Source organism: Streptomyces sp. NPDC059696 (genome assembly GCF_042733745.1).
Classification (GTDB): domain Bacteria; phylum Actinomycetota; class Actinomycetes; order Streptomycetales; family Streptomycetaceae; genus Streptomyces.
Window position 1 is genome coordinate 78490 of sequence record NZ_JBHWFG010000008.1, and the last position, 57671, is coordinate 136160.

At 72.2% G+C, this 57671-nt stretch carries 48 protein-coding genes and 1 pseudogene (1 of these 49 running past the window's edge); 28 read left to right on the forward strand and 21 right to left on the reverse strand.

Annotation, left to right across the window (positions count from 1 at the left end):
- Positions 1 to 88: 88 nt before the first annotated feature.
- Together ACFV20_RS11045 and ACFV20_RS11050 are read left to right on the forward strand one after the other, a co-directional pair.
- Positions 89 to 661: a TetR/AcrR family transcriptional regulator gene (locus ACFV20_RS11045; protein WP_385655038.1), complete on the forward strand. Its 573-nt coding sequence runs from the start codon at positions 89 to 91 to the stop codon at positions 659 to 661.
- Between the two features lie 401 nt (positions 662 to 1062).
- Entirely contained in the window at positions 1063 to 1857 is a 795-nt protein-coding gene (locus ACFV20_RS11050) for an SDR family NAD(P)-dependent oxidoreductase (RefSeq protein WP_385655040.1), read from the forward strand.
- Here the strand turns inward: ACFV20_RS11050 and ACFV20_RS11055 are convergent.
- The 6 genes from ACFV20_RS11055 to rhaI form a co-directional block, all read right to left on the reverse strand.
- Positions 1833 to 2483, reverse strand: a complete 651-nt coding sequence (locus ACFV20_RS11055; RefSeq protein ID WP_385655041.1) for a lactate utilization protein C — start codon at positions 2481 to 2483, stop codon at positions 1833 to 1835. The two genes, ACFV20_RS11050 and ACFV20_RS11055, sit on opposite strands and share 25 nt — an antisense overlap.
- Positions 2480 to 3958, reverse strand: a complete 1479-nt coding sequence (locus ACFV20_RS11060; protein ID WP_385655043.1) for a LutB/LldF family L-lactate oxidation iron-sulfur protein — start codon at positions 3956 to 3958, stop codon at positions 2480 to 2482. Before ACFV20_RS11060 ends, ACFV20_RS11055 begins: the two co-directional genes overlap by 4 nt.
- Positions 3955 to 4710, reverse strand: coding sequence for a (Fe-S)-binding protein (locus tag ACFV20_RS11065; protein WP_385655045.1), 756 nt, complete (start codon positions 4708 to 4710; stop codon positions 3955 to 3957). The genes ACFV20_RS11060 and ACFV20_RS11065 overlap by 4 nt, the downstream gene beginning before the upstream one ends.
- Before the next feature lie 71 nt (positions 4711 to 4781).
- Entirely contained in the window at positions 4782 to 6230 is a 1449-nt protein-coding gene (locus tag ACFV20_RS11070; protein WP_385655046.1) for a rhamnulokinase family protein, read from the reverse strand.
- The gene (locus tag ACFV20_RS11075) at positions 6227 to 8266 is read right to left on the reverse strand and encodes a bifunctional aldolase/short-chain dehydrogenase (RefSeq protein WP_385655047.1); all 2040 of its coding nucleotides are present in this window, start codon (positions 8264 to 8266) and stop codon (positions 6227 to 6229) included. Before ACFV20_RS11075 ends, ACFV20_RS11070 begins: the two co-directional genes overlap by 4 nt.
- A 105-nt stretch (positions 8267 to 8371) precedes the next feature.
- Positions 8372 to 9532, reverse strand: a complete 1161-nt coding sequence (rhaI, locus tag ACFV20_RS11080; protein WP_385655049.1) for an L-rhamnose isomerase — start codon at positions 9530 to 9532, stop codon at positions 8372 to 8374.
- Positions 9533 to 9804: 272 nt separating this feature from the next.
- On the opposite strand from rhaI, the gene ACFV20_RS11085 reads away from it, so the two are divergent.
- From ACFV20_RS11085 to ACFV20_RS11155, 15 genes and pseudogenes are all read left to right on the forward strand, one after another.
- Positions 9805 to 11322 (forward strand): sugar ABC transporter ATP-binding protein, encoded by a 1518-nt coding sequence (locus tag ACFV20_RS11085; RefSeq protein WP_385655051.1) that lies wholly within the window; start codon positions 9805 to 9807, stop codon positions 11320 to 11322.
- A complete protein-coding gene (locus ACFV20_RS11090) occupies positions 11319 to 12359 on the forward strand; it encodes an ABC transporter permease (protein ID WP_385655053.1) in 1041 nt (346 codons plus the stop codon). Before ACFV20_RS11085 ends, ACFV20_RS11090 begins: the two co-directional genes overlap by 4 nt.
- Complete coding sequence (locus ACFV20_RS11095; protein WP_385655054.1) at positions 12352 to 13326, forward strand: ABC transporter permease; 975 nt, start codon at positions 12352 to 12354, stop codon at positions 13324 to 13326. The genes ACFV20_RS11090 and ACFV20_RS11095 overlap by 8 nt, the downstream gene beginning before the upstream one ends.
- Before the next feature lie 84 nt (positions 13327 to 13410).
- Positions 13411 to 14493 (forward strand): rhamnose ABC transporter substrate-binding protein, encoded by a 1083-nt coding sequence (gene rhaS, locus ACFV20_RS11100; protein ID WP_385655056.1) that lies wholly within the window; start codon positions 13411 to 13413, stop codon positions 14491 to 14493.
- A gap of 17 nt (positions 14494 to 14510) precedes the next feature.
- Positions 14511 to 14831 (forward strand): L-rhamnose mutarotase, encoded by a 321-nt coding sequence (locus ACFV20_RS11105; RefSeq protein WP_385655058.1) that lies wholly within the window; start codon positions 14511 to 14513, stop codon positions 14829 to 14831.
- Between the two features lie 16 nt (positions 14832 to 14847).
- Positions 14848 to 16272, forward strand: a complete 1425-nt coding sequence (locus ACFV20_RS11110; RefSeq protein ID WP_385655060.1) for a BNR repeat-containing protein — start codon at positions 14848 to 14850, stop codon at positions 16270 to 16272.
- 85 nt (positions 16273 to 16357) lie between these two features.
- The gene (locus tag ACFV20_RS11115) at positions 16358 to 17383 is read left to right on the forward strand and encodes a LacI family DNA-binding transcriptional regulator (RefSeq protein WP_385655061.1); all 1026 of its coding nucleotides are present in this window, start codon (positions 16358 to 16360) and stop codon (positions 17381 to 17383) included.
- Between the two features lie 108 nt (positions 17384 to 17491).
- A complete protein-coding gene (locus ACFV20_RS11120; RefSeq protein ID WP_385655063.1) occupies positions 17492 to 18793 on the forward strand; it encodes an alpha/beta fold hydrolase in 1302 nt (433 codons plus the stop codon).
- A 50-nt stretch (positions 18794 to 18843) separates the two neighbouring features.
- Positions 18844 to 19578, forward strand: a complete 735-nt coding sequence (locus ACFV20_RS11125; protein ID WP_385655064.1) for a PIG-L deacetylase family protein — start codon at positions 18844 to 18846, stop codon at positions 19576 to 19578.
- A gap of 32 nt (positions 19579 to 19610) precedes the next feature.
- Positions 19611 to 20522, forward strand: a pseudogene (locus ACFV20_RS11130) (sigma factor).
- Between the two features lie 344 nt (positions 20523 to 20866).
- On the forward strand, positions 20867 to 22756 hold the full coding sequence (locus tag ACFV20_RS11135; protein WP_385655066.1) for an ATP-binding cassette domain-containing protein: 1890 nt from the start codon (positions 20867 to 20869) through the stop codon (positions 22754 to 22756).
- Between the two features lie 140 nt (positions 22757 to 22896).
- Positions 22897 to 24381: an NUDIX domain-containing protein gene (locus tag ACFV20_RS11140; protein WP_385655067.1), complete on the forward strand. Its 1485-nt coding sequence runs from the start codon at positions 22897 to 22899 to the stop codon at positions 24379 to 24381.
- A 225-nt stretch (positions 24382 to 24606) separates the two neighbouring features.
- The gene (locus ACFV20_RS11145) at positions 24607 to 28779 is read left to right on the forward strand and encodes an NACHT and WD repeat domain-containing protein (RefSeq protein ID WP_385655069.1); all 4173 of its coding nucleotides are present in this window, start codon (positions 24607 to 24609) and stop codon (positions 28777 to 28779) included.
- A complete protein-coding gene (locus ACFV20_RS11150) occupies positions 28776 to 29627 on the forward strand; it encodes a serine peptidase (RefSeq protein WP_385655070.1) in 852 nt (283 codons plus the stop codon). Before ACFV20_RS11145 ends, ACFV20_RS11150 begins: the two co-directional genes overlap by 4 nt.
- 253 nt (positions 29628 to 29880) lie before the next feature.
- Positions 29881 to 30711 (forward strand): pentapeptide repeat-containing protein, encoded by an 831-nt coding sequence (locus ACFV20_RS11155; protein WP_385655072.1) that lies wholly within the window; start codon positions 29881 to 29883, stop codon positions 30709 to 30711.
- 34 nt (positions 30712 to 30745) lie between these two features.
- On the opposite strand, the gene ACFV20_RS11160 is transcribed toward ACFV20_RS11155, so the two are convergent.
- A complete protein-coding gene (locus ACFV20_RS11160) occupies positions 30746 to 32242 on the reverse strand; it encodes a cytochrome P450 (protein WP_385655074.1) in 1497 nt (498 codons plus the stop codon).
- A 118-nt stretch (positions 32243 to 32360) separates the two neighbouring features.
- Here ACFV20_RS11160 and ACFV20_RS11165 point away from each other — a divergent pair, with 118 nt between their 5' ends.
- Both ACFV20_RS11165 and ACFV20_RS11170 read left to right on the forward strand, forming a co-directional pair.
- Complete coding sequence (locus ACFV20_RS11165; RefSeq protein WP_385655076.1) at positions 32361 to 32969, forward strand: TetR/AcrR family transcriptional regulator; 609 nt, start codon at positions 32361 to 32363, stop codon at positions 32967 to 32969.
- 85 nt (positions 32970 to 33054) lie between these two features.
- The gene (locus ACFV20_RS11170; protein WP_385655078.1) at positions 33055 to 33783 is read left to right on the forward strand and encodes a DUF2470 domain-containing protein; all 729 of its coding nucleotides are present in this window, start codon (positions 33055 to 33057) and stop codon (positions 33781 to 33783) included.
- On the opposite strand, the gene ACFV20_RS11175 is transcribed toward ACFV20_RS11170, so the two are convergent.
- From ACFV20_RS11175 to ACFV20_RS11195, 5 genes are all read right to left on the reverse strand, one after another.
- Positions 33751 to 34944 (reverse strand): lactonase family protein, encoded by a 1194-nt coding sequence (locus ACFV20_RS11175; RefSeq protein WP_385655080.1) that lies wholly within the window; start codon positions 34942 to 34944, stop codon positions 33751 to 33753. The genes ACFV20_RS11170 and ACFV20_RS11175 overlap by 33 nt on opposite strands.
- Positions 34945 to 35055: 111 nt before the next feature.
- A complete protein-coding gene (locus ACFV20_RS11180) occupies positions 35056 to 36285 on the reverse strand; it encodes a hypothetical protein (protein WP_385655082.1) in 1230 nt (409 codons plus the stop codon).
- A 45-nt stretch (positions 36286 to 36330) separates the two neighbouring features.
- Positions 36331 to 37584 (reverse strand): FUSC family protein, encoded by a 1254-nt coding sequence (locus ACFV20_RS11185; RefSeq protein WP_385655084.1) that lies wholly within the window; start codon positions 37582 to 37584, stop codon positions 36331 to 36333.
- A 140-nt stretch (positions 37585 to 37724) separates the two neighbouring features.
- On the reverse strand, positions 37725 to 38219 hold the full coding sequence (locus ACFV20_RS11190; protein WP_385655086.1) for an FBP domain-containing protein: 495 nt from the start codon (positions 38217 to 38219) through the stop codon (positions 37725 to 37727).
- Between the two features lie 99 nt (positions 38220 to 38318).
- A complete protein-coding gene (locus tag ACFV20_RS11195; protein WP_385655088.1) occupies positions 38319 to 38966 on the reverse strand; it encodes a PAS domain-containing protein in 648 nt (215 codons plus the stop codon).
- Positions 38967 to 39119: 153 nt separating this feature from the next.
- Here ACFV20_RS11195 and ACFV20_RS11200 point away from each other — a divergent pair, with 153 nt between their 5' ends.
- The 3 genes from ACFV20_RS11200 (at position 39120) to ACFV20_RS11210 (ending at position 44356) form a co-directional block, all read left to right on the forward strand.
- On the forward strand, positions 39120 to 42302 hold the full coding sequence (locus ACFV20_RS11200; RefSeq protein WP_385655089.1) for a cytochrome P450: 3183 nt from the start codon (positions 39120 to 39122) through the stop codon (positions 42300 to 42302).
- A 427-nt stretch (positions 42303 to 42729) separates the two neighbouring features.
- Positions 42730 to 44019, forward strand: a complete 1290-nt coding sequence (locus tag ACFV20_RS11205) for an ROK family protein (protein WP_385655090.1) — start codon at positions 42730 to 42732, stop codon at positions 44017 to 44019.
- 61 nt (positions 44020 to 44080) lie between these two features.
- Entirely contained in the window at positions 44081 to 44356 is a 276-nt protein-coding gene (locus ACFV20_RS11210) for a hypothetical protein (protein ID WP_385655091.1), read from the forward strand.
- Between the two features lie 154 nt (positions 44357 to 44510).
- Here the strand turns inward: ACFV20_RS11210 and ACFV20_RS11215 are convergent, their stop codons facing one another.
- The 4 genes from ACFV20_RS11215 to ACFV20_RS11230 form a co-directional block, all read right to left on the reverse strand.
- Complete coding sequence (locus ACFV20_RS11215; protein WP_385655093.1) at positions 44511 to 45539, reverse strand: SDR family oxidoreductase; 1029 nt, start codon at positions 45537 to 45539, stop codon at positions 44511 to 44513.
- Positions 45540 to 45625: 86 nt separating this feature from the next.
- The gene (locus ACFV20_RS11220; protein WP_385655094.1) at positions 45626 to 46882 is read right to left on the reverse strand and encodes an aromatic acid exporter family protein; all 1257 of its coding nucleotides are present in this window, start codon (positions 46880 to 46882) and stop codon (positions 45626 to 45628) included.
- 100 nt (positions 46883 to 46982) lie between these two features.
- Positions 46983 to 47648, reverse strand: a complete 666-nt coding sequence (locus ACFV20_RS11225) for an HAD family hydrolase (RefSeq protein WP_385655095.1) — start codon at positions 47646 to 47648, stop codon at positions 46983 to 46985.
- A 40-nt stretch (positions 47649 to 47688) separates the two neighbouring features.
- A complete protein-coding gene (locus ACFV20_RS11230) occupies positions 47689 to 48732 on the reverse strand; it encodes a PHP domain-containing protein (RefSeq protein ID WP_385655097.1) in 1044 nt (347 codons plus the stop codon).
- Between the two features lie 122 nt (positions 48733 to 48854).
- Between ACFV20_RS11230 and ACFV20_RS11235 the strand changes: the two genes are divergently transcribed.
- Positions 48855 to 49664 (forward strand): SDR family oxidoreductase, encoded by an 810-nt coding sequence (locus tag ACFV20_RS11235; RefSeq protein WP_385655098.1) that lies wholly within the window; start codon positions 48855 to 48857, stop codon positions 49662 to 49664.
- A gap of 63 nt (positions 49665 to 49727) precedes the next feature.
- Positions 49728 to 49964 (forward strand): hypothetical protein, encoded by a 237-nt coding sequence (locus tag ACFV20_RS11240; protein ID WP_234845778.1) that lies wholly within the window; start codon positions 49728 to 49730, stop codon positions 49962 to 49964.
- A gap of 87 nt (positions 49965 to 50051) precedes the next feature.
- Here ACFV20_RS11240 and ACFV20_RS11245 read toward each other — a convergent pair whose 3' ends face one another.
- The 4 genes from ACFV20_RS11245 to ACFV20_RS11260 form a co-directional block, all read right to left on the reverse strand.
- Complete coding sequence (locus ACFV20_RS11245; RefSeq protein ID WP_385655100.1) at positions 50052 to 50597, reverse strand: VanZ family protein; 546 nt, start codon at positions 50595 to 50597, stop codon at positions 50052 to 50054.
- A gap of 217 nt (positions 50598 to 50814) precedes the next feature.
- Positions 50815 to 51477: a DUF4230 domain-containing protein gene (locus ACFV20_RS11250; RefSeq protein WP_385655102.1), complete on the reverse strand. Its 663-nt coding sequence runs from the start codon at positions 51475 to 51477 to the stop codon at positions 50815 to 50817.
- Between the two features lie 105 nt (positions 51478 to 51582).
- Entirely contained in the window at positions 51583 to 51960 is a 378-nt protein-coding gene (locus tag ACFV20_RS11255; protein WP_385655103.1) for an anti-sigma factor antagonist, read from the reverse strand.
- 297 nt (positions 51961 to 52257) lie between these two features.
- Positions 52258 to 52695 carry a MarR family winged helix-turn-helix transcriptional regulator gene (locus ACFV20_RS11260; RefSeq protein WP_385655104.1) on the reverse strand — a complete coding sequence of 146 codons (438 nt, stop codon included), beginning with the start codon at positions 52693 to 52695 and terminating at the stop codon, positions 52258 to 52260.
- 104 nt (positions 52696 to 52799) lie between these two features.
- Between ACFV20_RS11260 and ACFV20_RS11265 the strand changes: the two genes are divergently transcribed.
- Both ACFV20_RS11265 and ACFV20_RS11270 read left to right on the forward strand, forming a co-directional pair.
- Positions 52800 to 54254 (forward strand): aldehyde dehydrogenase family protein, encoded by a 1455-nt coding sequence (locus ACFV20_RS11265; RefSeq protein ID WP_385655106.1) that lies wholly within the window; start codon positions 52800 to 52802, stop codon positions 54252 to 54254.
- A gap of 23 nt (positions 54255 to 54277) precedes the next feature.
- Positions 54278 to 55384, forward strand: a complete 1107-nt coding sequence (locus ACFV20_RS11270; protein WP_385655107.1) for an NAD(P)-dependent alcohol dehydrogenase — start codon at positions 54278 to 54280, stop codon at positions 55382 to 55384.
- Positions 55385 to 55403: 19 nt separating this feature from the next.
- On the opposite strand, the gene ACFV20_RS11275 is transcribed toward ACFV20_RS11270, so the two are convergent.
- Entirely contained in the window at positions 55404 to 56354 is a 951-nt protein-coding gene (locus tag ACFV20_RS11275) for an NADP-dependent oxidoreductase (RefSeq protein ID WP_385655108.1), read from the reverse strand.
- A 71-nt stretch (positions 56355 to 56425) separates the two neighbouring features.
- Here ACFV20_RS11275 and ACFV20_RS11280 point away from each other — a divergent pair, with 71 nt between their 5' ends.
- Together ACFV20_RS11280 and ACFV20_RS11285 are read left to right on the forward strand one after the other, a co-directional pair.
- Positions 56426 to 57370, forward strand: coding sequence for a GlxA family transcriptional regulator (locus tag ACFV20_RS11280; RefSeq protein ID WP_385655109.1), 945 nt, complete (start codon positions 56426 to 56428; stop codon positions 57368 to 57370).
- Between the two features lie 265 nt (positions 57371 to 57635).
- A protein-coding gene (locus ACFV20_RS11285; RefSeq protein ID WP_385655111.1) for an ATP-binding protein crosses the window boundary here: on the forward strand, positions 57636 to 57671 show its start. 1740 nt of this gene lie beyond the right edge of the window; the window shows 36 of its 1776 coding nt (coding positions 1–36); the start codon lies at positions 57636 to 57638; the stop codon falls past the right edge of the window.

The window sequence follows — 57671 nt, forward strand, 5'->3', positions numbered from 1 at the left end:
TGTTGGGGGACAGGCGGCCCTCCGGTCCGGGGCAGCGGGTTAAACCGATCGGTTTCCCCGGGGCGGCCGGGCGGGTACCCTCGCCCGTATGGCCACAACCGACAAGGCGTCCACCCGGGACCGGCTCCTCGACGCGGCGGCCGAGCTGTTCTACCGCGAGGGCGTCTCCCTCGGAGTCGAGACGCTGTGCCGGAGCGCCGGGGTCTCCAAGCGGTCCATGTACCAGCTCTTCGGAAGCAAGGACGAAGTCCTCGCGGCGAGTCTGGCCAAGCGGCTGCCGGAGTACGAGCAGCGGCTGGCGCCGGAACCGCGGGAACAGGACGGCAGCCCGCGCGACAGGATCCTGCATGTCTTCGAGCGGCTGGAGAAGGTCTCCGCCGAGTCCGCCTACCAGGGCTGTCCCTATCTCGCCGCCCTGGTCGAACTGAAGGACCCCGAGCACCCGGCGAGTGCCGTGGCCCGCGGGGCCAAGGAGTGGCTGCTGGGCTTCTTCCGCACGCAGGCCGAGGAGACCGGGGCGCGGGACGCGGAGCTGCTGGCCCGTCAGCTGATGCTGGTCTTCGACGGGGCAAGCGCCCGGGCCGGCGCCGGGATCGAGACGCTGGACGGTCTGACCACGACGACCGCGACCGCGCTGCTTGACGCCTCCGGCGCCCGCTGAACCGGACGGCATCCACAGCCGGCCCGGCGTGCCGCCTGCCGGGCTTCGGCGGCCGCACCGATGCCGCGCCCACCGGCGACACGCCCTGTGCCCCGTCCCTCGACGCACCGGGGCAAGGCGCGTGACCCCGCCCGCTGACCGGACGGCATCCACAGCCCCGACCCGGCGCGCCGCCTGCCCGGCGCCGCCGTGCGGCCTGCCGGGCTCCGGAGTGCCGTCTGCACGGCTCCGGCGGGCGGCGTCGGTGCCCGCCCGCCCACCGGCGACACGCCCTGTGCCCCGTCCTCGACGCGCCGGGACAGGGCTCGTGATCACACTGGCCCAGAACCCGTGTCGCGGGACGCACGCGGCGGCGCCCGCGGGGTACCCGATCACTCCCGTACGGAGAGGGCTGAGACCGCATGCAGATCGATCTGAAGGGCCGCACCGCCCTGGTCACCGGTTCCACGCAGGGCATCGGCGCCGCGATCGCCGCCGGGCTGGCCCGGTCGGGCGCCCGGGTGGGGGTCAACGGACGCTCACCCGACCGGGTGCGGGACGCCGTGGACCGGATGCGGGGTGACGTGCCCGGCGCCGAACTGGTACCCGTCGCCGCCGACGTCACCACCGACGAGGGAGCACGGCACGCGGTGGACGCGCTGGGGCAGGTGGACATCCTCGTCAACAACCTCGGCGTCTTCGAGTCCGCCGACCCCCTGGAGATCAGCGACGAGGAGTGGCGCCGCTACTTCGACGTCAACGTCCTGTCCGCGGTGCGCCTCACCCGGCTCGTGCTGCCCGGCATGACCGAACGCGGCTGGGGGAGGGTGCAGAACGTCGCCAGCGACTCGGCGGTGGTCATCCCGGCCGAGATGATCCACTACGGCATGTCCAAGACCGCCCTGCTCGCGGTGAGCCGGGGCTTCGCCAAACAGGCCGCCGGCACCGGAGTCACGGTGAACTCGGTCATCGCGGGGCCGACCCACACCGGCGGCGTCGAGGACTTCGTCTACCAGCTGGTCGACCGCGACCTGCCCTGGGACGAGGCCCAGCGCGTGTTCATGCGGGAGCACCGGCCGCAGTCGCTGCTCCAGCGGCTGATCGAGCCGGAGGAGATCGCCAACATGGTCGTCTACCTCGCCTCCGACCACGCCTCGGCGACCACGGGCGGTGCCCTGCGGGTCGACGGCGGCTACGTGGACTCGATCCTGCCCTGATCCACCAGCACCACCTCCAGGATGCGCGGACCGTGCACCCCCTCGACCCGGTCCAGTTCGATGTCACTGGTCGCCGACGGCCCCGAGATCCACGTCGACGGGCGGGCCGGGTCGAGACGTTCGAGCCCCTGCGGCACGGACGACACGACCTGATCGGGCACCCGCACCACACAGATGTGGTGGTCCGGGACCAGGGTGATCCGGCGGCGGCCCTGGTCGGGTGAGCCGTCCAGTACGAGGGTGCCGGTCTCGGCGATCGCGACCGCACAGGCCGTCACCACACTGTCGACCCGGTCCAGTTCGGCCGGGGTGCTCTCGGCGCGGTCCGCCACCCGTGCCACCCGGGTCGCGGCGAGCCACCCCTCGTCCAGCCCGGGCGGCACCAGCACCGACGCCGATCCGTGGTTCTCCAGCAGCCCCGCGATCAGGGCGGCCAGCCCGCCGGCGTCCGTGCGGTGCACGAGAGCCCGGTAGTCCGCCAGGTTCTCGGCGAGCAGTTCCACCGTCTGCGCGACGGTCCGCTGCCCGTGCTCGCGCAGGTAGTCCCGCGCGATCGGCGCCTCGTCGGCCGGTGCGTCCGCCAGCGCGCGCCGGACCCGCCCCAGGATCCGTTCCCTGCTGTTCACTCGGCTCCGCCCTTCCCGCCGCGCGTGCGCTGCCACCAGTCCCGGAACGGTTCGGCGGGGACCGGGGGCAGATCCCGGCTCCCGCTCCAGGCCCTGCCCGGACCGGGCAGCGTCCGGGGATGGAAGCGGCGGGTCCGGGAGGCGGCGCGCTGGCCGGCGCGCAGCGCGCCCGCGTGCGAGAACGCCCAGCGCGCCGCGCGCATCGCCGCCCGCTCGGCGGCATGCCCCTTCGCGGGCCGCAGCACCACTTTGTTGCCCGCCCGCGTGACCTCACCGCCCTGCACCACCCGCTCCCGCAGATGCACCAGCACCTCGGGGATGTCGATGGCGACCGGACACACCTCGTAACACGCCCCGCACAGCGACGAGGCGTACGGCAGGGAGGCGTCGATCTCGCTGCCCGTGCCCCGCAGTTGCGGACTGAGGATCGCGCCGATCGGACCCGGGTACACCGAGCCGTAGGCGTGGCCGCCGGCCCGTTCGTACACCGGGCAGACGTTGAGGCAGGCCGAGCAGCGGATGCAGCGCAGTGCCTGCCGGCCCACCTCGTCGGCGAGGGTGTCGGTGCGGCCGTTGTCGAGCAGCACCAGATGGAAGGTGCTCGGGCCGTCCCGATCGGTCGTGCCGGTCCAGGTGGAGGTGTACGGGTTCATGCGCTCGGCGGTCGAGGAGCGGGGGAGTGTCTGCAGGAAGACCTCCAGGTCCCGCCATGTCGGCACGACCTTCTCGATGCCGACGACCGAGATCAGCGTCTCGGGCAGGGTCAGGCACATCCGGCCGTTGCCCTCGGACTCCACGACCACCAGCGTGCCCGTCTCGGCGACCATGAAGTTGGCGCCGGAGATGCCGACCTTGGCCCGCAGGAACTTCTCCCGCAGGTGCAGGCGGGCGGCTTCGGCGAGTTCGGCCGGGGAGTCGGTCAGGCCCTCGGGGGCGGGGCGGCCCCACGCGCTCATCTCGCGGGCGAAGACGTCCCGGATCTCGCCGCGGTTGCGGTGGATGGCCGGGACGAGGATGTGCGAGGGACGGTCCTTGCCCAGCTGCACGATCAGCTCGGCGAGATCGGTCTCGTAGGCGCGGATGCCCTCGGCCTCAAGCGCCTCGTTGAGCCCGATCTCCTGCGTGGCCATCGACTTGACCTTGACGACCTCCGACTCGCCTGTCGTCTTCACGAGGTGGGTGACGATCTTGTTGGCCTCGTCCGCGTCGGCGGCCCAGTGCACGACGCCGCCCGCCGCCGTGACCGACTCCTCCAACTGCACGAGATAGCGGTCGAGATGACGCAGGGTGTGGTCCTTGATCCGCTTGCCCGCCTCGCGCAGACGGGCCCAGTCGGACACCTCCGCGACGGCCTTCGCCCGCTTGGCCCGGATGGTGTGCGTGGCGTGCCGCAGATTGCCGCGCAAAGTGGTGTTCGCCACGGCCTCCCGCGCGGCCTCCGGAAACGCCGGCATGCCGAGATACGTCCCGCTCATACGGCCGGTTCCTCCTCCGTGCTCGCCAGGATCTCCGCGATGTGCACCGGCCGCATGCCGGTCCGCAGCCGGGTCATCGTCCCGCCGATGTGCATCAGGCAGGAGTTGTCGGCCGCGCACAGCACCTCGGCGCCCGTCGACTCGGCGTTGCGCACCTTGTCGGTGCCCATCGCCGCCGAGACGTCCGGGTTCTTCAGCGCGAAGGTGCCGCCGAACCCGCAGCACTCGTCGGCGCCCGGCAGTTCGACGAGCTCCAGCCCCTTCACCGACCGCAGCAGCCGCCGCGGCCGCTCACCGAGCCCGAGCCCGCGCAGCCCGTGGCAGGTCGGGTGGTAGGTCACCCTGTGCGGGTAGTACGCCCCGACGTCCGTCACCCCCAGCACATCGACGAGGAACTCGGTCAGCTCGTACGTCTTGGGCACCACCGGCGCCAGCGTGGCCGCGAGGGTGTCCCCACGCCCCTCCGCCCGGGCCCGCTCGCCCATCCGCGGATACAGCTCCCGGACCATCGCCCCGCACGACCCGGAGGGCGTCACGATCGCCTCGTAGGCACCGAAGACATCGGAGAAGTGCCGGGCGAGCGGCTCGGCCTCATGGCGGTAGCCGGTGTTGTAGTGCGCCTGCCCGCAGCAGGTCTGCGCCATCGGGAAGTCGACGTCCACACCCAGTCTGGTCAGCAGTTTCACCACGGCGCGCCCGGTGGCCGGATACAGCGTGTCGTTGACGCAGGTCAGGAACAGGGCGACACGCATCGCGGCTCCTTGTGCTCGATCATCGGACGTGTGCAGCGTAGTGGGCGGTCACGGCCCGGGGGAGGCCCCTGTCAGTGCCCGGCGAGCCGGGCCTGCGCGGCGTCCCACCGCTCGGTTCCGCCCCGGGGCTCGTAGCGGGTGAGCGGCTGCGTGTGGACGAGCAGCCGCCGCATTGCGGCCAGGTCACCGACCAGCCCGTCCGCGCGTGCCTGGACCAGGACGTTCCCCAGCGCCGCCGCCTCGGTGGGCCCGGCCACCACCGGCAGACCGCACGCGTCGGCCGTGAGCTGGCACAGCAGGGCGTTGCGCGTACCGCCGCCGACCACGTGCACGACGTCGACCGGGTGCCCGGCGAGCCGCTGGGCGTCCTGGACGGCCCTGCGGTGCGCGAGGGCCAGGGAGTCGAGGATGCAGCGCGTCACCTCGGCCGGCGACTCGGGCACCGGCTGCCCCGAGGCCCGGCACGCCGCGGCGATCCGCTCTGGCATCCGCCCGGGCGCCAGGAACGCCGCGTCGCCCGCGTCCACCACCGACCGCAGCGCCGGCACCCTGGACGCCGCCGGCAGCAGCGCACCGAGATCCGGGTCGCCCCAGGCCCGTACGCACTCCTGGAGCAGCCACAGCCCCATGATGTTGCGCAGGTAGCGGACCGTGCCGTCCAGCCCCAGCTCATTGGTGAAGTTGGCGGCCCGGCTCTCCTCGGTCAGCACCGGCGCGGTCAGCTCCAGGCCGGCCAGCGACCAGGTGCCGGTGCAGATGTAGGCGAACCGCTCGTCCGGCGCGGGGACGGCGGCGACCGCCGACGCGGTGTCGTGGGACCCGACGGCGGTCACCGGCACGGGACCGGCCAGCCCGGTCTCCTCCAGCACCTCCGGCCGCAGCACCCCCGCCGGATCACCGGGCCGCCGCAGGGGAGCGAACAGCCCGAGGTCGATCCCGAGGCGCTCGGCGACACCGTACGCCCAGTCGCGGGTGCGCGGGTCGATCAGCTGGGTCGTGGAGGCGTTGGTGAGTTCCGTGCCCTGCTCGCCGGTCAGCCAGTACGTCAGCAGGTCCGGCATCAGCAGCAGCCGCCGGGCCTGGGCGAGTCGGGCCGTCGACCGGGCGGCGGTCAGCTGGTACAGGGTGTTGAAGGGCGCGTCCTGCAACCCGGTCGCGGCGTACAGCTCCGCGGCGGGCACCGTCGCCCACACCTTCTGCGCGACACCCTCCGTCCGGGCGTCGCGGTAGTGCACGGGGTTGCCCAGCAGCGCCCCGTCCTCGTCGAGCAGTCCGTAGTCCACGGCCCAGCTGTCGATGCCGACGGAGCCGACCTGCCCCGCTGCCCGCAGCCCGTCCAGGACTCCGGCGTACAGGCCGAGCACGTCCCAGCGCAGCCCCTCGGGCACACGCACCGGCCGGTTGGGGAAACGGTGGGCCTCGCTCAGTTCCAGCGAGGCGCGTCCGACCCGGCCGACCATGACACGCCCGCTCGACGCGCCGAGGTCGACCGCGGCGTACGACGTCACCCTCGTGCTCATCGCAGAAACGCGGCGGCGACGCCGGCGTCGACCGGGATGTGCAGACCCGTCGTATGGGTGAGGTCCCCACCGGTCAGCGCGAAGACGGCGTTGGCCACGTGCTCGGGGAGCACCTCCCGCTTGAGGATGGTGCGCTGCGCGTAGAACTCGCCCAGCTTCTCCTCCTCCACCCCGTACACGGCGGCCCGCTGGGCTCCCCACCCGCCGGCGAAGATCCCCGAGCCGCGCACCACACCGTCCGGGTTGACGCCGTTGACGCGGATGCCGTGCTCGCCGAGCTCGGCCGCGAGCAGCCGCACCTGGTGGGCCTGGTCGGCCTTGGTGGCGGAGTAGGCGATGTTGTGGGGACCGGCGAACACGGCGTTCTTCGAGGCGATGTAGACGATGTCGCCGCCCAGCCCCTGGGCGATCATCACCCGGGCCGCCTCCCGCGACACGAGGAAGGAGCCGCGCGCCATGATGTCGTGCTGGAGGTCCCAGTCCTCGGTGGAGGTCTCCAGCAGCGGCTTGGAGACCGAGATGCCCGCGTTGTTGACGACGAGGTCCACGCCGCCGAAGGCCAGCACGGCCTCGCGGAACGCCTCGGTGATCTGCTCCTCGGAGGTGACGTCCACCGTCACGGCGACGGCCTGGTCGGGCCCGCCCAGCTCCTCGGCGACGGCGGCGGCGTTGCCCGCGTGGAGGTCGGCGACGACCACGCAGGCGCCCTCGGCCACGAGCCGGTGTGCGATGGCCCTGCCGATGCCGCTGCCGGCACCCGTCACCAGCGCCACCCGGGTCGCCAGCGCCTTCGGCTGCGGCATCCGCCGGAGCTTGGCCTCCTCCAGCGCCCAGTACTCGATGCGGAACTTCTCGGACTCCTCGATCGGCGCGTACGTGGACACGGACTCGGCCCCGCGCATCACGTTGATGGCGTTGACGTAGAACTCGCCCGCGACCCGGGCGGTCTGCTTGTCCCTGCCGAAGGAGAACATGCCGATCCCCGGGATCAGCACGATCGCCGGGTCGGCGCCGCGCAGGGCGGGGGAGCCGGGCTCGGCGTGCCGCCGGTAGTAGGCGGCGTACTCCTCGCGGTACTCGGCGTGCAGCTCCTTCAGCCGCGCGACCGCCTCCTCCAGCGGGGCGTTCGGCGGCAGGTCCAGGACCAGCGGCCGGACCTTGGTGCGCAGGAAGTGGTCCGGGCAGGAGGTCCCGAGCGCGGCGAGCCGCGGGTGCTCGGCGCTCGCGAGGAAGCCGAGGACGATGTCGGAGTCGTCGAAGTGCCCCACCTGGGGCCGGTCCTGCGAGGCGAGGGCCCGCACGTGCGGGGCGAGCGCGGCGGCCCGCTCCCGCCGCTCACCGGCGCTCAGCGCGGTGTACCCCTCGATCACGGGCCCGAAGGGCTCGGCCCTGCCCCGCTCGGCGAGGAACCGCTCGGCGGTGCGGATGATGTGCAGCGAGTTCCGCTCGCACTCCTCGGAGGTGTCCCCCCAGGCGGTGATCCCGTGCCCGCCGAGAACGCACCCGACGGCCTGCGGATTGGCCTTCTGCACGGCGGCGATGTCCAGCCCCAGCTGGAACCCCGGCCGCCGCCACGGCACCCACACCACGCTGTCGCCGAAGCACTCGGCGGTCAGCTTCTCCCCGTCGGCGGCACAGGCCAGCGCGATCCCCGAGTCCGGATGCAGATGATCGACGTGCGCGGCCTCGACGAGCCCGTGCATGGCGGTGTCGATGGACGGCGCCGCCCCGCCCTTCCCGTGCAGGCAGTAGTCGAACGCGGCCACCATCTCGTCCTCGCGCTCGGGCCCCGGATAGACGTCGGCCAGCGCCCGCATCCGGTCCAGCCGCAGCACGGCGAGGCCGCCCTCGGTCAGCGTCCCGAGATCCCCACCGGATCCCTTGACCCACATCAGCTCGACGTCCCCGCCGGTGACGGGGTCGGTCCCGGTGGCCTTGGCGGAGGCGTTGCCGCCCGCGTAGTTCGTGTTCCGGGGATCGGCCCCGAGCCGATGCGACCGGGCGAGCAGAGCGGCGGCTTCGGGATGTACAGCCATGAACAGTTCCTTTGCAACGGAGGGTGTGTACGGCAGGGGCGCGGGGAACTGCGCGATCAGCCACGGACGACCCGCACCCCGCGGACGACGGATCTCGGCAGACGCCTACGCACCCCACCCCGCCTGCTGCCCGCCCACCCGCTCGGCGACGATCTTCTCGCCCCACCCCGAACGCCGGTACGCCGCGACGGGGTCGGGGTCCAGCCCCATCTCCTCCCGCACGTCACGCAGCAGCGGCCGCACATCCGTGTTGTACGCGTCCATCAGCACCGCATGGGCCTCCAGCACGTCCCCACCGCGCTGCGCCGCCCCCAGCGCGTCACGATCGACCAGCAGCGCCTTCGCCGTGGCCTCCTGCACGTTCATCACCGACCGGATGATCGCCGGGATCTTCGCCTCGATGTTGTGGCACTGGTCGAGCATGAACGCGACCCCGGGCGTGAACCCACCGCCCCGCACGACCTCGTACATGATCCGGAACAGCTGGAAGGGATCCGCCGCCCCGACCATCAGGTCGTCGTCCGCGTAGAACCGCGAGTTGAAGTCGAACCCGCCGAGCTTCCCCTCCCGCAGCAGCGTCGCCACGATGAACTCGATGTTGGTGCCCGGCGCGTGATGCCCCGTGTCGACGACGACCTGCGCCTTGGGGCCGAGCTTCAGGCAGTGGGCGTAGGCGGTGCCCCAGTCCGGCACGTCCGTCGTGTAGAACGCCGGCTCGAAGAACTTGTACTCCAGCAGCATCCGCTGCCCGTCCCCGAGCCGCTCGTAGACCTCGGCGAGCCCCTCGGCCAGCCGGTCCTGCCGGCCCCGGATGTCGTCCTGGCCGGGATAGTTCGTCCCGTCGGCGAACCACAGCTTCAGATCCGTCGAGCCCGTCGCATCCATGATGTCGACGCACTCCAGCAGGTGGTCGACGGCCTTGCGCCGCACGGAGGCCTCCGGATGGCAGATGCTCCCGAGCTTGTAGGCGTCGTCCTGGAAGGTGTTGGAGTTGATCGCCCCGAGCCGCACGCCCCGCTGCTCGGCGTGCTTCGCCAGGGCCGCGTAGTCGTCGACCTCGTCCCACGGAATGTGCAGGGCCACCGTCGGGGCGACCCCGGTGAACTCGTGCACCTTCGCCGCGTCGTCCAGCTTCTCGAACGGGGTGCGCGGGACGCCCTCCTGTGCGAAGACCTTGAATCGCGTGCCCGAGTTCCCGTACGCCCACGACGGCGTCTCGACGGCCTGTGTCTTGAGAGCGGCCTTCGCCGCGGCGAGCTCGGTCACGTCAGGCTCCTGTGACATCGGGTCGTGACGACCGCTGAATGAAACGATTCAGAACGCGAAGCTATGGGCCCCCCGAAGGGGTGTCAACCCCTCCGGGCGAGACGGTCGCCCGCGACTCCCACCCGGCCATTGGTACTCCCTCCAGCCCCGAAACTTTTTCGACCGGAACCCATTGACGTGACATGCGCGGCCCGCCTAACGTCCCGGCAACCCAGTTGAAACCTTTCACGACGCCAGGAGGGCCGACCCGCCGGCGTCGTCGAGGAGCCCTCATGACCCACCCGTCCACCACGGGTCCGGCCCCGGTTCTCGCACTGAGGGACGTCTCCAAGTCCTTCGGCGCGGTCCGCGCACTGCGGGACGTCTCCCTGGAGCTCTTTCCCGGGGAGGTGCACGCACTCGCCGGTGAGAACGGTGCCGGCAAGTCCACCCTCATCAAGACCCTCGCCGGCGTGCACCGCCCGGACGCCGGCCAGGTGCTGCTCGACGGTGCGCCCGTCACCTTCCACGGACCCGGCGCCGCCCGCGACGCCGGCATCGCCGTGATCTACCAGGAGCCCACGCTCTTCCCCGACCTGTCGATCGCCGAGAACATCTACATGGGCCGCCGGCCCCGCCGCACCCTCGGCCGGATCGACCACAAGGCCACCCACGACGCGACCGCCGCCCTGATGAAGCGCCTCGGCGTCGAACTCGACCCCGACCGGCCCGCCCGCGGCCTGTCCATCGCCGACCAGCAGATCGTCGAGATCGCCAAGGCCCTCTCCTTCGACGCCCGCGTCCTGATCATGGACGAGCCGACGGCCGCCCTCACCGGCAGCGAGGTCGCCCGCCTCTTCGGCGTCGTCCGCACCCTGCGCGACCAGGGAGCCGCCGTCCTCTTCATCTCCCACCGGCTGGAAGAGATCTTCGAGATCTGCCGACGGGTCACCACCCTGCGCGACGGCGCCCGGATCGCGAGCGAGCCCCTGGACGGCATGACCGAGGACGACCTGGTGCGCCGCATGGTCGGCCGCGACCTCGACGAGCTCTACCCCAAGCAGGACGTGACGCCGGGCGACGCCGCCCTGAGCGTGCGCCGGCTGACCCGCGAGGGAGTCTTCACCGACGTGTCCTTCGACGTCCGGCACGGCGAGATCGTCGGACTGGCCGGACTCGTCGGCGCCGGACGCACCGAGGTCGCCCGGGCCGTGTTCGGCGTCGACCGCTGGGACGCCGGTGAGGTCTCGGTCCGCGGCACGGCGCTGGTGAACGGCGCCCCCTCCACCGCCATGGCCGCCGGACTCGCCCTGGTCCCGGAGGACCGGCGCGCCCAGGGCCTGGTGATGAACATGTCCATCGAGCGCAACATCGGCCTCACGGGGCTGCGGACGACGGTGAGGGCCGGGCTGATGGACCGCGGCGCCGAGCGCAGCCGCTCCCTCGACTGGGCCGTCAAGCTCCAGGTGAAGTACGCCCGGATCGCCGACACGGTCAGCACGCTCTCCGGCGGCAACCAGCAGAAGGTCGTCCTCGCCAAGTGGCTGGCCACCGGACCGAAGGTGCTCATCGTCGACGAACCGACCCGCGGCATCGACGTCGGCACCAAGGCCGAGGTGCACCGGCTGCTGTCACAACTGGCCGCCGACGGTGTGGCCGTCCTGATGATCTCCTCCGACCTGCCCGAGATCCTCGGCATGGCCGACCGCGTGCTGGTGATGCACGAGGGCCGGCTCACCGCCGAGATACCCCGCTCCGCCGCCACCGAGGAAACCGTGATGGCCGCGGCCACCGGGAGGGTCGCCGCATGACGGTCGTCACCCCGCACGAGGCCCCCGCGGCCGACGTGCCCAGGTCGAGCGGCACCCGGCTGGCCGACCGCGTCTTCAGGATGCGCGAACTCGCCATCCTGCTCGTCTTCCTGGTGATGATCGGCGTCACCCAGGCGGGCAACAGCGAGTTCCTCTCCGAGCAGGGCGTCAAGGACCTGCTGCTGAACGCGACGATCCTCGTCCTGGTCGCCACCGGCCAGTCGCTCGTCGTCATCACCCGCAACGTCGACCTGTCCGTCGGATCCACCCTCGGCATCAGCGCGTTCGCCGCCGGCACGTATCTCCAGGGCGGCGGAAACCCCGTCGTCGCGGTCGCGCTGGCCGTGCTGCTCGGAGTCGGCTTCGGACTGCTCAACGGGCTGCTCGTCAGCCTCGGCCAGGTGCCCGCGCTCGTCGTCACCCTCGGCACGCTGTACATCATCCGCGGCATCGACTCCATCTGGGTCGGCTCACGCCAGATCACCGCGGCCGATCTGCCCGGTGGGTTCGTCGACTTCGGCTCCGGCGGCATCTCGGCGGTGCCCTACCTGGCACTGATCGCGCTGGTGGTCCTCGTCGCCACCGCCTACTACCTCAAGCACTTCGGCAGCGGCCGCGAGCTGTACGCGCTCGGCTCCAACCCGGAGGCCGCCCGCCTCGCCGGCATCCCCGTCCGCAAGCGGATCCTCGTCGCGTACACCTTCTGCGGCGCCCTCGCGGGACTCGCCGGCGCGATGTACCTGGCCCGCTTCGGCAATGTCGACTCCGGCACCGGCAACGGCTACGAACTGACCGTCGTCAGCGCGGTCGTGGTCGGCGGCGTCGTCTTCACCGGCGGCTCGGGCAGTGTGTACGGCGCCGCCCTCGGTGCCCTGGTGCTGACCTCCGTCAACAGCATGCTGCCCGCCCTCGGCGTCAGCTCCGTCTGGGTGCTCGCGATCAACGGCATCCTGCTCATCCTCGCGATCGCGGTCGACCGGATCGTCGCGCTGCGTGTGGCATCCGCCCTGAAGAAGAGGAGCGCCCGCCGTGGCTGACATCTCCCCGATCCGCGCGGTCCGCTGGGACACGGTGGTCGGCGCCCTGCTCGTCGTGGTCCTGCTGTTCTCCTTCGGCTTCGTCGACGGGTTCGGCAACGCGCTCAACCTGTCGTTCCTCATCGGCAACGCCCTGCCCATCGCGCTGATCGCCCTGCCGATGACCCTGCTGGTGGTCTCCGGCGAGATCGACCTGTCGGTGGCGTCGACGGCCGGCCTGTCCGGTGCCGTGATGGGCGCCCTGTGGAACCAGGGCATGGCCATCGAGACGATCATCCCCGTCTGCCTGCTGCTGGGTGTGGTGTGCGGGCTGGTCAACGGGCTGCTGGTGACCAGGCTCGGGCTGCCGTCCCTCGCCGTGACCATCGGCACCCTCGCCGCCTACCGGGGCATCGCGCAGATCGTGCTCGGCTCCGACGCGGTGACCGACTTCCCCACGCAGTACCTGGACTTCGCGGCCGGGCGGATCGGCGACACGTTCGTCCCGTACGCCTTCCTGCCGTTCCTCGTCCTGCTCGCCATCGCCGTGGTCGCGCTGCACGCCACGCCGTTCGGGCGGTCGCTGTTCGCGATCGGAGCGAGTGAGGAGGCCGCGCGGTTCGCCGGGATCCGGGTCAAGCGGCAGAAGCTGATCCTGTTCACGCTGACCGGGCTGACGGCCTCGCTGACCGGCATCTTCTGGGCGCTGCACTACGCGAGTGCGCGCTACGACAACGCCACAGGTCTCGAACTGTCCGTCGTGGCCGCGGTGTTGCTCGGCGGGATCGACTTCGACGGTGGCAAGGGCACGTTGGGCGGTGCCATCGCGGGGGTGTTCCTGCTGGGGGCCTTGCAGAACGTGATGAGCCTCCAGGACGTTTCCGCGCAGTCGCAGATCGTCGTGACCGGTGTGTTGCTGGTGCTGTCCGTGCTCGGGCCGCGGGTGGCTCGGCAGATCGCCGTTGTGCGCGCTCGATCGTCCGGCTGACCGGCGGTTCGTGGCTGGTCGCGCGGTTCCCCGCGCCCCTGAACGCAGGGGCGTCTCCCTCAACCTCGTTCAAAGGAAGCCGTCATGCGTAAGTCAACCCTCCGCCGCGGCGGCGCGGCCCTCGCCACCGCCACCTGCCTCGCCCTGGCCCTCACCGCCTGCGGCGGCACCACCAAGAAGGACGTCGCGAACGAAGGCGGGTCCGCCGCCACCGCCGGCAAGGCCGATCCGAACGCGGCCACCAAGAAGGGCCTCACCGTCGGGTTCCTGCCCAAGCAGGTCAACAACCCGTACTTCACCTCCGCCGACAAGGGGGGCGAGAAGGCGCTCAAGGAGCTGGGGTCCAGCTACAAGGAGGTGGGGCCGTCCAGCGCGACCGACACCGCCGGGCAGGTCTCCTACGTCAACACCCTCACGCAGCAGCAGGTCGACGCGATGGCCGTGTCCGCGCAGGACCCGGGCGCGCTGTGCACCGCGCTGAAGCAGGCCATGAAGAACGGCATCAAGGTCGTCACCTACGACTCCGACACGACGGCCGGCTGCCGCAACGCCTTCGTCTCGCAGGCCTCCGCCGAGGACCTCGGCCGTACCGAGGTGCAACTGCTCGCGAAGCAGCTCGGCTACAAGGGCGAGATCGCGATCCTGTCCGCCGCGCAGACCGCGACCAACCAGAACACCTGGATCGACTTCATGAAGGACGAGCTGAAGAAGCCCGAGTACAAGAACATGAAGCTGGTCAAGACCGCGTACGGCAACGACGACGCCCAGCAGTCCTTCCAGCAGACCCAGGGACTGCTCCAGGAGTACCCGAACCTGAAGGGGATCATCTCCCCGACCACCGTCGGCATCAAGGCCGCCGCCCAGTACCTGTCGGGCTCCAAGTACAAGGGCAAGGTCAAGCTGACCGGCCTCGGCACCCCGAACGACATGCGCAAGTACGTCAAGAACGGCACCGTCGAGGCGTTCGAGCTGTGGGACCCGGCCAAGCTCGGCGAGCTGGCCGCCCGCACCGCCGTCGCCCTGTCCTCCGGGCAGATCACCGGCAAGGAGGGCGAGACCTTCGAGGCCGGCTCCATGGGGGAGTACACCGTCGGCAAGGACGGCGTGATCAGCCTCGGCAAGCCGACCGTGTTCGACGCGAAGAACATCGACCAGTTCAACTTCTAGACCCCGGGGAGTCGTTGATGCAGCGCGTGTGCTTCCTGCTGAAAGTCAGGGCGGACCGGCTCGACGAGTACCGCGAGCGGCACGCCGCGGTGTGGCCCGAGATGCTGGAGGCACTCTCGGAGACCGGCTGGCACAACTACTCGCTGTTCCTGCGCGAGGACGGACTGCTCGTCGGCTACGTGGAGACCGAGGACTTCGCGGCCGCCCGGGCCGGCATGGAAGCCACCGACGTCAACGCCCGCTGGCAGGCGGAGATGGCGCCGTTCTTCGAGTCGCTGGACGGCGCCCTGCCCGACGAGGCCATGAAACCGCTCACGGAAGTGTTCCACCTCGCATGACGATGGAGTCCATGAGATGCACCGACGCACCCTGCTGGCCGCCGCCCTCGCGGGGACGGCGGTGAGCCCCGCCCTGGCCTCCGGCACCGCCCGGGCCGCCGGCCCCGGCCCCTCCGTCACCCGGGCCGGCACCACCACCCTCGACGACCAGGCGATCTTCTTCGTGTCGTACGACGGGCTGGTCAACAACAACGCGTTCCAGAAGAACGGTCTGCTCACCTACAAGGGCCACCAGTACGCCGTCTGGTACACCGCGGACCGCAACGCCGTCGTCGGCCGCCGCGCCCTCGGCGGCAGCACCTGGTCCACGGTCGAGGTCGGCCACACCCTCAAGGCCGACGACTCCCACAACGTCATCTCCATGGGCGTGTCCGAGGTCGACGGCCGGCTGCACCTCACCATGGACTCCCACAGCGACGGCTTCACCTACGTCACGTCGGTCGCCGGGCTCATGGACAACCCCGGCGGGCTGAGCTGGACCGCCGGCCGCTTCGGGGCGCCGCAGTCCACCCTGGACGGACTGGCGCTGACCTCCCGGTTCACCTATCCGCAGTTCGTGTCGACGCCCGACGGCAAGCTCCAGCTGAGCTACCGCGTCGCCGTCTCCGGCAACGGCCGCAACGCCCTCGCCGAGTACGACGGCACCACGTGGACCGACCTCGGCGAGTGGTCGAGCTCCACCGGCACGTACACCAGCGAGCACGGCTCCTCGACGGCCCGCAACATGTACCTGCACGGCATCGACTACGACCGGAACGGCCGGCTGCACGCCCTCTTCACCTGGCGCGAGCAGAACAACGCCGTGATGTGCAGCGGCGGCGGCATCACCAACCACGACACCGGCTACGTCCACTCCGACGACCGGGGCCGCACCTGGCGCAACGACGCCGGCACCGTCATCGGCGTCACCGGGGGCTCCGACAAGGTGTCCGTGACCGACGCCGGCCTGGTGATCGACCCGCTCAACCCGGACCACTCCCTGATGAACCAGGAGAGCCAGTTCACCGACTCCGCGGGCCGGCCGCACGCGATCATCTCCTACGTGCCCGGCCGCTTCGGCCGGTGCACCACGAACTACGTGGCCGACCGGACCGCCAACGGCCGCGCCTTCCACCTGCGCAAGAACGCCGCCGGCACCTGGCAGAAGACCGAGATACCGGTCCCGCTGAACTCCAGCCAGCGCACCAAGCTCATCCTGGACAGGTACGACAACGCGTACGCGGTCTTCCCGTTCGGCCGGATCGCCGCGGCCTCCGCCGCATCGGGGTACACGGACTGGAGGATCCTCTTCGACGGCAGTGGCCTGAACGCCTTCGGCGAGGTCGTCATCGACGAGACACGGGTCGCGCAGGACGGGGTGCTCTCGTTCATGTACCAGGAGAAGTCCAGCGGGACGACCCCTTCGGCGCTGCATGTGACGGACTTCCGTCTGCCCGCCTGACCGCGGCCGGTCTCCGGTGCGGGTGCCGGTAATGTGAAGCCGCCCCGGCCGCCGCCCCTCGTCTCCCCCTGGAGGTCCCTGCCCGATGGCCCAGTCGGTGGGTATCAAGGACGTCGCCCGCGTCGCCGGAGTCTCCGTCGGCACGGTCTCGAACGTGATCAACCGCCCGGACACGGTCGCGACCGAGACCCGGGCCCGGGTGCTGTCCGCGATCGACCGGCTCGGGTACGTCCGCAGCGAGTCCGCACGTCAGCTGCGCGCGGGCCGCAGCCGCATCATGGGGCTGCTCGTCCTCGACATGGGCAACCCCTTCTTCGTCGACGTCGCGCGCGGCGCCGAACGCGCCGCCCGGCAGGCCGGGCTCGGTGTCATGGTCTGCAACAGCGCCCAGAACCCCGGCGAGGAAGCCGAGTACCTGGCGCTCTTCGCCGAGCAGCGGGTGCGGGGCGTGCTGCTCACCCCGGCCGACGCGACCGGCCGCAACATCGCGGCGTTCCGCCGGCACGGCATCCCGTTCGTCCTGGTCGACCGGGTCGCCGAGGGCACCACCGAGTGCTCGGTCTCCGTCGACGACGTGGCGGGCGGCGCCCTGGCCGTACGCCACCTCGTCGACGCCGGGCACCGCTCCCTCGCCTACGTCAGCGGCCCGCCCGGGCTGAACCAGGTCAGCGACCGCCGCACCGGCGCCCTCGAAGCACTCGCCGAGGCCGGGCTCGGCCCCGACGCGCTGCGTGAGCTGCCGACCGAACGGCTGGACGTCGCCGCGGGGCGGGACGCCGGGGCCCGGCTGCTCGGGCTGGCCGACCGGCCCACCGCCGTGTTCTGCGCCAACGACCTCCTCGCCCTCGGCGTCCTGCAGGCCATGTACGCGGCCGGTGTCGGTGTCCCCGACGACCTCGCCATCGTCGGCTACGACGACATCGAGTTCGCCGCCGCCGCGGCCGTCCCGCTCACCTCGGTACGCCAGCCCGCCGTCACGATGGGCGCCCTGGCCGCCGAGCTGCTCCTGGAGGAGACAGAGGAGGAGGGCGCGGCCCGCGCACACGAGCACCGCAGAGTCGTCCTCCAGCCCGAGCTGGTGGTCCGCCGCTCCAGCCTGCCGGCCCGCTGAGCCTGAACGGCGGTTCAGCAAGATTTCATGATCGAAGGGCTCACCCGCCGGTGATCCCTGTGATGAACTGGGACGCGGTCCGAAAATCCGTCCGTCCCGGGAGCCCTGTTGACCGTCAGCTACCGCCAGCCCGGAGTCGTCCTCACCGATCGCCGCTTCACCGTCCCCCTCGACCACGACCGCCCCGACGGCGAGACGATCGAGCTGTACGCCCGCGAAGTCGTCGCCGGCGAGAAGGCGCACCAGGACCTCCCCTGGCTCCTGTACCTCCAGGGCGGGCCGGGCTTCGGAGCCGACCGCTCTGTCGGCAGGCCCGGCTGGCTCGGCAGGGCCCTCAAGGAGTACCGCGTCCTGCTCCTCGACCAGCGCGGCACCGGTCACAGCACACCCGCGAACCGTCAGACGCTCCCGCTGCGCGGCGGCCCGGCCGAGCAGGCCGACTACCTCACGCACTTCCGGGCCGACGCGATCGTCCGCGACTGCGAGGCCGTCCGCGCGCAGCTCACCGGCGGCAGGCCCTGGACCGTGCTCGGCCAGAGCTTCGGCGGCTTCTGCGTCACCAGCTACCTGTCCCTCGCCCCCGAAGGCCTGGCCACGGCCGTGATCACCGGCGGCCTGCCCTCCCTGGACGCCCACGCCGACGACGTCTACCGGGCCGCCTTCCCCCGCATCGAACGCAAGGTCACCGCCCACTACGCCCGCTACCCCCAGGACGCCGAGCGCGCCCGCCGCATCGCCGCCCACCTGCTCGACCACGACGTGGTCCTGCCGAACGGCTACCGGCTCACCGTCGAGGCCTTCCAGTCCCTCGGCATCGCCCTCGGCACCGGCGACGGCAGCCACCGCCTCCACTACCTCCTCGAGAACGCCTTCGTCCGCACCCCGCAGGGCCGCACGCTCTCCGACGCGTTCCAGGAGCAGGTGCAGAGCATGCTCTCCTACGCCCGCCACCCCCTGTACGCCCTGGTCCACGAGTCGATCTACGGCCAGGACGCCCGGCCCACGGCCTGGTCGGCCGAGCGGGTCCGCGCCGAGTTCCCGCAGTTCGACGCCGCCAAGGCCCTCGCGGGCGACGAACCGCTGCTCTTCACCGGGGAATCGATCCACCCCTGGATGTTCGACTGCGATCCCGCGCTGCGCCCGCTGCGCGAGACCGCCGGCCTGCTCGCCGCCCGCACCGACTGGACACCCCTGTACGACCCGGCCCGCCTCGCCGCCAACACGGTGCCGGTGGTGGCCGCCGTCTACCACGACGACATGTACGTCGACACGGCCCACTCCCTGCGCACCGCCCGCACGATCCGGGGCCTGCGCACCTGGGTCACGGACGAGTTCGAGCACGACGGCATCCGCGCCGGCGGGCCCCGCGTCCTCGACCGGCTGCTGGCGCTCGTCCGCGACGAGGCGTGATCTCGTGCCACAGCGCCGGTGACGCCGGTGGCGCGGGCTAGTCTGCCGCCATGACGACCACTCAACTGCAGCCCATGCCCGACGACTGGCGGCGTGCCCTCGCGGTCGTGGCGCATCCGGACGACCTCGAGTACGGCTGCTCGGCCGCCGTCGCGAGCTGGACCGACGAGGGCCGCGAGGTCGCGTACGTCCTCGCGACCCGGGGCGAGGCCGGCATCGACACCCTGGACCCCGCGCGGTGCGGGCCGCTGCGTGAGCAGGAGCAGCGGGCGAGCGCGGCCGTGGTCGGCGTGTCGGAGGTGGAGTTCCTCGACCACCGGGACGGCGTCATCGAGTACGGCACGGCCCTGCGCCGCGACATCGCCGCCGCCATCCGCCGGCACCGGCCCGAACTGGTCATCACGCTCAACCACCGCGACACCTGGGGCGGAGTCGCCTGGAACACCCCGGACCACGTGGCCGTCGGCCGGGCCACGCTCGACGCGGCCGGCGACGCCGGAAACCGGTGGATCTTCCCCGAGTTGACCGAGCAGGGCCTCGACCCCTGGGACGGCGTGCGCTGGGTCGCGGTCGCCGGGTCCAGCACACCCACGCACGCCGTCGACGCCACTGCCGGGATGGAACGTGCGGTGCGCTCCCTGCTGGAGCACCGCACGTACATCGAGGTGCTGACCAGTGAGGACCCGGAGACGTACGCACGTGGCTTCCTGACCCGGAACGCCGAGGCGACGGGGGAGCGGTTCGGGGGCAGGCCGGCGGTGGCATTCGAACTGTTCAGCAGATGACGGGCGGTCGACCGCGCACGACGGGGGAGAGCATGACGGGCGGCGAGGAACTGGCCGGGCGGTTCGAGGAGCACCCGGGGTATCTCGAAGCGGTGGCCTACCGCATGCTCGGATCGCTCGCCGCGGAACCGAGGACGCCGTCCAGGAGGTCCGGCTGAAACTCAGCCGCGCCGACACGGACGACATCCAGAACCTCGGCGGCCGGCTCACCACGGTGACCGGCCGGATCTGCCTGGACGTGTTGCGCTCGCGCACCGCGCGCCGCGAGGAGCCGATGGGCGACACCGGGCCACCGCGCGCGCCTTCGTCCCTGACCCGGTGCTGCGGCCGCTGTCGCACGTCGACCCGGCGGAGCAGGTCGTCCAGGCCGATTCCGTGGGCCTGGCGCTCCTCGTCGTGCTGGAGACCCTGACGCCCGACGAGCGGCTGGCGTTCGTGCTGCACGACATGTTCGCCGTGCCGTTCGACGACATCGCGCCGATCGTGGAGCGCGGCCCCGCAGCGACCCGGCAGCTCGCGAGCCGGCCCGGCGCCGGGTACGGGGCGCCACGCCCTCGGCCGAACCGGATCTCGGCCGGCAGAAGCAGGTGCTCGACGCCTTCCTCGCCGCCTCGCGCGGCGGTGACTTCGAGGCGCTGGTGGCTCTCCCGCACCCGGACGTGGTGCTGCGGGCCGACTCGGGTGCGCAGCTGCGGGGCGCGGCCGCGTCCAAGGTCGTCCGGGGCGCGAAGGCCGTGGCGGAACAGGCGCTCCTGTTCGCCCCGCTCGTACGCTCCGCGGAGCTGGTGCTGGTCAACGGCTCGGTCGGGATGATCGACACCTGCGAGGGCCGGGTGCGGTCGGTCATGGGCGTCACGATCGCCGACGGCCGGATCACCGGCATGTACATCCTGGCCGACCCCGAACGGCTGGAGCGACTGGAGGTGCCCGGGTTCCACGGCTGAGGGGCCGTCGCCCACGGCCGCGCGTGGGAACCCGGGGAGAGAGAGCCATTGAGCCGTCGTGCCCTACCCCCACTAGGTGATCGACGGGGTGCCCGCCGGGAGCGAGTACACAGAGACGGCCGTCGTGGACATCGCCCACGGGCACGTAAGGACACCACTGTCGGCGATTCGGCCAACCGCCCTGCTTCACCGACCTGCTGCGGGGATTGGGTCCGTGCATTCCCCACACGGCCCCAGCCGCTCTATCTCGGGACATGCGAAGCGACTCAAATACACCAGTTCGATATCCCCGCGTCGTCGTTGAGCCTCACGAACACGCCGGACGACCGTCTAGGGGGACCACGTTGACCTCGGCCGCAACGAACGAGCAGCAGAACCCGGCGCCTCCTCCGCCCCCGCCGGCGGAGATCACCTACAGCGGGCAGTACTCCGTCAATCCGCTCGCCGAGGTCTCCTTCCGGCGGATGTGCGCCCAGATCCCGGCCGTCCTGGGCCGCATCGCGCGACTGTCGTGGCGGACCGACCGGCAGGCCGTACAGCTCCTGCTCGGCTGCCAGGTGGTCACAGGCGTCTCTGCCGCCGTACTGCTGGCCGCCACTGCCCGCGCCATGGCACCGGTCCTCGGGGACGGCACCGCCGAGGAGCGCCTGCGCGGCGCCCTGCCGGCATTGCTGGTGGTGGCGCTCGCCGCCGCACTGGCACGCGCGGCAGGAGCGGTCGCCGCGTACGCCGAGCGGCGGATCACTCCGCGGCTGACCACCGAGACGGACACCGCGCTGGTCGAGGCGGTGTGCCGCGTGGAGGCCTCGGCCTACGCGGAGGACGGCTTCTCGGACCGGCATGAGGCGGCCGAGATGGGGGTGATCCGTACGCACGTCATGGTCACCGACGCGCAGCGGTTCCTGTCCGCGCTCATTCGCATGGTCACCGCCGGCGGCGTGCTGTCGGTGCTGAACCCGTGGATGTTGCCGCCGCTCCTGCTCGCGGTGCTGCCGGCCGGCGTCGGCGCCGTGCTGACCGCACGGGTCGACTACGAGATCCACTATGCCAACATCGCCGACCGCAACGTGCGCGGCATGATGCGCTGGTGGGCGACCGAGTCGAAGTACGGCGACGAGGTCCGCGCCAACTCGATGACGGACTACCTCATCTACTGGTACCGGGCCCTGTCCGACCGGTGCGACCGGCGCACCCTGGCTGCCGCGCCGCGTACCCTGCGGATCGCCCTGCTCTCCGCGCTGGCCGGCGGTGTCTTCCTCGTCGCGACCTGGGGCGCGCTGGCGTGGCTGGCGGTCTCCGGCCGGGTCGAGCTCGCGGTCGCGGCGACGGCCGTCATCGCCGTGCAGACCACGCTCGCCGCGCTGTCCCAGGTGGTCGTCAACGGCGCCGCGGTCTTCCACACCAGCCTGTACCTCAGTGACATGCAGGCCTTCCTCGACGATGCCGCCGCCCGCGCCCCCCAGCGCGGCCCCCACGCCCATGCCGCGCCGACCGAGGAGATCCGGCTCGAGGAGGTCGTCTACCAGTACCCGGGCAAGGACAAGCCCGCCGTGGACGGTGTCTCGCTCGCTCTGCGGCGCGGGCAGATCCTCGCGATCGTCGGTGCGAACGGGTCGGGGAAGTCCACGCTCACCCGGCTGCTGACCGGCATTTACCTGCCCGACAAGGGCAAGGTCACGTGGAACGGCATCGACCTTGCCGAGATGGATCCCGCCACGGTGTGGGCGAACACCGGCCTGGTGCCGCAGATCTTCGCCCAGTGGCCGCTGCGGGTCCGCGAGAACGTCACCCTCGGTCAGCCCCGCACGCACGACGACGCCCCCGTGTGGGAGGCCGTCGACGCGGTCGGTCTGCGCGAGGCCGTCGAGGATCTGCCGGCCGGTCTCGACACCCTCCTGGCCCGCGATGTCTTCGGCGGCTCGGAACTCTCCGGCGGGCAATGGCAGCGCATCGCCTGTTCAAGGGCTTTGTACCGGCGACCGGGGCTGTTGATCCTTGACGAGCCCACTTCCCAGATGGACCCCCGCGGCGAGCACCAGATTTTCGAGCAGATCAAGGCCATCGCCGCGGACCGCATCACGATCGTGGTCACCCACCGCCTGGAGAACACCAAGATCGCCGACCACATCCTCGTGATGGAGAACGGCCGGATCACCGAACAGGGCAGGTACGACGACCTCGTCCGCGGCGGCGGGGTCTTCGCCGAACTGCTGGAACTCTCCCAGGACCGCTGACCGATCACGCCCCGTCACGTCCGTTCCCTCGCCGGCAGCAGAGCCGCCCGCCTCACCTGTGCCCCGGGCTCTACAAGAGTCCGAGCCGGTTCCGAGTGGCACACCCGTCCCACGCCCGTCCCCTCAGCAACGAGGTCCTGATGACGCCCTCCCTCTCTCACGTCCGTACCGTGGCCACCGCCTACCTGGACCAGCACCCCGGTGAACGAGGCGCCCTGGCCGGCCTGCTGGCGGCTCTGGACGCCGACGCCGAGCCGGCCAACCGCACCACCCTTCTTGCCCACATCACGTGCAGCGCCGTAGTGATCGACCGGCACCGGCGGGTCCTGCACATCCGCCACAAGGGGAGCGGGCAAAGGCTGTTCGCCCCCGGCGGACACGTCGAGGCGGAAGACGACACTCTCCTGGCCGCGGCCTTGCGCAAGGTCAAGGCGGAGGCAGGAATTTCCGCCTCGGCTCTCGTCCTGACGCCCGAGCTCCGGGACGTGCCGATCGACATCGGCGTCCACGCCATCGACCCCAGTCCCGCACGAGGCGAGGCCGTCCACTGGCACTACGACGTGCGCTTCGCCTTCTACACCGCTGACGGTGCGCCCGAGCCCGCCCTGCAGGCCGAAGAGGACACGGGCTCGGCTTGGCTGCCGTTCGACCACGTGTCCTCCCCGACGCTGCGCGAGAAACTCACCGGCTCGGCTCTGGACGGGGTGGTCGTTCCTGTGAACGCCTCCGCGATCATCCACGACGGCAACGGCCGCTACTTCCTGCACCTGCGGGACGCCGGCAAGCCGTGGATCTGGGAGCCGGGTTGCTGGTCGCTGCTCGGCGGCGGCCGGGAGCCGCAGGACCGCACCCTGCTCGACACGGTCCGTCGGGAGCTGCGTGAGGAGGCCGGCCTGACCGTCTCCGGCCTGGAGCCGTACACGGTGGAGTACGGCACCGGCACCGACGGGACAGGGGTGCCGATCCAGCTGTTCACCGGCCGCTGGAACGGCGACCCGGCCCGTCTGCACCTCACCGAGGGCGTGATGCTCGCCTGGGTGCGGCCCGAGAAGTTCCCGCACATGACGCTGCTGCCCTCGACCCGGGAACTGCTGGAGCAGCACGCCGCAGATCATCCCCTGCCCGCCGACGGTCCGACGGCGCCGGCGGGGTCCGCACGGGCAAAGGCGCCGTCCGGGACCGTGCTGAACGTGCTCGGTGTCCACCTCTACCTGGAACGCGGCGGGCAGGTCCTGCTGGGCCTGCGGCATCCCGACTCGGCATTCGCGGGCGGGTTATGGCACGCGTTGGCGGGCCACTGCGAGGCTGAGGCCGCGAGTGCGTGCCTCGTGCGGGAGGCGTACGAGGAGGCGGGACTGATCATCGAGTCGGCCGACGTCGAGCTCGTCCACACCGTGCACATGAGGGAACAGCCCACGGACCCGCCCCGCGTCCAGCTCTTCTTCCGCGCCCTCCGCTGGGAGGGTGAGCCGAAGCTGCGGGAGCCGGACAAGTGCGTCCAGTGGGAGTGGTGGAACGTCAAGCACCTGCCCGAGCCGATCGTGCCCTACGCGCGCGCTGCGATCGAGGGCATTCGGGCTGGGCGCGTCTACACGGAACTGGGCTGGACCGCTGACGGGAGGTGACTCGATGGGCGCTGCTTTCGCCGCCCACTCCGACAGCGCGCCGGGTCCGCCTGCGTCACGACCTGGTTGGCAGTCGAGGCGCTGACCAGGCCCACCGAGAAACTGCAGTGTGAACTGCGTCCGGCGAGCGTATCCGGAGCACGTGTGACGGCTTTACCGAGCCGACCCTTCGTGCAGCGGCGCCGCCCTACAATTCCGCCACAGGAAAGCAGGAGGGAACGGTCTGTGGTCGAAGCGGTCGTGATCGGGATGAGCACCTTCGACGAGAGCGCGAAGACAGCCGACGACCCGCTCGACCGTCGCCGGCTCACCCCCTTGCCGACGGTGCGGAAGGTTGCGCCCGAACTGGCAGCGCTGCTGGGCAAGTACCCAGGGGTTGCGCTCCACGGCGACGGCCCCCGGTTCGATCTGGTGCACGACGATCTCGGGAAGCTTTGGGAGCAGACTTACGACCATTGTGCGAGCAATGGCACCGGGCTGATCGTCCACTTCATCGGGCACGGCATCAAGAGCCGGACCGGCACCCTCTACTTGGCAGCCAAGAACACCGATTCGAATTGCCCCCAGCGTACGGCTGCCAATATCGACCTGTGGCTCGAGGATGTCGAGGCCACCGGGGAAGGACCTTCGGCGCTGTTCCTTCTCGATGTCTGCGGCGCCGGCCGTGTTCCGCTGCAGCAATGGTTGCAGGGCTTGCCCGCCGAGCGCAGACGGGCCTGGGTGATCGCTGCCTGTGCTGAGGACGGCAAAGCCTACAAAGCACGGTTCTCGCAGGCGACGGCCACCGTGCTGAGTCGGCTGAAGGCCGGCTGGATCGATCTGTCTCCGAGCCTGACACACGTACCGCTGGAGACGTTCGCACATGAGATCGACAGGGAGCTGGCGCGACTCACGCAGGCGGACGGGTCTCCCCCTCAACGAGTGATGTGTACCGCACACCCCGAGGCAAGCTCCCCTGTTCCGCCCCTCCTCATGAATCCTGGGTTCCGCGAGACCCCGGCCGACCGGTTCCGGCAGTACCTGGAGAACGGGCTGCTGCAGTTCGCCTCCACCCTTGACCCCGCTCTGGATCCCCTGCACTTCGTCTCACGAGCGTCAGGGTCACCGCACCAACGGTACGCGGCGAGCCGCTGCTTCTTCACCGGCCGTGAGAAGCAACTGGAGGCTCTGAAGCAGTGGCTGACGGAGGCGGAGAAGCGCCCGATCATGGTGGTCACCGGCAGCCCGGGGTCCGGGAAGTCGGCACTGTTGGGTGTCATGGCGTGCCTGGCTCATCCTCAGCTCGCCGAGGTGTCGAGATCCATCAGGTCGGTCGTGCCACGGCAGTTGCGCTTCGACCGTCATCCGCTGCTGGCCGCAGTGCACGCACGGCAGCGTGACCCCGACGCCGTCCTCGCCTCCATCGCGAGCCAACTGGATCTGGGCGAGGCTCCCGAACGAGGGTGGACCGTCGTCTCAGTGCTTGAGGCCCTGCAGCAGAAGAACCCGGGCAAGCAGGCCGTGGTCGTCGTGGATGCACTCGACGAAGCTTCTCTCGACAAGGCGTTGCTCCGGTCGGTGCTCCTGCCACTGGCCACGTCGGGAACCCACCGGGACGGCACTCTGAGATGCAAGGTGCTCATCGGGGTACGTCCGTGGTGGGACCGTTTCCCAGAACTCGGCAGGCATACGGCGGACCCGAGCGCGCACATCGACCTGGACCGGACGTCCGTGCGGGAGCGCGAGACCGACCTGGGGCACTATCTCGCGGACCTGCTGGAGGAGGCTCCCGCGTACAACGGCCTGGGGTCCGGTGGACTGCGGGAGCGCACGGCGAAGGCGATCGCACGCCGCCTCGTGGCCGTGCGGCACCGCGGCAGCTTCCTTCTTGCCTCGGTGTACGCCCACTATCTCGCTGAACACGACCGTGCGCTCACGCCCGAGGAGGCGGTCCAGCGCGTCCCCTCCGACCTTCCCGGGATGCTGGAGCTGCATTTGGGTGTGCTGTCCAAGGACCGGCCGTCCATCCGTGCTGTGCTCGTCGCCCTGGCACACGGACGGGGGCAGGGAATGCCGCTGGAGATCATCCACGCGGTGGCCGGGGCACTCACCCCTCCCGGGGAGCGGAAGCCGGACCTTTCCGACACCCAGGAGGCAATCGAGGCGGCTTCCTTCTACGTCCGGTCCGCTACCGACACAGACGGTCGTCGCCTCTACCGGTTCTTCCATCAGAGTCTCTCCGACCACCTGGTCTCGGCGGCGGACCACCCCGCCGTCCTCGACGCCGTTCTGGCATCGGTGCCGGGACAGGACGAGCGCGGCGCCCCGGTCTGGGACGTGGCCCTCCCCTATGTCCTGCGCCATGCCGCCGAGCATGCGAAGGCCGCCCATCGTCTCGACGACCTGTTGCGACAGCCCGCATTCCTGGTACACGCCGGTCCCGCGGAGCTGCGTGCGCAGTTGCCTTACGCCCGCTCGCTGCGAGCCCGGCGGGTAGCACGGATTGTCGAGGCCGCGCTGAGACCCGAGCCGGATCCCTGGGTCCGCTGGGAATGGCTGCTCAACAGCGCCGTCAGCGAGCAAGAGACATGGCTGCAACGGGGCCTGGAGGCTGTGCGCGATCCGGACGCTGGTGCGCCGGAGACGCTCATCTTGCAGTGGGGCTCACCGATTCGCGACCGCGACGGGACTCTCCCCTGCCCCGAAGAGGCGGTCTTCACCTGGACCTCCGAAGGCCTGGTAGCGGTGACGAGCCACGCTGGCGGCGGAGTGCAGATCTGGGATGCACAGACCGGTGGCCTGTTGGACACATTGGTCGTCAACGGCGGTCACATCACGGCTCTCGCAGCGGCGACGGCTGGTGGCAGCACCTTGGTCGCGGCCGGTGATTCCGACGAACGCCTCACTGTGTGGAACCTGGAGACGCGGAGCAGGGCCTGGTCGACCAGGTCCCTGCACGAGTGGACAGCTCTCGCGGTCGGCACACTGGCAGGCAACCTCGTGGTGGCCGCCGCCACCTGGCACACTCTCACCCTCCACACCCCCACCGGTATCTGCCTGTGGGGGGTGGAGCTCCTCCAGACGTGGCTCGCTCAAGGCGGCGGGCCGCTGTCCGGTCGGTCGCTCGAAGAGAGCGTCGAGATCACGTCGGTGGCCATTGCGGAGTTCGACGGCCGCCCCGCCGTGATCGCGGGCACGACCGCGGGCACCATCGAGGTCTGGGACGCCGACGGGGAAAACCACCGCAGCTGGCCAGTACATGAGGGGAGCGTCTGGTCCGTCCTCCCCAGCAGGAGCGGCACTTCACGGACGGTCGCCTGCCAGGCCTACGGCGGTGTCCATGTCGTGGACGTGGACACCGGTCTTGTGCTGGACAGGCAGCCGGGCACAGCAGACTCGGGTCATGCGGTGGCGTTGATCGACGTCGACGGAGAGGAGTGCGTCGTCACACAGCACGACGAGCGCGTGTACGTCCACTCACTGCGTGGCGACCTGGTACGCAGTCTCACCGGTCCGAAGGACGCCCGCGTCCTTGCCGTCACGGGAGACGGAGACAGACTGCTGGCCGTCACAGAGTCGAGGACGAACGAGGTCGAACTGGTCAGCCAGGTCGACAGCATGGGCTCTCTCGCTCCGTGGGACGGACACGACGGTGCCGTCATGGCTGTCGCCCTTGCCAGTAGCGCCGTCCGGCATTTCGCCGTGAGCCTCGACGATCAAGGAGTGCTCCACACCTGGGACACGACCGACGGACTGCGTCTGTCCACCAGACGGTTCCGGAACGCGGTGTCCGCAACGGCAGGCACGGTCGGCGAACGCCCGCTCGCTTTCGTGTGTGATTCCCACGGAGCGGGCTGGGCTCTCGATCTTGCCGATGGCACCATCCGCTACCAGTGGCAGTGGCCGAGGGCATTCGACGATCTTTCCTGGGCATACCTTCGGGGCAGGCCGGTGCTGACCATCCGCGACAGCGACGGCCAGTTGCTCGTCGCGGATGCCGAGAACCCGGTGAACGTCTGTCCACACCCCGGGGAGGACGATGCTGATCTGATGACCACGTCCTCCTGGTTGCACGACGGCGAACGTCTGGTCGTTCAGACCGACAGGGCGGAGAGCACCGTAACCGCCTTCTATCCGGCCGACGGACGTCAAGCATTCTCCTTCTGCGCTTACCCGGACGACCATCTGGACGAATGCCACTTCGTGGAGTGGAATCGACGCCTGTGTCTCGTGACCACGTCTTCCAGGGGAACCATCACCGTCTGGTCGCCGTTTGAAGAAACGGATCCTGTGGCGCAGATCCGTATCCCGGGGTTGGGGGGCGCGCTCGCGGTGTCGCACGCCGGTGTGCTTGCCGCGGCAGACTCGCGGATCTTCTACTTCGCATGGGCCTCGGCAGAGGGGACGGAAGCAGCATGAAGCAGCACAACGTGGTCATCGTGCACGGGGTACGGAACTGGCGGCCCGGCGTCGAGCCCGCCAAGGCCGCCGCCGAGCTCGCTGAAAGGTGGGCTGTGCCGCTGGCGGCCGGCTACCGGGCAGCTGGGCTGGGGCATGTGACCGCACCGCGTATTCAAGCCGCCTACTATGCTGATCTGATCAACGACGACGAAGCGCAGTCCGTCGTGGACGACATCGAGGATCTCGCGCAGGGGGAGCAGGAGTTACTGCTGTCGTGGCTTCACTCTCTGGGGCTGCCACAGGAGTCTCCTGAGGGGCAGTCGTGGGCCACGATGCCGCCCCGGCACGCTCTGTCATGGTTCGCCCAGCGAAGCGGCACGTCCGCCAGGATCCTGGCGCGTGTGGCCATTGCCCTGCTCCCGGAGGTGTACAGCTACCTTGCTTCTCCCGCCCGCCGGGAGAAGGCTCGTCGTGCGGTGGCGGAAGTGATCGACGATTCGGGTGCGAAGGTCGTGGTGGCCCACTCGCTCGGATCGATCGTCACGTACGAAGCCCTCCACGCCCATCCGCTCCCCCAAGTCGAGCTTCTGGTCACTCTCGGCTCTCCGCTGGGACTGCCGGGCGGGGTCTTCGAGATGCTGGATCCAGCGCCGACCGGAGGCAGAGGCTGCCGACCTGCCGGTCTCCCGCGCTGGGTGAACATCGCGGACCGCGGCGACCTCGTGGCGATACCGCGGCGTTTGGGCAACCGATTCGACGTCGACGATCACTACGAGGATCACATCGCCGCCGTGGATTTCCACACGCTCGACAGCTACCTCACCTGCGGTTACGTCGCCACGGCAGTAGCGCCGTACCTGTCGTGAGTTTCGGCGGGGCAGGAGCCCTGCTGGGGCGCACGCCCGAGTCATGGCCCGGAAGGGATAGCCGGGAGACAGCGCCCCCACGAAGCGCTACCTGACCGACGAGATGAGCCTCGCCGCCGAGCTCGGCAAGACCTGGGGCCGAGGTGCGGAGGTCGGTGCTGGGCGGATCAGGCGTGTACGGCATGGTCCGTATGCCGGGTGGCCGGAAGCCCGGCCGTCGTGAGGAGGCCGCCCCGGTCGGTAGCCTGGTCCCATGCGAGAACACGTGTCCGGCCAGCCGATCCTGCGCGGCGACTGCGAGCGGTGCTTCGGCTTGTGCTGTGTCGCCCTGCCCTTCGCCGCCTCGGCCGACTTCGCGGTCGACAAGGCCGCCGGCACGCCCTGCCGCAACCTGCGTGAGGACCACCGCTGCGGCATCCACGCCCGGCTCCGGCAGGAGGGATTCAGCGGCTGCACGGTCTACGACTGCTTCGGCGCCGGGCAGCAGGTCTCGCAGATCACCTTCGGCGGGCGGGACTGGCGCACCGGACCTGCCGAGGACGCCCGCCGCATGTTCGAGGTGTTCCCGGTGGTCCGGCAGCTGCACGAGCTGCTGTGGTACCTGACCGAGGCGCTCACCCTGCCGGCGGCCCGGCCCGTCCACGCCGAGCTGCGCAAAGCCCTGGAGCGCACCCGGGAGCTGACCGACGGGGCCCCCGAGGAGCTCGCCGGGCTCGACGTGGCCGCCCACCGCCAGGAGATCAACGTCCTGCTGCTGAGGACCAGCGAGCTGGCCAGGGCCGGCGTCAAGGGCCGCAAGAAGGACCGCCGGGGCGCGGACCTCATGGGCGCCCGTCTCAAGGGCGCCGACCTGCGCGGCGCGAACCTGCGCGGTGCCTACCTCATCGCCGCCGACCTCACCGGAGCGGACCTGCGGGGAGCGGACCTGATCGGTGCCGACCTGCGCGACGCGGACCTCACGGACGCCGACCTGACCGGGGCGTTCTTCCTCACCCAGCCGCAGCTGAACGCGGCCCGGGGCACCGCCGGGACGCGGCTGCCCGGGTCAGTCGCCCGCCCCGGGCACTGGACCGCGCAGGTCTGAGGCCGGCTGCCGTACCGGGACGCGGCTGCCCGGGTCAGTCACCCGCCCCGGGCACTGGACCGCGCAGGTCTGAGGCCGGCTGCCGTACCGGGGTGCGGCGCTCCGGATGCAGTCGCAGGCCGTCGGGCATCAGCGTCAGCCGCTCCGTCACGCGCAGCCGGTAGCCCGGGTCGGCCCGCAGCTCGTAGCGCCGCAGCAGCAGCCCGAGCACCAGCGTCGCCTCGTGCAGCGCGAACTGCCGCCCGATGCACGCCCGTGCGCCCGTCCCGAACGGCTTGAAGCTGTGCGGGGGCCGGGACCGTACCGCTCGGGCGTCGAAGCGGTCGGGGTCGAACCGTTCGGGGTCCTCGCCCCACACCTCGGGGTCCCGGTGCAGCATCGGCGTCAGCACCAGGGCCCAGGCGCCCCGCCGCATGGGGTGCTCCCCGGCCAGCAGCGTGTCCTCACGGGCCTCCCGGGCGAACGCGGGCGCTGTGGGCCACAGCCGCAGCGACTCGTCCAGGACGCGGCGGACGTAGCGCAGCCGGGCCACCTGCTCGTAGGCGGGATCCGCCGTGTCCCCCCACACCCGGTCCACCTCGGCGCGGGCCCGGGCGGCGATCTCGGGGTGGCGGGCGAGGTAGTGCAGGGCGAAGGAGAGCGCGCCCGAAGTCGTCTCGTGGCCGGCCACGAGGAACGTGATGACCTGACGGCGGACGTTCCGCGGCGCCAGCCGCTCCCCGGTGCCGGGGTGGGTCGTCTCCAGCATGCGGTCCAACAGGTCGCCGTCGCCGCCACCGGTGGCGCGCCGGGCCCGGACCAGTTCGTCGACCGTGTGGTTGAGGTGGGCGATGTCGGCCTCGTTGCGGCGGCTCGCGCTGCGCAGCAGCAGCGGGGCCAGTGGGAAGGGCACGGTGTTGAGCCGCTGCGCGTACGTCAGGGTGCCCACCATCGCGGTCACGAAGGGATGCGGCCGGGAGCGCTCGAACGAGCCGAAGTCGTGCCCGAAGCCGGTGCGCGCGATCGTCTCCAGGGTCAGCTTGGTCATGTCGCCGGGCACATCCACCGCCCGGCCCGTCGCCGCCGCCCGGTCCCAGTGCTCGGTGAGCCGCTCCGCGACCGAGAGCATCATCGGGTGGTAGCCGGCCATGGCGTCGCGGCTGAACCCCGGGGCGAGCACGTCGTGGGCGAGCTGCCAGTTGGGCTCGTGGTTGTAGGCCGTGAACAGCCCGTCCCCGGCGACCGGCCGCAGGTTGGCCACACCGAGCCCCACGTGCTTGGCGAACCGGGACTCGTCCGCGAGGTCGGCCGCGTGCCGGGCACCCCACACGAACACGAACTCCTTGCCGAACGCCTTGCGCCGGAACACCGGGCCCAGCTGCCGGGCACAGCGCAGCGAGTCCTGGATCGGAGTGCGCCGGTCGACACCCAGCACGTCCCCGAGCAGCGGGACCCGGCGCGGCGGGTGCGGGATGCGGTCCAGCTCCGGCCAGCCCAGCTCGGCACTCCGGAACCCCTTGGGCTCCCCGGTCCGTTCCGGCGCCTCCGTCATGACGCGATCTCCCTTGATCCGGCAGCGGGTTCGCACGTGTCGTACGTGTTGTACGTGGGTTCAATAGCGCGGTTCAGTCTGGGCCCGTTGTTGAACCGACGTCAAGTAAAGTGCGGGCATGGCCGCGAACCAGGCCGGGCGCACGCGCCGTCGGCTCAGCACGCAGGAGCGCCGGGAGCAGCTCCTGTCCGTCGGTGCGCGGCTGTTCTCGGAGAGCCCCTACGACGACGTGTGGATCGAGCAGGTGGCCGAGATCGCCGGGGTGTCGCGCGGGCTGCTCTACCACTACTTCCCGACGAAGCGGGAGTTCTTCGCGGCGGTCGTCGAGCGCGAGAGCGAGCGCATGCTGCGTATGACCGCGGCCGTGCCCGGCGTCCCGGTCCGCGAGCAACTCGGCCCGGGCCTCGAGGCATTCCTGGAGTACGTCCAGGCGCACGCGCACGGCTATCGCGCCTTCCACCGTGCCGACGCGGCCGGGGACCAGGCGGTGCGGCGGGTCTATCAGCGGGCCCTGGGGGCGCAGGAGCGGCAGATCCTCGCCGCGCTCGCCGCGGATCCCGAGTTCGGCCCCGCCTTCCAGGAGCGGCCGGAGGTCGGGCTGGCCGTGCGCGGCTGGCTGGCGTTCACCACGAGCGTCTGCCTGGAGTGGCTGCGCGGTGCGGAGTTGGACCGCGCACAGGTGCGCGAGCTCTGCGCACGCGCCCTGTTGGGCGTGCTCACACCCTGAACGGTGCCGCACAGGGGGCGTGCCGTGGTTGGCGCACGCCCGGATCTTCGATAGGTTAGGTGAGGCTTACCTAAGGAGGTTTGGGATGGGTGACGACAGCCACAGCTGGACGGCGGCTCCCGCCGCGGCGGAGCGGGCGCGCTCGGTGCTCGCCGCCGCGTGGTCCTGCTCCGTGACCGCGGAGGGCACACGCGAGGAACTGGTCGGCGCGCACACCGTGGGCGAGGACGGCCGGGTGCTGGTGGACGTGCCCGAGGACAGCGCCCTGCTCGCGGCCGCGATCTGCGCGCCCCGCGGCGAGCCGTCCGCGGTGCTGGAGTTCGCCGACGTCGCGCCCGTCCCCGTCCGCAACCGGGTCCGCGCCCGGCTGTGGCTCGCGGGCTGGTTCGCCGTCGAGGGCGAGCGGCTCGCCTTCACCCCGACCCGCGTCGTGCTGCGGCAGCCGTCCGGCTCGGTGGTCGTGGACCTCGACGAGTTCGCCTCCGCCGTGCCCGACCCGCTCACCACGGCGGAGGCGCGGCTGCTGACGCATCTCGCCGACTGCCACGCCGACGCCGTCGAGCGGCTCACCCGGCTCGTCGACTCCGACAGCCTGCACGGCGCGGTCCGCGTCCGGCCGCTCGCCGTCGACCGGCACGGCCTGACGCTGCGCATCGAACGGGTCCGCGCCCACGGTGACGTGCGCCTCGCCTTCCACGCGCCCGCCGACGACGTCGCGCAGCTCACCGAGCGCATGCACGTCCTGCTCGGCCAGGCCGCCGCCGCGTCGTGCCCGCGGGCCCTACACCGGCAGCGCGCAGACGGCGACGGGTGAGGGGAACGGTTCTCCCGCGCGCCGGAGTTCACCGCTCGCCTCGTCCACGTGGAAGACGGTGACGGTGGAGGACTTCTGATGGGCGGCGAACAGCAGGGTGCCCTCCGGTGAGAAGGCGATCTGCCGGGGGAAGTCACCGCCCACCGGCACGGTGTCGAGCAGCCGCAGCCGGGCGCCCTCCGCCTCGACGGCGTAGCGCGTGAGGCTGTTGTGGCCGCGGTTGGCGAGATAGGCGTAGCGGCCGCTCGCGGTCACCAGGATCTGGGCCGGGTAGGTGGGGCCCGAGCCCGTGCCCGTCGACTGCGCCTCGCCGACGGTGACCCGGCCGGAGGCCTTGTCGTACGCGCAGACCGCCACCGTGTTGTCGACCTCGTTGGCGAGGTAGGCGTACCGGCCGCCGGGATGGAACGTGAGGTGGCGCGGGCCCGCACCCGGCCGGGTCCGCGCCCGGGCGACCTCGGTGAGCGTGCCCGCCGTCTGGTCCAGCCGGTACGTGTAGACGGTGTCGGTCCCCAGGTCCACGGCGAGCACATGGCCGCCGTCGGGGCTCGTGACGACCTGGTGGGCGTGCGGGCCCGCCTGGCCCGGACCGGGCGGCGGAGCGGAGTGCCGCACGAGGCCGGTACGTTCACCCAGGGCACCCGAGGCGTCGATGGGATGCACGGCCACGCTGCCCGAGCCGTAGTTCGCGCTCAGCAGCCAGCGCCCGCCCGGATGCACGGACAGATGACAGGGGGCGACCCCGCCGGTGCTCCGGCTGCCCAGCACCTTGCGGTCGGACAGCCGGACGGCGGTCACCGCGCCGTCGTCCCGCTCGTCCACCGCGTACAGCGTGCGGCGGTCCGGGTGGATCGCCAGATACGACGGGTCGCCGACGCCGCCGATCGTGCCCTCGCCGGTGATCCGCCCCGTCCCCGGGTCGTACGTCGCCAGGCCGACGCCCGAGCCGCCACCCTCCACGGAGGTGTAGGTACCGAGGTACAGCGGGCGGGGCCCGGAGGGACGGCGGGCCTCGCGCGACGGGCTCGTACCCGCCTCAGGGGCCGTGGCCGGATCCGTCGCCGGGCCGGGCGCGTCGCCGCAGGACGGCAACGCCGCCACGGCCGCCCCGCCCGCCAGCGCGCCGACGAACCGGCGCCTGCTCCAGCCGCCGCTGTCCATGTCGCCCCTCAGGTGTCGTCCTTCGTCCCGGTCGTGACAGCCACCTTGGCGTTTCCCACCCGCCGGGTGCAAACAACGGCCGCCGGTGTCGCGTGCGGCGGGCCGGACCGGCTACCAGTCGCCGTCCTGGACCGGTGTGCCCGGGGCGTCCTTGAGCTGCTGCGTCTGCCCGGGCGCGGGCGGCTGCCAGGGCTCGTGATCGTCGCCGAGCCAGTCGCCGACCGGCTTGACGGACTGGAGCGTGTCCGTCGGGGCGAGGTCCTCCGCGTCCTGGTCGAACCAGTCGAACCAGGGCAGGCCGGCCCGGGTGTACGCGGCCCGGTCCACCGGTGACGGCGGTGCGGCCTCACCGGTGATGCGGCGCCACTCGGGCGGCGTCACCAGGTGCACGAACACCCGCCCCGCGGGCTTCTGCGACCAGTCGGAAAGCGGCCGTTCGTCCTGGTAGACCTCCTGCCGCAGGGAGCCGCCGACCCCGAGCCCCATCGCGGCGGCCGCACGCGGCGGACCCGCCGGAACGGCACCGGCGGCGGGCGCCGGAACCGACCCGGGCGCGGCCGGGGGCATCGGGGCGCCGTAGCCGCCGGGAGCAGGCGGGGCGGCCGGGGGCGTCGGGGCGCCGTAGCCGCCGGGAGCAGGCGGGGCGGCCGGGGGCGTCGGGGCGCCGTAGCCGCCGGGAGCAGGCGGGGCGGCCAGGGGCATCGGTGGGCCGTAGCCGCTGGCAGCGGGCGGGGGCAGGGCGCCCTGCATCGCCGCGCCGTAGCCGCTCGTCGGCGGCGCCGAGCGCTCCCGCTCCGCCCGCAGCCGCTCCTCGGCACGCCACCGCGTCAGCTCCCGGTCGTTGAGCGCGAAGGACTGCAGCTGGACTCCGCCCCACACCTCCTCGCCGGTGACCTGCCCCTCGACGGTGGCGCCCAGGCCGAGCGGGACGGCCACGAACTGCCGGACCGTGCCCGTGCCGGAGTTGATGCCGTCCAGCCAGGGCTGACGGGGAAGCACCACGTAGTTCTGCGGGTCGCGCGCCGGACGGTCGCTCCAGGGCCGGCCGGAGACCGCGCACACCTTGCCGACGCCGACCTGCAGCGCGGCCGGTTCCGAGGTGCCCGCGAAGCTCAGCCACATCGCCTCGCGCAGATACACCGGCAGCATCACCCCGCCCCGGGCCCGCCACTGCGCGGGAACCCGGTCCGCGTAGTCCGCGACGCGCCGCACCGGGAACTCGCCGAGGCCCGGGGGCAGCGGATGCGTGCCCGCCTCCGGCAGGCGCAGGGTGCGGATGAACCGCACGGCGACCCCGCCCGGCAGCCGCAGAATGTTCCCGTCGATCCGCACGTCGGCCATCGGCCCGCCCCTCGCGTCCGGCGCCGGCCCCTGCCGGCGCTTTCCTCAGCGAGAACGCCCACCGAACCCCGCGCGGTTCCGCCACATCTGCTCCGTGACGCCCAGCCGCTCCCGCAGCCGCGTCAGACGGGGCATCCGGGCCCGCTGCTCGCGCGACACACGGTCCAGTTCCTCGAACAGGCGGCGGGTGCGGTGCTCGGTGTCGAGCTCGTCGAGGATGCGGTTGACCTCCGTCAGCACGGCTCCCGGCAGCTGCCAGTGGTCGGGGGAGCGCTCGGCCTCCTCGTGCAGCAGCAGGGCCAGCTTGTCGCGGGTGCCCGCCGCGGTGCGCAGTTCCGCGGCGAGACGCTCCTCCGCCGACTCCGCGCTCGCGCTGAGGTGGGTGGTGACCAGCACCGCGAAGCTCACCACGGCGTCGGCGATCTCGGACAGCACCTGCTCCAGTGCCGCGCCCGTCTCAGCCTCGAACAGCGGCCTGGGTGCCCGCGCCTTCGCCAGATCGGTGAGGGACCGGGCGAGCACCCGCAGGACGACCGTGCAGATCTCCAGCGTGTCCAGGCCCGTGCGCAACACGACCCGGTGCAGCACGCTGTCCTGCACGCGCGGGTTGAGCCGCAGACTGTCCTCGGCCTGCCGCAGGGCCGCGTCCACCTCGATGATGTCGTGGTCCAGCCGGCGCGCCTCGTGCAGCTGCATCTCCGCGCGGTCCACGGGCGTGCCGCGGGCCGCCTCCTCGCCCATGCGCAGCATCAGCTGCCGCAGGCGGCGCGCCAGGCCGTCGATCGACTCGCCCGCCTCCTCCACCCACACCGGCGGGGCCAGCAGCAGGTTGCAGGCGAGCCCGACGGCCGCGCCGATCAGCGTCTCCACCACGCGCGCCCACGCGTACTCCCCGACGCTGGTCACGCCGAGGACGAGCATGGCGCTGATCGCGACCTCGGGGACGTACTCCTCCACCCGGACCAGCCGCCCCACCACCAGCGAGGCCAGCAGGAGCAGGGCGAGGCTCCACCAGGTCAGCCCCACCAGCAGGCTGAACGCGATGGCGACGAGGACGCCGGTCACCACCGCGTTCACCCGCCGGAAGCCGTTGGTGATCGTGGCGTACAGCGTCACCTGGACGACCAGCAGGGCCGTCAGGGGAGCGGTGAGCGGGGCCGGCTCGGGGCTCAGCCGCAGGGCGATGACGTACGCGATCGTCGCCGCGGTCGCGGACCGCAGCGTCTGGACGACCACGGGATCACGACGCTTCCTCACGATCCGCTCGGCGTGCCCCGTCCACTCACGTACCTCTCGCATCCTCGGGCTGTTCCCCTTCCCGGGCGTATCGAACGGATCCGTCGAACACGTCCATCACTTCCTCGAAGGACGCTCACGAAGGACGTTAGTGCCGGGTGATGGCGCGGGCGACCGAGGAGGCTCGGGCGGGACACCTCGTGTCAGGCGGACACCTTGTCGAGGAAGGCGGACAGATGGCTCCTGGTCCGCGCGATCTGTTCCTCCACGGTCAGGCTCTCCTCGAACCGGGACCCCGCCTGCGGCGCCTTCTTCCCGCGTACGTACAGGGAACAGGCGAGGTCGGTGCACATGTACGCGCCCACCGAATTGCCCTCGCGGCCGGCCGGACCCGCCTTGCGCGCGGTCATCAGCGAGACTCCGCCGCGCGGATGCGTCGTCAGGCACAGCGAACACATGCTGCGGTGCAGGAACCCGCGCTGCGCGGTCTGGAAGCGCATCGAGAGGCCGACGAGCCGACCTCCCCGCTCGGTCACCAGATAGCTCCGGTCGGGTGCCCCCGGGTCCCGCCACCCGAGGAAGTCGAGATCGTCCCAGGGCCGCTCGCCGAGGTCGCGGGGCACGGCCAGACGCTTGGCCTCACCCTTCGAGCAGTTGATGAAGGAGGCGCGGACGTCCTGCTCGGTGAGCGGCTGCATGGGAGCTCCTGGGAGTCGTCTTCGTAAACCTAGGGGCCCTAGGTTTTGGGGGCCGGGCCAGACTAGACAGTCCCGCCGCCGGGGGCGACCGGATTTCCCTCAGGCCCCGCCGCCCGCGGCCTCCGGCGGCCACACCCCGGGCGCCAGCACCCCCAGCGCGTACGCCCGGGCCACCAGTTCGGTGCGGTTGGACGCACCCCAGCGGGACGACAGACGGCGCAGGTGGTACGTCACGCCGTCCGTGGTGAGGCCTGTCTCCCGCGCCGCCCGGGCCGTGGTGGCGCCGGCGGCCAGGAGCGCCAGGACCCGGGCCTCCATCGGCGTGACCCGGGCCTGCTCGACGGGAGGGGTGGGGGAGGGGGCACGTTCGGGCTCCACCCGGAGCATCACCAGCAGGGCCGGGGTGTCCTCGGCGGTGTCGCTGACCGGATCCGCCGTCAGTTCGCCGTAGCGGTCCCCGCCACCGGGGGCCCGCCAGCGCACGGACACCTGGTAGCGCGAGCGGCGGCGCAGGCGCAGAGCCTCGGCGATCCGCTCGACCTGGGTCGCCTCGCGCGGGCTGAACAGGTCCAGCACATCGCGTCCGCGCAGCTGCCCCGGCGTCCTGCCGCACTCCGCCGCCATCGCCGGATTGGCCAGCAGCACCGCCCCGTACACGTCACACACCGCAACCGGCATCGCGACCCGGTCGAACAGCAGCAGCGCGCGGTTGCGCCACGTCACTGCCTCCTGCCGGGCCAGGTCCACGCAACGGCTCCTTCCACGCCGGGCCGCTCCCGCGCAAGAGCGGGGCGGTCGCATGTACTACACAATCATGTAGGGCCGCCGGTCCGCCTCCCGGGCCCGGTGGACCACGCTGGAGCGCAGTACTTCCGTACCGCGAAAGGCAGTTGCCGCGTGATGCCCCCCACCGGACAGACCCCCCTGACCGCCGACGACCTCCCCGGCGTCCCCGTCGCCGACATCTCCGCCACCGGGCCCGGCGGTACCCCCGTCCAGCAGGTCATGGAGCTGATGCGCGAGCACGGGCCGGTTCTCGTGCGGCGGCTGTACGGGCGGGACACCTTGTTCGTGAGCGACCTGGACCTCGTGGCCGAACTCGCCGACGAGGAGCGGTTCGCCAAGCACGTCGGCCCCGGCCTGGAGAACGTCCGCGAGTTCGCCGCCGACGGCCTGTTCACGGCGTACAACGACGAGCCCAACTGGGCCAAGGCGCACGACATCCTCATGCCCGCCTTCGCGTTGGGCTCGATGCGCACCTACCACCCCGTGATGCTGGAGGTGGCCCGGCGGCTCATCGCGTCCTGGGACCGCGACGCCCGCGCCGGCCGGCCGGTGAACGTGCCCGACGACATGACCCGCATGACGCTCGACACCATCGGACTCGCCGGCTTCGGCTACGACTTCGGCTCCTTCGAGCGGTCCGAGCCGCACCCCTTCGTGCAGTCGATGGTCCGCTGCCTGGAATGGAGCATGACCCGCCTGGCGCGTGTGCCCGGGAAGGACTACACGGAGCGGGACGCGGCCTTCCGGGAGGACTCCGCCCACCTCGCCAAGGTCGTCGACGACGTCATCGCGGCCCGCACCGGCACCGACCAGAGCGGCACCGAGGACCTCCTCGGCCTGATGCTCACCGCCGAGCACCCGGGCGACGGCACCACGCTCGACACCGCCAACATCCGCAACCAGGTCATCACGTTCCTGATCGCCGGCCACGAGACCACCTCCGGCGCGATGTCCTTCGCGCTATACTACCTCGCCAAGCACCCGACCGCGCTCCGCCTGGTGCAGCGCGAGGCCGACGCGCTGTGGGGCGACCGTGCCGACGTCGAGCCGACGTACGAGGAGGTCGGCAGGCTGACCTACACGCGCCAGGTCCTCAACGAGGCCCTCCGGCTGTGGCCCACGGCCGCCGTGTTCTCCCGCGAGGCCCGCGAGGACACCCTGCTCGGCGGCCGCATCCCGCTGCGCGCCGGGCAGGGCGTCCTGGTCCTCGCGCCGATGCTGCACCGGCAGCCCGTGTGGGGTGACAACCCCGAGCTCTTCGACCCCTCCCGCTTCACGGCCGAGGCGGAGGCCGAGCGGCCGGTGCACGCCTTCAAGCCCTTCGGCACCGGCGAGCGGGCCTGTATCGGACGGCAGTTCGCGCTGCACGAGGCGACCATGCTGCTGGCCATGCTCGTCCACCGCTACCGGCTCAACGACCACGCCGACTACCGGCTCGACGTCAAGGAGACCCTCACTCTCAAGCCCGAGGGCTTCACCCTCGCGCTGACGCCCCGCACCCCCGCCGACCGCGTCCACGGCCCGCTGCCGGGAGCCGCCCCGGCCCGGGACACCGCCTCGGACGCGCCGCGCGACCTGCCCGCCCGCGTCCGCCCCGGCACCGCCGCCCTCTTCCTGCACGGCAGCAACTACGGCACCTGCCGCGACTTCGCGGCCCGGCTCGCCGACGAGGCCGCCGCCCTCGGCTGCGCCACCGAGGTGGCACCCCTCGACACCTGCGCGGACGGCCTGCCCACCGACCGGCCCGTCGTCATCACCGCAGCCTCCTACAACGGCCGCCCCACCGACGACGCCACCGCCTTCGCCGCCCGGCTGGAGGAGACCCACGACCTGTCGGGCGTCACCTACGCCGTCCTCGGCGTCGGCGACCGCAACTGGGCCGCCACCTACCAGCACGTCCCCACCCGCATCGACGAGCGGCTCGCCGAGTGCGGCGCGGACCGGCTGCTGGAGCGTGCCGCCGCCGACGCCTCCGGCGACCTCGCCGGCACCGTCCGCGCCTTCACCGCCTCCCTGCGCACCGCCCTCCTGGAGCGCTACGGCGACCCGGACGCCACGGCACCGGACCCGCAGCCCGAGAGCGCCTACGAGGTCCGCACGCTGACCGGCGGCCCGCTGGACGCCCTCGCCGCGCGGTACGAGCTCCTTCCCATGCGGGTCACCGAGGCCCGCGACCTCACCGCCCCCGGTTATGCCCGGCGCAAGCGGTTCCTGCGTGTCGCCCTGCCGGCCGGCGTCACCTACCGCACGGCCGACCACCTCACCGTGCTGCCCTCCAACGCCCCGGACCTGGTCACCCGCGCCGCCGCCGCGCTCGGCACCGACCTCGACACCGTCCTGGACATCCGCGCCACCCGCCCGCGCCGCGACGGCATCGCCGTGGACCGGCCCGTGACGGTACGGCAGCTCCTCACCCACCATGTGGAGCTGCAGGAGCGCCCGAGCCCCGGGCAGCTGGCCGCGCTCGCCGCCGCCAACCCGTGCCCGCCGGAGCGCACCGCCCTGGCGGCCCTCACCGACGATCCCCGCACCCTCGTGGAGATCCTGGAGGACCACCCGGCCCTGCGCGGCGCCCTGGACTGGCCGCGGCTGCTCGACCTCCTCACCCCGCTGCGCCCGCGCCACTACTCCATCTCCTCCTCGCCCGCCGTCGACCCCGGCCACGCGGACCTGATGGTCTCCCTGCTGGAGGCACCCGCCCGTTCCGGCAAGGGCGTCTTCCGGGGCACCGGCTCCGGCCACCTCGCCGCCGTCGAGCCCGGCGACACGGTGTACGCCCGGGTGCAGCCGTGCCGCGAGGCCTTCCGTATCGACGCCACCGGCGATCCCGCGCCGGTCGTCATGATCGCGGCGGGCACCGGCCTCGCCCCGTTCCGCGGCGCCATCGCCGACCGTGCGGCGGCCCTCGCGGCCGGCGCCGAACTCGCCCCCGCGGTCTGCTACTTCGGCTGTGACGCGCCCGACGCCGACTTCCTGCACGCCGACGAACTGGCCGCCGCGGAGGCCGCCGGGGCCGTCTCGATGCGGCCCGCCTTCAGCGAGGTGCCCGAGGGCGAGGTGCGGTTCGTGCAGCACCGCATCGCGGCCGAGGCCGAGGAGGTCTGGGCCCTGCTGGAATCCGGGGCGCGGGTGTACGTCTGCGGCGACGGTTCCCGGATGGCACCCGGGGTGCGGGAGGCGTTCCGCACCCTGTACCGCAAGCACACGCCGGGAGCCGACGAGACGGCCGCCGAGCAGTGGCTCGACCAGCTGGTCGCGCGGGGGCGTTACGTCGAGGACGTCTACGCGGCGGGCTGAGCGGCGAGGCAGGGGAAGGGCGGACACACGGTGGTGACTCCCAGGAACGGGCCCGTCGCGTCCTGGCGGCGGCGGGCCCGTTCCCGGCCGCCCAACGGCGTTCACGGCGAGGTCCGACGCCGTCCTCGACGACGCCCGGCGCTACGGAGCCACGCTGCCCGCCCCGTCGACGCGGTCGCCCGGACCGCCGCGTCCGCGCACGGCGCTCTGGACGGAGGTGACCGCGTCCGCGCACGGTGCCCTGGACGAGGTGACCCGCCCCCGCCCCGTCCACTTCGACCTGTGGTCGAGACAGCGGAGGCCCGCCGGCCCCGCCGTACCGGACGACCGGTTAGCTCACATCGTGAAATAAGGTCGGGAGGGATGTCGCACGGGCCCGCCCCCGACGGTATGTTGCAGGTCGGGCATGGGATGCGAAGGGAGCCACATGGCTGCGCGGAACGGGCGCACGGTACGCGATCTCAGGCGGGCCAACCGCACGGCCGTGTTGCAGAGGCTCTACTTCGACGGCCCGCTCAGCCGCTTCGAGCTCGGCCCGGCGACCGGCCTGAGCTCCGGTTCCGTCAGCAACGTCGTCGCCGACCTCGTGGCCGACGGGCTGGTCGAGGAGGCCGGCAGCGTCGACTCCGACGGCGGCCGCCCCCGCACCCTGCTGCGCGTCGCACCCGGCAGCGGCCACATGATCGGCGTCGACGTCGGCGAGACCCGGGTCCGGGTCGAGCTGTTCGACCTCACCCTCACCGAACTCGCCCGCGCCGAGCGCCCGCTGTCGCCCCAGCGCTACGAGGTCGAGGCCATCGTCGACCACATTCGCCACGGCATCGCCGAGGTACTGGACACCGCCGGTCCCGCGCCCGAACGGCTCCTCGGCGTCGGTATCGGCGTCCCCGGCATCGTCGAGCGCACCCCCGAACGCGGCGCGCTCGTGCACGGCCAGACCATCGGCTGGGACGGCGTCCCGCTGGAGGCCCTGCTGCGCGCCGGCTCCCCCCTGCCGGACACCGTGCCGTACTTCATCGACAACGGCGCCAAGACGCTCGGCCAGGCGGAGATGTGGTTCGGCGCCGGACGCGGCGCCCGCAACGCCGTCGTGGTCCTGTTCGGCTCCGGCGTCGGCGCCAGCCTCGTCACCCCCGACGTGGAGCAGGGCCGCGCGGTCGAGTGGGGGCATCTGACCGTACGGGTCCGGGGCCGCCGCTGCCGGTGCGGTGCGCTCGGCTGCCTGGAGGCCTACGCGGGTGCCGAGTCGCTGCTCGCCCGCTGGCGGGAGGAGGGCGGCCGGGTCCCCGACGCCGCCGACGAGGAGACCGCCCTCACCACCATGCTCGCCGCGGCCCATCCGTCCGAGGGGACCGCCGCCGACCCCGTCGCGCTGGCCGTCCTGGAGGAGACCGCCGAATACCTCGGAGCGGGCCTGTCCGACCTGATCAACCTCTTCCAGCCCGAGCGCATCCTCATCGGCGGCTGGGCGGGCCTTGCGCTCGGCGCGCGCTTCCTGCCCGCCGTACGCCGCCACGCCATGGCGTACGCGCTGCGGCACCCGGCCGGGAAGGTGACCGTCGACTTGGGGCGGCTCGGGCCCGACGCGGTCACCGTCGGAGCCGCGATCCTGCCGCTCGCGGACTTCTTCGCCCGCGGCGGACGGCGCCCCGACCCGGCACCGGAGTACCCGCTCCCCGCGTGGCGCACGGCACTCCAGGAGCGGACCCCGCGCTGAGGTTTCGACGATCAGCGCGGAGGTACTCGCGTGGCGCCCGGACCACAGAAGGGAGCACGCCGTGACCGACCACCGCCTCGAAGGACCCGGCGAGAACGGTCAGCCCATTCCGCGGGACATGCCTGACCAGCAGGCCGACGACGGCGAGGACCCGTGGGAGGTCGCCCCGCGCTTCACGGGCACCGGCGAGAAGGACGCGCGCCGGAGCGACGACGAGACCGATGAGCCCGCCGGTGACGTCCCCGACACGGACGAAGCGGGGACGGGCCGGCAAGGAGCACCGCGCTCGGGAACGGTTCACCCCGAGCACCCGGTGCCGGACGAGCCCTCCGCCTAGGAGGGCGTCCCGAACCGAGGGCCGCAGCCGACTGTGGGGGTCGGCTGCGGCCCTCGGTCATGTCCCGGTCCACCCGGTCCACCCGGTCCATCCGACATGCCCGGTGGGCGTGCCCGTGCGCACGGCGTGCCCTGGCCCGGCGCAGGCCGCCGGCTCAGCCCACCTTGCGTCCGCGCAGCGGCTCCGTCCGCGCTCCCGCGCCCTCCCGCAGGCCCAGCAGGAACTCCTCCAGCACTTCGGGAGCCGTGTGCTCCGGCCGCCAGCCCAGCTCCGTGCGCGCCCGCGTGCAGTCCATGAGCGGCAGCCGCAGGACCGCGTCGAACAGGTGCGGTGAGGCGGGCAGCAGGTGCAGGCCCCACGCGGCGGCGATCGCCGACCGGGCCGCCGTGCGCGGCAACCGCACCGGACGCGCGTCGAACATCTCGCCCAGCAGCCGCGCGTCGACCGGCGGGTCCGCCGCCAGGTTGAAGGCGCCCCGGACATCGGAGTGCAGCGCGAGCCGGTAGGCGTGCGCCGCGTCGTCCGTGTGCAGGGCCTGCATCCGCAGCCCCGGGATGTCGGGCAGGACCGGCAGCAGCTCGGGGCGGGCCAGCGGTCCGGGCAGGAACTTGCCGCCGAAGATGCGGCGCTGTTCGCTGGCGGACTCCCGCCGGAACAGGAAGGCGGGCCGCATCCGCACCACCCGCGTCGTGGGGTGGTCACGCTCGAAGGTGTCCAGCGCCCGCTCCAGATAGGCCTTCTCCCGGCAGTACGCGGCATCCGGCCAGCCGTGCGTCGGCCAGGACTCGTCGACCGCCTCGTCCTTCGGCCCGGGCGAGTACGCGCCGACCGACGAGGCGTGCACCAGCGCCGGAACGCCGGCGGTGGCCGCCGCCTCGAAGACGCGCATGCTGCCGAGCACATTGGTGCGCCAGGTCGACGCCGGATCGTGCGTGGGCTGGAACGCCCACGCCAGATGGACCACCGCGTCGGCGCCCGAGAAACGCTCCGCCAGGCCGGACCGTTCGGAGGCCAGATCGACGGCGGCCCAGTCCGTCTTCGGCGGCGACCAGTCGGGGATGCGCCGGGCCAGCCCCAGCACGGAGGCGACCTCCGGGTCCTGCGACAGCAGGCGCACCACGCTCGTGCCGACGTTGCCGGTGGCACCCGTGACGACGACCTTCTTGCCCGTTGTGCTGCTCACCGCGTGCTCCTCTCGGCCACCCTGTTCCACGAGAGGTGACCGAGTACCCGGCTTCCCCGTCCCGGACCCCCGACGGCCCGGGTACGTCACCGGTCCTCGTCGCCCGTGACCGTCTCCGCCCAGAGGTTCTCCGCCTGGAGCAGCAGGGTGCCCAGGACCGCCGTGTGGGCGGCGCCCTCCCCGGCGTTCCGGCGCAGCCCCTCCTGCAACTCCTCCTGCAGTTCCCGCATCGCCTTCTGCGTCTCGTCGTCCGGCCGGGCGGTCACGCCGCCGTCGAGCAGGCTGTCGGCCTCGGCGCACAGGGCGTCCCCGATCAGCTCCAGCAGCCGCGCGTACGAGCGCAGGGCCGGGCCCTCCGGCGGGGCGGGGGACCGGTTGTCGTCCACGGACACCGCGAGGGCCCGGGTGAGCGTGCCGACGTGCCCGGTGACCCGGGCGAGCCGCTCGTCCTCGTCCTCCGACGGCAGCGCACCGTCGTGCGGTACGCGGTGCAGGGCGCGCAGCGGGGCATAGGTCAGGCGCAGGCTCTCCTGCGACCACCGGCGCGCCGAGCGCAGCGCCTTCAGGCGGTGGTCCAGCCGGTTCGCCGCGGCGACCCAGCCACCGGCGGTCTGCGCGTCCCACTCGCCCTCGCGCAGATCGCCGGCGACCAGGTGCAGCACCTCGCCCGACTCCCGCGCGAGCGCCGCCAGGTTCGCCCGAACGTCCCGCAGGTGGATGGGCGGCAGGACGAGCGCGTTGACGGCGACGCCGATGACCGCGCCGATCGCCGCCTGGCCCACCCGGTGCCCGACGGCGGACAGGCTCACCATGCCCGAGGAGATGGTGAACAGGGCCGTCGTCGCCGCGTAGATGCCCTGGTCCCCGAAGCGGGGCCAGTTCGCGAGCAGCATCAGCACCGGCACGGACAGGGCGATCGCACCGAGCGTGTCGTCGGTGATCGCCTGCGCCGCCGAGGCCACCAGCGTGCCCACGCAGATGGCCCCGAACTGCCGCGCCCCCTGCACCAGGGAGCTGAACACCGTGGCCTGCACCAGCACCAGCGCCACCCAGGGCGCCATCAGCGCCAGCGGGTCGTCCATCCAGACGCCGCCCACCAGCCAGGCGAGCACGGCCGCCCCGGCCGCCTTCAGCGACTGGACGACCAGGTCCCGCTCCCGGCCGGGCCCGCGCCACGCCGCCAGCACGGCCTCCCAGGCCGCCCGCGACTCCCGCCGCACGGCGTCCACCGGCCGCACCGGCCGCACCGTCCGCTTCCCCTGCTCCAGATGCTCGATCCGCCTCTGGTCCGCGGCCGCTCCCCGGGGCCGCGCGTCCGACGCCGCCCCCGTGTCTCCGTTCATGTCCCTCCGCCCGCGGAAGGCCTCCGCCGTCCGCCGTACCGCACTCGTCACACGCGTCATTCGCTGCGGGTATCCGCCTGACCGGCGGTTTCACGTTCCTTCATGCCAGCGGGCTGTCGCCGAGGGCGGACAGCAGGTGCGCGGGGTCGGCATAGACCGCGTCCGCGCCGGATGCGGCGAGGTCGGCGCGCGGGATGCCGCCGCACAGGACACCCACGCAGGTCACCCCGGCCCTGCTGCCCGCCTGCATGTCCCACACGGTGTCGCCGACGAACACCGCCCGCCGGGCCGGCACCCCGGCCAGCTCCAGGGCGTACTCGACCGGCTCGGGGGCGGGTTTGCCCTGCTCGACGTCGTCGGCGCTGGCCGTGGCGGCGATGGCCTCGTCCGCGTCGATCGCCCGGCGCAGCGCGCCCAGCTCCGCGCCGCCCGCCGAGGTGGCCAGCACCACCGTCCACCCGTCCCGGTGCAGCCGCCGCAGCAGTGCTCCGGCCTCCGGCAGCGCGGGCAGCCGGTCGAAGTACTGCCCGTACAGCGCCTTGTGCCCGGCGCTGATGTCCGCGTCCTGGTCCGTGTCCCGGTCGTCGCCCAGCAGATGGGCGACCAGGTCGGTCGACGGCAGTCCCACGGCCCGGTGGACGGCGTGCATCGGCACCTGGTGGCCCGCCTGCCGGAAAGCCTCCCACCAGGCCACGACATGCAGATGATTGGTGTCGACCAGCGTGCCGTCCACGTCGAACACGGCCGCTCGTTCCGCGCGTCCCATAGGTGCAGTCCCTTTCTCTCCGGCCGCGCCGGGTACCACGTCAGCCGCCCGCCACGCCCGACGGCATGCGCCGCTCACCGGTCCAGGCCAGCAGTTCCTCGAGGGACCACGTGGTCACCACCCGCTCGGGCGGCACCCCGCACTCCTCCGCCCGCGCGCACCCGTTGATCTGCCAGTCCAGCTGTCCCGGCGCGTGCGCGTCGGTGTCGACGGAGAACAGCACCCCGGCGTCCACGGCGCGCCGCAGCAGCCGCCGCGGCGGGTCCAGCCGCTCCGGCCTGCTGTTGATCTCCAGGGCCGTGCCCGTCTCCGCGAGCGCCGCGAACACCTCGTCCGCGTCGAACTCCGACTCGGGCCGTCCCCGCCCGGTCAGCAGCCGCCCCGTGCAGTGCCCGAGCACGTCCGAGTGCGGGTCCCGCACGGCGGCCACCATCCGCCGGGTCATCGACCGTGCGTCCATGCGCAGCTTGGAGTGCACCGACACGACCACCACGTCGAGCCGCTCCAGCAGCTCCGGCTCCTGGTCGAGCGCGCCGTCCTCGAGGATGTCGCACTCGATGCCGGTCAGCAGCCGGAACGGAGTCCAGGTCTCGTTCAGCTCCGCCACGACGTCCAGTTGCTCCCGCAGCCGCTCGGGCGACAGGCCGCGCGCCACCGTCAGCCGCGGCGAGTGATCGGTCAGCACCGCCCAGTCGTGGCCCAGCTCCGCGGCCGCCCGGCCCATCTCCTCGATCGGGCTGCCGCCGTCCGACCAGTCGGAGTGCAGATGGCAGTCCCCGCGCAGCAGCGCCCGCAGCTTCTCCCCGCCCCGCACGACCGGGTGAGCCCGGTCGGCCTCGCCCTCCAGCTTCTCCAGATAGCCGGGGACCTCGCCGGCCAGCGCCTCCCGCACGACCTGTGCGGTCTTCGGGCCGACGCCCTTGAGCCTCTCCAGCGAACCGTCCGCCGCCCGCCGGCGCACCTCGTCCCCGCCCAGGTCCTTCAGTACACGGGCCGCCGTACGGAAGGCGCGCACGCGGTAGGTCGGTGCCAGGGACCGCTCCAGCAGGAAGGCGATCCGGTCCAGTGCCTCGACGGGATCCATCGCCACCTCCACCTCAAGGGTTCCCCAGCGCCCGCCGGGCCGCACGACGGGCACGCGGTTTGCGCCGTATCCCCCCGGGTACTGCGATGCCTCGCCCTCACCCGTCGACGAGGAGGCCCGTCATGCCCGACCCCACCGCGCCCACCGGGAAGGTCGCCGTGATCACCGGCGCCGACTCCGGCATCGGCCGTGCCACCGCCGTCCGCCTGGCGCGGGCCGGCATGGACGTCGGCATCACCTACCACACGGACCGTGAGGGCGCGCAGCAGACGGCCGAGGAGGTGCGCGCGCACGGGCGGCGCGCCGAGGTCGCCCGGATGGACCTCACCCGGCTGCCCGACGCCGCGGACACCGTCGACGACCTGTGCGAGCGACTGGGCCGTATCGACGTGCTGGTCAACAACGCCGGCACCGGCACCATGACGCCCTTCCTGGACCTGGAGCTGACCGACGTGCGCGAGGTCCTCGACGTCGACCTCGTGGGGCCCTTCCTGTGCGGGCAGAAGGCGGCCCGGCACATGATCGGGCACGGCGAGGGGGGCCGGATCATCAACGTCACGTCCGTCCACGAGCACCAGCCGCGGGTGGGCGCCGCACCGTACTGTGCCGCCAAAGGGGGGCTCGGGCTGCTGACCCAGGTCATGGCCCTCGAACTGGCCGAGCACCGCATCACCGTCAACGCGGTCGCCCCCGGGGAGATCTCCACGCCCATGACGGGGCAGGAGGACACCGACCCGCACACCGAGAGCCGCCCCGGCATCCCGCTGGGCCGGCCCGGTGACGCTCGCGAGGTCGCCGCGGTCATCGCCTTCCTCGCCGGTCCGGACGCCTCGTACGTCACCGGCGCGTCCTGGAGCGTCGACGGAGGCATGCTGCGGATGGGCCCGCAGGCCGGTTCCCATCTGACCGGCCACGACTGGCGCCGTCCCTGAGCGGTGGCCGGGCCGCCGGCTGCTGGACCCGCGCCACGGCCGGTTGCGTTCTACGCTCGATGCATGACCGAAAGCGCGAGCCCCTACATATCCCACCCGCGGATCCTGGTGCTCGGGGTCCAGCCGGGTACACCGCCGTTCCGGATCGTGCAGATCGACGGCCAGGTGGTCGGGGAGGCCCGGGCCGTCACCGACGTCCTGGCGGCCGCGGCCGCGTACGGCATCCCCGTGCACGACATGGACGATCCGGACGTGGTCCGCTGGGTGGGCGGGGACAAGTTCACCTGGACCCTGCACTGACCGTCCCGTATCGGCGACCACCAGCCGGTGCCGACGGTCCTCTTCACCTGGACGCCCGTGCCCGACCAGTTCAGCGGCGGACCCGGCCTAGGCCTTGCCGGCGGACGGCTTCTCCTCCGTCCGGGCCGTGCGGGGCCGGCGGGCGTGCACGGCCCTGCTGAGGCGGCGTCCCAGGAGGAGGTAACCGATGAGCGCGCCCGACGTGTTGAGGATGACGTCGTCGATGTCGAAGGCGCGCCCGGTGACCAGGGCCCCCTGGGCGAACTCCACCAGGAGCATCACGATCGCGGTCAGGAACAGCACGCGCAGGATGCCGCGGGTGCGGGGGGCGACCACGGGCACCAGGATGCCGAAGGGAACGCCCAGCAGGATGTTGCCGCCGATCTGCTTGACGGCGTCCCGCAGTTCGGGCTGATCCAGGTAGGCCTTGAGGGAGCTGCCGGGGTGCAGATTGCTGTGGGTCAGCGCCTCCGAGGCGGGGGAGGGCTGCAGGGTCAGCCGGGCCAGCACCACGGCGAAGGCGACCATGAACAGGAACGCGCACAGCATCGCCAGCAGCCGGACGGGCCACGGGAGCGGGCGGCGCTCGCTCGGTGACCCGGCGGTCCGGGGACGTGAGGCAGCACTGGCCATGGGGGGTCCTCCACTCTTCAACTTCCCTGCGTGACAAGGCGGTTACCCCAGGGCGTGCCGACGATGCCGTGGGGGGTCGTTCCCGGCCACGGTCCCGGGCGGGATCGCCCGGGACCGTCACCTCCCCTCCGTTGCCCGCGTTCGGCCCGGGCACTCCCTCCGGTGGGCGCACAACGGGGCGGGACCCACGGTCCCGCCCCGTCGCCCGGGCGCCGGATCAGCTCCCGTACGAGACGCGCACCTGCTTGAAGCCGAGGGAGCGGAGCAGGCCTTCGAGCATGCCGGTGGTGTTCGACTCGGCGCGTGCGGTCAGCTCGCTCTCCTTCGCTGCGTCCCCGATGTGCCGTACGGCCAGCTTCTGGACGGCCTGCTCGCCGTTGGGGTTGTCCGAGAAGAGGTCGCCGAGGCGGTCGAGGAGGCCGCGTTGCTTGGAGACCGCGTAGGAGCGGTCGGGGTCGAGGGCGGGCTTGCCCAGTTGCGCGTGGGGCAGCCGGAGGGTGGCGGACGTGCGGTCGTCGTTGACCTTCACGTCGTTCTCGCCCACCTTGCCCAGGTCGACGTAGGCGTCGACGGTGCCCGCACCGACGTACAGCGTCCGCGTCCCGCGGATCGCGTCGGGCAGGAGTTTGGCGTCCTTCTCCAGGTCCACGACCACCTGGAAATTGCCGGACGCGGCGTCGTAGCGGCTGATGTCCTGGATGGACTTCAGCAGCGCCGGGCCGGACCGGTCCCGCGTCTCGGTGCCGAACAGGTCCTTCAGGCCCGGGATCACACTCAGCCGGATCCCCGCGAAGAACACGACGAGCAGCAGCACGAGCGCGGCCACCACCTTCGCCCAGCCGGGCATGCGCCTGGGGAGGCGCTTGACGGGAGTCGTCATGCGACGGCCCTCCTTCCTACTGTCCGGATGCCCACCCGGCTCGCCGCCAGACCGCCGGATCCGGGAGCGGCCGGCGCCGGCGGAAGCACGCGGGGCGCGGGCCCGTCACGGGCGGGGTGTCGCCTCGGGCTGTTCCAGCGCCGCATCCAGGGTCGGGTGCGGAGGCAGCAGCCGGGACAGGCCCGTGATCCGCAGGACGCGCAGGGTCAGCGGGTGGGCGCAGACGAGGAGCATCTGGCCGCGCCGGTCGAGCACCCGGCTGCGGGCCCGGTACAGCAGCCGCAGTCCGGAGCAGTCGAAGAAGTCGATCCCGCTGAGGTCGACGACGACCCGGGCGGCCGGGCGGTCCGTCTCCCGGTCCAGGTGCGGCGCGATCTCCGAGGCCGCGGCGAGATCGATCTCACCCCGGAACTCCAGCACCGTGTGGCCCCGTTCCCGGCGGACGCGCAGATGCCGGGTGAGCGGTGCAGGTTCCTGCCGCACGACGAAATCGCCTCCAGCCTGCTCCGTGCGTGGGGAGGGGCACGGGTCCAACGTCGTTCCCCGCCCTGCAAGTTACCCCCCAACGAGTGAATTTGAGCATGTTCGATTGACATATGTCTTTGAAGGCCCGCCGAGTTGGCCGAGGTTCGCGCCGGGGCGTGCGCGGGCGTGATGCCGAGGCGTGTGCGGGCGTGATGCCGCGACGTGCGCGGGCACAGTGCCAAGCCGTGTGCGGGCGCGGCTTCGTGACGCGCCGGTGTGACCCGGGGGCGTCCCCTTGTCCCGGCCGGACTACGACTACGACAGGGCCTGCCAGGCCTTGGTGAGCGCTTGGCGGAACTGCTCGGTCTGGCGCGCGGTGAGGCCGCGCACCATCCGCTCCTCCAGTTCCCGGACCGGCCCGGCGTGCCGGGCGAGCACCTCGCGGCCGGAGTCGGTCAGCAGGATCAGCCGCTCCCGGCGGTTGCGGGGGTTGCGCTCCCGGCGCACCAGCCCGCGGCCCTCCAGGGAGCGGACCAGGTCCGCGATCGACTGGGCGGTGACGAAGGAGTCCCGCGCCAGCTGGGCCGCGGACAGCCCGTCGTGCCGTTCCAGCACGGTCAGCGCCGTGTACTGCAGCGCGGTGATGCCGGAGCTCCTGACCAGCTCGTCCAGCTGGGAGCGGACCACCAGCTCCACCTGTTTCACCATGTAGAGCAGCGAGGGGTGCGCCTTGGTCACCTGTGCGTCCAGCATGGAGGCAGGCTAGAGCATTGACAGGATTCCTGTCTCTCACGAAACTGCGAACGGACAGGAATCCTGTTTATTGAAAACTTGGCCACAATGCTGAGGAGTGGGCGATGACCACCTTCGAGGGCACACCCGGGCAGTTGTTCATCGGGGGCCGGTGGCAGGAGGCCGCCGACGGGGCGCGCACCGGGGTGATCGACCCGTCCCGGGGTACCGTCGTCACCACCGTGGCCGAGGCGGGCCCCGCCGACGTCGACGCCGCCGTACGCGCCGCCCGCGAGGCCTTCGACGACGGATCCTGGTCCGGTCTGAGCGGCCGCGAGCGCGGCCGGGTCCTGCAGCGCGTCGCCGGGCTGATCCGGGACAACGCCGACGAACTCGCCGCGCTGGAGAGCCTGGACGTCGGCAAGCCGATCACGCTGTGCGGCGCCGTCGACGTCACCAACGCGGCCGACGACTACGAGTACTACGCCCATCTCGCGCAGAGCCAGGACGGCGGCCTGCGCGACCTCCCCGTGAACGCCCTCGCCTACACCCGGCGCGAGCCCCACGGCGTGGTCGCAGCGATCACTCCGTTCAACTTCCCCCTGATCCTGGCCGGTTCGAAGATCGCCCCGGCACTGGCCGCCGGCAACACCGTCGTCCACAAGCCCGCCGACGAGACTCCGCTCAGTGCCCTGTACATGGCCCGGCTGCTCCAGGAGGCGGGTGTCCCCGACGGCGTGGTCAACGTCGTCACCGGCAGCGGCCCGGTGGCGGGCGAGGCGCTGCTGCGGCACCGCGGTGTCGACAAGGTCGCCTTCACCGGCTCCACCGCCATCGGCCGGCACGTGGCGAGTGCCGCGGGCGAGGCGCTCAAGCCCGTCACCATGGAACTCGGCGGGAACGCCGCCCACATCGTCTTCGAGGACGCCGACCTGGAGAAGGCGGTCGGCGCGGTCATCAAGGGCTTCGTCTTCAACACCGGCCAGTTCTGCATGGCCGGCCCGCGCCTGCTGGTGGCCCGCTCGGTGTATCCGACGCTGCTCGGCATCCTCGCCGAGGCCGTGCCCGGTGTGCCGGTCGGCGATCCGCGCGACCCGGCCACGGTCGTCGGCCCGATGGCGGCCGAGAAGCACCTGAAGAAGGTCGAGGAGTACGTCGCCCTGGCCCGCGCGGAGGGCGCCCGCGTCGTCTGCGGCGGAGAACGGCTCGACCTGGACGGCGGCTACTACTACCGGCCCACGGTCATCGCCGACCTGGCGAACGACTCCCGAGTGATCCAGGAGGAGATCTTCGGGCCGGTCCTCACCGTGCAGCCCTTCGACGACGAGGACGAAGCCGTCGCCCTCGCCAACTCCACCCCCTACGGCCTGGCCTCGGGGATCCAGACCGCCGCCCTCGCCCGCGCCCACCGGGTCGCCGGCCGGCTCCGGGCGGGCATCGTCTGGATCAACGACTGGGCGATGCTCGACCCCGCGGTGCCCTTCGGCGGCGTGAGGGACTCCGGCTACGGCCGCGAGTACGGGCCCGAGGCCCTCGCCGGCTACACCAGGGTCAAGTCCGTCGTCGTCTCGCTCGACTGAGCACCCGTCAGGGAGTCATGGCGATGCCCTTCACCACTCGTGCCGCGGTCGTCGAGTCCGGCGGCGCTCCCTTCACCCTCTCCGACGTCGTCCTCGACCCACCGGGCCCGCACGAGGCGCTGGTCCGCATGGTCGCCGCCGGTGTGTGCCACACCGATCTCTCCGTCGCGAGCGGCGGGCTGCCCTTCCCGCTGCCCGGCGTTCTGGGGCACGAGGGCGCGGGCGTCGTCGAGGCCGTCGGCTCCGCCGTCACCGGCGTCGCGCCGGGCGATCACGTCCTGCTCTCCTTCACCTCCTGCGGTGCCTGCCGCAACTGCCGCGGCGGGCACCCCGCGTACTGCGCGACCTGGCTGCCGCTGAATCTGATCGGCGGCAGCCGGGCCGACGGCACCGGCACCATCAGCCGGGACGGCCGGACCCTGGGCGGCCACTTCTTCGGCCAGTCCTCCTTCGCCGAGCTGGCCCTGGCCGACGAGCGCAGCCTCGTCAAGGTCGACCCCGAGGTGCCGCCGGCGTCGATCGGCCCGCTGGGCTGCGGCGTACAGACCGGTGCGGGCGCCGTATGGAACGTCCTGCGGCCGGAGACCGGCGGCACGGTCGTCGTCCTGGGCGCCGGAGCGGTCGGCCTGTCGGCGGTGATGGCGGCGGCGCTCACCCCGGCCGCCAGGATCGTCGCCGTCGACCGGGTCGCCGATCGCCTCGCCCTGGCGCAAGAGCTGGGCGCCACCCACACCGTCGACACCAGCGGGACGGATCTCGCCCCGGCCCTCGACGAGATCACCCGGGGACAGGGTGCGGACGGGGTCGTGGAGACCACGGGCGACGTCGGTGTCCTGCGCAGCGGCGTCGACGCGCTCGCGGCCCGCGGCACCCTGGTCGTGGTCGGCGCCCCGCCCTTCGGCACCGAGGTCGCCCTCGACGTCAACGGCCTCCTCGGCGGCAAGCGCGTCGTCGGCCTCACCCTCGGCGACAGTGAGACGCAGACCATGATCCCGGCCCTGGTCGCCCTGGTGAAGGACGGACGGCTCCCGCTGCACCGCCTGATCGCCACCTATCCCTTCGAGGACATCGACCGGGCGGTCCAGGACATGAGGTCCGGCAGGACGATCAAGCCGGTCCTGACGTTCTGACACCGCCCGGGACGCCGTCTCAGTCGTTCAGCAGAACCAGCTTCCCCGTCGTGCGGCCGGTGTCGCCGAGGGCGTGTGCCTCGGCTGCGTCGGCCAGCGGGAAGGTCCCGGCGATCGTGGCGCGCAGCTTCCCGGTCTCCACGAGCTCCGCGACGGCCTCCATGCCGCCGCGGTCGGCGTCCACCAGCATCCGCAGCGCCCGCACGCCGAGCCGCCCGGCCTCCTCGTACAGCTCGTCCGAGCCGACCGGCAGGATCGAGACGAGGACTCCGCCGGGGCGCAGCACGCGCAGCGAGCGCAGCGCGTTGTCGCCGCCGATCGTGTCCAGGACGACGTCGGCGTCCTTCACGGCCTCGGTGAAGTCCGTCTCCCGGTAGTCGATCGTCTCGTCGACGCCGATGCCGCGCAGGAACTCGTGCTTGCCCGCGCTCGCCGTGCCGATCACGTAAGCGCCGCGCGCCTTGGCGATCTGCACCGCCACGTGCCCGACCCCGCCGGCCGCGGCGTGGATCAGCACCCGCTGTCCCGGCCGGAGGTCCGCGTGCTCGGTCAGCGCCTGCCAGGCGGTGAGCGAGACCAGCGGGAGCGCGCCCGCCTGGATGTGGTCGACGCCGGCCGGCTTGCGGGTCAGGGCGCGGGCCGGGGCGATGACGTATTCGGCGTGCGAGCCGTGCCCGTAGGGGTAGGGCAGCATGCCGAAGACCTCGTCACCGGGTGCGAAGGCCACGACGCCGATGCCGACCGCCTCCACCACCCCGGAGACGTCCCAGCCCAGGACGAAGGGCGGCTCGCCCAGGAATCCGCCGGTGGCGCGGTGCTTCCAGTCGGTGGGGTTGACCCCTGCGGCCCGCACCCGGACCAGTACCTCGTTGGGCTTCGGTACCGGGCGCTCGATCTCCGTTTCCTTCAGGACCTCGGGGCCGCCGAGGACGTCCTGGCTGATGGCGCGCATCGTGTTCTGTGTGCTCATGGTCAACCAGCGTGCCGGTCCGCGCCCGCCGCGCCAATGGCAAGATTGCCAACATTCGATACGATCGTGCCATGCGACGCGAACGAGTGGTGGTCCTGGCCCTGGACGGGGTCTATCCCTTCGAGCTGGGCATCCCCAGCCGGATCCTCGGGGCGGCCGACGGGCGGTACGAGGTCCTCACCTGCTCGGTCGACGGCCGTCCGGTGCGTACCAACGCCGACTTCGGCGTCACCGTGGAGCACGGCCCCGAGATTCTCGCCACCGCTGACACCGTCGTGATCGCGCCCGTCGCCCCGGACCGTCTGGCCGACGAGGTGTCCGGCGACGTCCTGGCCGCGCTCGCGCTCATCCGCCCCGGCAGCCGCATCGTCTCCATCTGCACCGGCGCCTTCGTCCTGGCCGCCGCCGGTCTCCTCGACGGGCGCCGGGCGACCACCCACTGGCAGGTCGCCGACCGCTTCCGGCGCATGTTCCCGCGCGTCGACCTCGACCCGGACGTGCTGTTCGTCGACGACCACCCGTTCCTGACCTCCGCCGGGGCGGCCTCCGGCGTGGACATCTGCCTGCACCTCGTCCGCAAGGACCACGGCAGCCGCCTGGCCAACAGCGTCGCCCGCCGCTGTGTCGTCCCGCCCTTCCGGGACGGCGGCCAGGCCCAGTACATCGAGCAGCCCGTCCCCGAGCAGGGCGCCGCGAGCACCGCGGCCACCCGCGCCTGGGCCCTGGAGCGTCTCGGCGAGCCGCTCACCCTGGCCGACCTCGCCGGTCACGCGCGGATGAGCCAGCGCACCTTCGCCCGCCGCTTCCAGGGCGAGGTGGGCCTCAGCCCCGGCCGCTGGCTGATCCAGCAGCGCGTGGTCCGGGCCCGGCACCTGCTGGAGTCCAGTGACCTGACGGTGGACCAGATCGCCGGCCGGGTCGGCTTCGCGACCGGCGCTTCCCTGCGCCAGCATCTCAACGCGGCGATCGGCGTCTCACCGCAGGCCTACCGGCGCACGTTCCAGACCGCCCGCTGACGTCGGCGGCTCATCCGTGTTTTTTTCTGACGCCACGACAAGTCCACTGACAGCAAAGCCATTTGTCGACCTGTTGTCTTGTGTCGGAGGGTGACGGAACCCTCACGTCCGGGGGCGGGCGAGATTGATCCTTTCGGGTTCAAACCCGATAGGGTTCCGATCGGCGCTGCGAGTTGACGCGATCGCGTCCAGTCGACCCGCGGTGCGTACTCATGAGTGCGATCCACACCCCCCCTGTTCGTTCGTGTTGCTTCGAAGGATGCAGATGGAACTCGCCACTCCGCCACCGGCGGCGCGGGCC

Coding starts and splice junctions, on each gene's coding strand:
- ACFV20_RS11045 (WP_385655038.1), top strand. CDS start 89: ATGGCCACAACCGACAAGGCGTCCACCCGGGACCGGCTCCTCGACGCG.
- ACFV20_RS11050 (WP_385655040.1), top strand. CDS start 1,063: ATGCAGATCGATCTGAAGGGCCGCACCGCCCTGGTCACCGGTTCCACG.
- ACFV20_RS11060 (WP_385655043.1), bottom strand. CDS start 3,958: ATGAGCGGGACGTATCTCGGCATGCCGGCGTTTCCGGAGGCCGCGCGG.
- ACFV20_RS11065 (WP_385655045.1), bottom strand. CDS start 4,710: ATGCGTGTCGCCCTGTTCCTGACCTGCGTCAACGACACGCTGTATCCG.
- ACFV20_RS11070 (WP_385655046.1), bottom strand. CDS start 6,230: ATGAGCACGAGGGTGACGTCGTACGCCGCGGTCGACCTCGGCGCGTCG.
- ACFV20_RS11075 (WP_385655047.1), bottom strand. CDS start 8,266: ATGGCTGTACATCCCGAAGCCGCCGCTCTGCTCGCCCGGTCGCATCGG.
- ACFV20_RS11085 (WP_385655051.1), top strand. CDS start 9,805: ATGACCCACCCGTCCACCACGGGTCCGGCCCCGGTTCTCGCACTGAGG.
- ACFV20_RS11090 (WP_385655053.1), top strand. CDS start 11,319: ATGACGGTCGTCACCCCGCACGAGGCCCCCGCGGCCGACGTGCCCAGG.
- rhaS (WP_385655056.1), top strand. CDS start 13,411: ATGCGTAAGTCAACCCTCCGCCGCGGCGGCGCGGCCCTCGCCACCGCC.
- ACFV20_RS11105 (WP_385655058.1), top strand. CDS start 14,511: ATGCAGCGCGTGTGCTTCCTGCTGAAAGTCAGGGCGGACCGGCTCGAC.
- ACFV20_RS11110 (WP_385655060.1), top strand. CDS start 14,848: ATGCACCGACGCACCCTGCTGGCCGCCGCCCTCGCGGGGACGGCGGTG.
- ACFV20_RS11115 (WP_385655061.1), top strand. CDS start 16,358: ATGGCCCAGTCGGTGGGTATCAAGGACGTCGCCCGCGTCGCCGGAGTC.
- ACFV20_RS11125 (WP_385655064.1), top strand. CDS start 18,844: ATGACGACCACTCAACTGCAGCCCATGCCCGACGACTGGCGGCGTGCC.
- ACFV20_RS11140 (WP_385655067.1), top strand. CDS start 22,897: ATGACGCCCTCCCTCTCTCACGTCCGTACCGTGGCCACCGCCTACCTG.
- ACFV20_RS11150 (WP_385655070.1), top strand. CDS start 28,776: ATGAAGCAGCACAACGTGGTCATCGTGCACGGGGTACGGAACTGGCGG.
- ACFV20_RS11155 (WP_385655072.1), top strand. CDS start 29,881: ATGCGAGAACACGTGTCCGGCCAGCCGATCCTGCGCGGCGACTGCGAG.
- ACFV20_RS11160 (WP_385655074.1), bottom strand. CDS start 32,242: ATGACGGAGGCGCCGGAACGGACCGGGGAGCCCAAGGGGTTCCGGAGT.
- ACFV20_RS11165 (WP_385655076.1), top strand. CDS start 32,361: ATGGCCGCGAACCAGGCCGGGCGCACGCGCCGTCGGCTCAGCACGCAG.
- ACFV20_RS11170 (WP_385655078.1), top strand. CDS start 33,055: ATGGGTGACGACAGCCACAGCTGGACGGCGGCTCCCGCCGCGGCGGAG.
- ACFV20_RS11175 (WP_385655080.1), bottom strand. CDS start 34,944: ATGGACAGCGGCGGCTGGAGCAGGCGCCGGTTCGTCGGCGCGCTGGCG.
- ACFV20_RS11180 (WP_385655082.1), bottom strand. CDS start 36,285: ATGGCCGACGTGCGGATCGACGGGAACATTCTGCGGCTGCCGGGCGGG.
- ACFV20_RS11185 (WP_385655084.1), bottom strand. CDS start 37,584: ATGCGAGAGGTACGTGAGTGGACGGGGCACGCCGAGCGGATCGTGAGG.
- ACFV20_RS11190 (WP_385655086.1), bottom strand. CDS start 38,219: ATGCAGCCGCTCACCGAGCAGGACGTCCGCGCCTCCTTCATCAACTGC.
- ACFV20_RS11200 (WP_385655089.1), top strand. CDS start 39,120: ATGCCCCCCACCGGACAGACCCCCCTGACCGCCGACGACCTCCCCGGC.
- ACFV20_RS11205 (WP_385655090.1), top strand. CDS start 42,730: ATGGCTGCGCGGAACGGGCGCACGGTACGCGATCTCAGGCGGGCCAAC.
- ACFV20_RS11220 (WP_385655094.1), bottom strand. CDS start 46,882: ATGAACGGAGACACGGGGGCGGCGTCGGACGCGCGGCCCCGGGGAGCG.
- ACFV20_RS11225 (WP_385655095.1), bottom strand. CDS start 47,648: ATGGGACGCGCGGAACGAGCGGCCGTGTTCGACGTGGACGGCACGCTG.
- ACFV20_RS11230 (WP_385655097.1), bottom strand. CDS start 48,732: ATGGATCCCGTCGAGGCACTGGACCGGATCGCCTTCCTGCTGGAGCGG.
- ACFV20_RS11235 (WP_385655098.1), top strand. CDS start 48,855: ATGCCCGACCCCACCGCGCCCACCGGGAAGGTCGCCGTGATCACCGGC.
- ACFV20_RS11240 (WP_234845778.1), top strand. CDS start 49,728: ATGACCGAAAGCGCGAGCCCCTACATATCCCACCCGCGGATCCTGGTG.
- ACFV20_RS11245 (WP_385655100.1), bottom strand. CDS start 50,597: ATGGCCAGTGCTGCCTCACGTCCCCGGACCGCCGGGTCACCGAGCGAG.
- ACFV20_RS11250 (WP_385655102.1), bottom strand. CDS start 51,477: ATGACGACTCCCGTCAAGCGCCTCCCCAGGCGCATGCCCGGCTGGGCG.
- ACFV20_RS11260 (WP_385655104.1), bottom strand. CDS start 52,695: ATGCTGGACGCACAGGTGACCAAGGCGCACCCCTCGCTGCTCTACATG.
- ACFV20_RS11265 (WP_385655106.1), top strand. CDS start 52,800: ATGACCACCTTCGAGGGCACACCCGGGCAGTTGTTCATCGGGGGCCGG.
- ACFV20_RS11270 (WP_385655107.1), top strand. CDS start 54,278: ATGCCCTTCACCACTCGTGCCGCGGTCGTCGAGTCCGGCGGCGCTCCC.
- ACFV20_RS11275 (WP_385655108.1), bottom strand. CDS start 56,354: ATGAGCACACAGAACACGATGCGCGCCATCAGCCAGGACGTCCTCGGC.
- ACFV20_RS11280 (WP_385655109.1), top strand. CDS start 56,426: ATGCGACGCGAACGAGTGGTGGTCCTGGCCCTGGACGGGGTCTATCCC.